Origin of the sequence: Pseudomonas chlororaphis subsp. aurantiaca (assembly GCF_013466605.1) — a bacterium.
Lineage (GTDB): Bacteria > Pseudomonadota > Gammaproteobacteria > Pseudomonadales > Pseudomonadaceae > Aquipseudomonas > Aquipseudomonas chlororaphis_I.
The window spans coordinates 3,239,793-3,294,319 of the sequence record NZ_CP059162.1; the positions used below are offsets into that span (position 1 = coordinate 3,239,793).

The 54,527-nt window shown below is 64.3% G+C and carries 57 protein-coding genes (1 of these 57 only partly in view); 22 read left to right on the forward strand and 35 right to left on the reverse strand.

The genetic code is table 11. From position 1 onward, the window contains the following. Positions 1–80 precede the first annotated feature (80 nt). Entirely contained in the window at positions 81–281 is a 201-nt protein-coding gene (locus tag H0I86_RS14855; RefSeq protein WP_007921704.1) for a hypothetical protein, read from the forward strand. Between the two features lie 63 nt (positions 282–344). On the opposite strand, the gene H0I86_RS14860 is transcribed toward H0I86_RS14855, so the two are convergent. Beyond that, positions 345–671: an isochorismate lyase gene (locus tag H0I86_RS14860; protein WP_180925606.1), complete on the reverse strand. Its 327-nt coding sequence runs from the start codon at positions 669–671 to the stop codon at positions 345–347. A 210-nt stretch (positions 672–881) separates the two neighbouring features. Between H0I86_RS14860 and H0I86_RS14865 the strand changes: the two genes are divergently transcribed. Then, complete coding sequence (locus H0I86_RS14865) at positions 882–1,202, forward strand: YbjQ family protein (RefSeq protein ID WP_038578481.1); 321 nt, start codon at positions 882–884, stop codon at positions 1,200–1,202. 244 nt (positions 1,203–1,446) lie between these two features. On the opposite strand, the gene H0I86_RS14870 is transcribed toward H0I86_RS14865, so the two are convergent. The 7 genes from H0I86_RS14870 to H0I86_RS14900 all read right to left on the reverse strand — a co-directional run bounded on the left by H0I86_RS14870 (position 1,447) and on the right by H0I86_RS14900 (position 8,447). After that, complete coding sequence (locus H0I86_RS14870) at positions 1,447–1,656, reverse strand: hypothetical protein (RefSeq protein ID WP_023965801.1); 210 nt, start codon at positions 1,654–1,656, stop codon at positions 1,447–1,449. 70 nt (positions 1,657–1,726) lie between these two features. After that, positions 1,727–3,367, reverse strand: coding sequence for an ABC-F family ATP-binding cassette domain-containing protein (locus H0I86_RS14875; protein WP_180925607.1), 1,641 nt, complete (start codon positions 3,365–3,367; stop codon positions 1,727–1,729). 185 nt (positions 3,368–3,552) lie between these two features. Beyond that, positions 3,553–4,581, reverse strand: coding sequence for a DNA topoisomerase IB (locus tag H0I86_RS14880; protein WP_180925608.1), 1,029 nt, complete (start codon positions 4,579–4,581; stop codon positions 3,553–3,555). Positions 4,582–4,668: 87 nt separating this feature from the next. Next, positions 4,669–5,757, reverse strand: coding sequence for a molybdenum ABC transporter ATP-binding protein (gene modC / locus H0I86_RS14885; RefSeq protein WP_180925609.1), 1,089 nt, complete (start codon positions 5,755–5,757; stop codon positions 4,669–4,671). A 3-nt stretch (positions 5,758–5,760) separates the two neighbouring features. Further along, positions 5,761–6,441 carry a molybdate ABC transporter permease subunit gene (gene modB / locus H0I86_RS14890; protein WP_180925610.1) on the reverse strand — a complete coding sequence of 227 codons (681 nt, stop codon included), beginning with the start codon at positions 6,439–6,441 and terminating at the stop codon, positions 5,761–5,763. Next, the gene (gene modA, locus H0I86_RS14895; protein ID WP_258019444.1) at positions 6,442–7,209 is read right to left on the reverse strand and encodes a molybdate ABC transporter substrate-binding protein; all 768 of its coding nucleotides are present in this window, start codon (positions 7,207–7,209) and stop codon (positions 6,442–6,444) included. It abuts the gene before it with no gap. Positions 7,210–7,382: 173 nt separating this feature from the next. Next, positions 7,383–8,447: an NAD(P)H-dependent flavin oxidoreductase gene (locus H0I86_RS14900; RefSeq protein WP_180925611.1), complete on the reverse strand. Its 1,065-nt coding sequence runs from the start codon at positions 8,445–8,447 to the stop codon at positions 7,383–7,385. Positions 8,448–8,683: 236 nt separating this feature from the next. Between H0I86_RS14900 and acuI the strand changes: the two genes are divergently transcribed. Further along, the gene (acuI, locus tag H0I86_RS14905) at positions 8,684–9,667 is read left to right on the forward strand and encodes an acrylyl-CoA reductase (NADPH) (protein WP_180925612.1); all 984 of its coding nucleotides are present in this window, start codon (positions 8,684–8,686) and stop codon (positions 9,665–9,667) included. A 49-nt stretch (positions 9,668–9,716) separates the two neighbouring features. Beyond that, the gene (locus H0I86_RS14910; protein WP_180925613.1) at positions 9,717–10,205 is read left to right on the forward strand and encodes a GyrI-like domain-containing protein; all 489 of its coding nucleotides are present in this window, start codon (positions 9,717–9,719) and stop codon (positions 10,203–10,205) included. Here H0I86_RS14910 and ada read toward each other — a convergent pair. The 5 genes from ada to H0I86_RS14935 all read right to left on the reverse strand — a co-directional run bounded on the left by ada (position 10,169) and on the right by H0I86_RS14935 (position 13,320). Further along, complete coding sequence (gene ada / locus H0I86_RS14915; RefSeq protein WP_180925614.1) at positions 10,169–11,242, reverse strand: bifunctional DNA-binding transcriptional regulator/O6-methylguanine-DNA methyltransferase Ada; 1,074 nt, start codon at positions 11,240–11,242, stop codon at positions 10,169–10,171. The two genes, H0I86_RS14910 and ada, sit on opposite strands and share 37 nt — an antisense overlap. A gap of 87 nt (positions 11,243–11,329) precedes the next feature. Then, complete coding sequence (gene alkB / locus H0I86_RS14920) at positions 11,330–12,004, reverse strand: DNA oxidative demethylase AlkB (RefSeq protein ID WP_180925615.1); 675 nt, start codon at positions 12,002–12,004, stop codon at positions 11,330–11,332. Beyond that, positions 11,994–12,710: a 2OG-Fe(II) oxygenase gene (locus H0I86_RS14925; RefSeq protein ID WP_180925616.1), complete on the reverse strand. Its 717-nt coding sequence runs from the start codon at positions 12,708–12,710 to the stop codon at positions 11,994–11,996. Before H0I86_RS14925 ends, alkB begins: the two co-directional genes overlap by 11 nt. Before the next feature lie 102 nt (positions 12,711–12,812). Then, positions 12,813–12,983, reverse strand: coding sequence for a hypothetical protein (locus H0I86_RS14930; protein ID WP_007921734.1), 171 nt, complete (start codon positions 12,981–12,983; stop codon positions 12,813–12,815). Positions 12,984–13,017: 34 nt separating this feature from the next. Beyond that, complete coding sequence (locus H0I86_RS14935) at positions 13,018–13,320, reverse strand: DUF1883 domain-containing protein (RefSeq protein WP_007921735.1); 303 nt, start codon at positions 13,318–13,320, stop codon at positions 13,018–13,020. Positions 13,321–13,496: 176 nt separating this feature from the next. Between H0I86_RS14935 and H0I86_RS14940 the strand changes: the two genes are divergently transcribed. The 4 genes from H0I86_RS14940 to H0I86_RS14955 all read left to right on the forward strand — a co-directional run bounded on the left by H0I86_RS14940 (position 13,497) and on the right by H0I86_RS14955 (position 15,922). Beyond that, positions 13,497–13,847, forward strand: a complete 351-nt coding sequence (locus H0I86_RS14940; RefSeq protein WP_023965785.1) for a hypothetical protein — start codon at positions 13,497–13,499, stop codon at positions 13,845–13,847. 184 nt (positions 13,848–14,031) lie between these two features. Beyond that, positions 14,032–14,703, forward strand: a complete 672-nt coding sequence (locus H0I86_RS14945) for a c-type cytochrome (RefSeq protein ID WP_180925617.1) — start codon at positions 14,032–14,034, stop codon at positions 14,701–14,703. After that, positions 14,700–15,623, forward strand: a complete 924-nt coding sequence (locus tag H0I86_RS14950; protein ID WP_180925618.1) for a c-type cytochrome — start codon at positions 14,700–14,702, stop codon at positions 15,621–15,623. Before H0I86_RS14945 ends, H0I86_RS14950 begins: the two co-directional genes overlap by 4 nt. 68 nt (positions 15,624–15,691) lie before the next feature. After that, positions 15,692–15,922, forward strand: a complete 231-nt coding sequence (locus H0I86_RS14955) for a hypothetical protein (RefSeq protein ID WP_180925619.1) — start codon at positions 15,692–15,694, stop codon at positions 15,920–15,922. Between the two features lie 12 nt (positions 15,923–15,934). Here H0I86_RS14955 and H0I86_RS14960 read toward each other — a convergent pair whose 3' ends face one another. Together H0I86_RS14960 and H0I86_RS14965 are read right to left on the reverse strand one after the other, a co-directional pair. Further along, the gene (locus H0I86_RS14960) at positions 15,935–16,216 is read right to left on the reverse strand and encodes a hypothetical protein (protein WP_180925620.1); all 282 of its coding nucleotides are present in this window, start codon (positions 16,214–16,216) and stop codon (positions 15,935–15,937) included. A gap of 155 nt (positions 16,217–16,371) precedes the next feature. Then, positions 16,372–16,560, reverse strand: coding sequence for a hypothetical protein (locus tag H0I86_RS14965; RefSeq protein WP_180925621.1), 189 nt, complete (start codon positions 16,558–16,560; stop codon positions 16,372–16,374). Positions 16,561–16,878: 318 nt separating this feature from the next. On the opposite strand from H0I86_RS14965, the gene galU reads away from it, so the two are divergent. Further along, positions 16,879–17,718, forward strand: coding sequence for a UTP--glucose-1-phosphate uridylyltransferase GalU (gene galU / locus H0I86_RS14970; RefSeq protein WP_011061681.1), 840 nt, complete (start codon positions 16,879–16,881; stop codon positions 17,716–17,718). A gap of 131 nt (positions 17,719–17,849) precedes the next feature. Beyond that, entirely contained in the window at positions 17,850–19,208 is a 1,359-nt protein-coding gene (gorA, locus tag H0I86_RS14975) for a glutathione-disulfide reductase (RefSeq protein WP_180925622.1), read from the forward strand. Here gorA and H0I86_RS14980 read toward each other — a convergent pair. Then, positions 19,205–20,239 carry a DNA-binding protein gene (locus H0I86_RS14980; protein ID WP_180925623.1) on the reverse strand — a complete coding sequence of 345 codons (1,035 nt, stop codon included), beginning with the start codon at positions 20,237–20,239 and terminating at the stop codon, positions 19,205–19,207. The genes gorA and H0I86_RS14980 overlap by 4 nt on opposite strands. Positions 20,240–20,418: 179 nt before the next feature. On the opposite strand from H0I86_RS14980, the gene H0I86_RS14985 reads away from it, so the two are divergent. The 3 genes from H0I86_RS14985 (at position 20,419) to ahpF (ending at position 23,761) form a co-directional block, all read left to right on the forward strand. Further along, a complete protein-coding gene (locus H0I86_RS14985; RefSeq protein ID WP_180925624.1) occupies positions 20,419–21,357 on the forward strand; it encodes a site-specific integrase in 939 nt (312 codons plus the stop codon). A 151-nt stretch (positions 21,358–21,508) separates the two neighbouring features. Next, positions 21,509–22,072: an alkyl hydroperoxide reductase subunit C gene (gene ahpC / locus H0I86_RS14990; RefSeq protein WP_007921754.1), complete on the forward strand. Its 564-nt coding sequence runs from the start codon at positions 21,509–21,511 to the stop codon at positions 22,070–22,072. A 123-nt stretch (positions 22,073–22,195) separates the two neighbouring features. Continuing rightward, positions 22,196–23,761 (forward strand): alkyl hydroperoxide reductase subunit F, encoded by a 1,566-nt coding sequence (gene ahpF / locus H0I86_RS14995; protein WP_180925625.1) that lies wholly within the window; start codon positions 22,196–22,198, stop codon positions 23,759–23,761. A 156-nt stretch (positions 23,762–23,917) separates the two neighbouring features. Here the strand turns inward: ahpF and gloA are convergent, their stop codons facing one another. After that, the gene (gene gloA / locus H0I86_RS15000) at positions 23,918–24,439 is read right to left on the reverse strand and encodes a lactoylglutathione lyase (RefSeq protein WP_162095499.1); all 522 of its coding nucleotides are present in this window, start codon (positions 24,437–24,439) and stop codon (positions 23,918–23,920) included. 200 nt (positions 24,440–24,639) lie between these two features. Between gloA and H0I86_RS15005 the strand changes: the two genes are divergently transcribed. Further along, entirely contained in the window at positions 24,640–25,167 is a 528-nt protein-coding gene (locus tag H0I86_RS15005) for a DUF4946 domain-containing protein (RefSeq protein WP_180925851.1), read from the forward strand. Positions 25,168–25,377: 210 nt separating this feature from the next. Here H0I86_RS15005 and H0I86_RS15010 read toward each other — a convergent pair whose 3' ends face one another. From H0I86_RS15010 to H0I86_RS15020, 3 genes are all read right to left on the reverse strand, one after another. Then, positions 25,378–25,743: a histone-like nucleoid-structuring protein, MvaT/MvaU family gene (locus H0I86_RS15010; protein ID WP_009049335.1), complete on the reverse strand. Its 366-nt coding sequence runs from the start codon at positions 25,741–25,743 to the stop codon at positions 25,378–25,380. Positions 25,744–25,960: 217 nt separating this feature from the next. After that, positions 25,961–27,517, reverse strand: a complete 1,557-nt coding sequence (locus H0I86_RS15015) for an EAL domain-containing protein (RefSeq protein WP_180925626.1) — start codon at positions 27,515–27,517, stop codon at positions 25,961–25,963. Between the two features lie 108 nt (positions 27,518–27,625). Continuing rightward, positions 27,626–28,501 carry a LysR family transcriptional regulator gene (locus H0I86_RS15020; protein ID WP_180925627.1) on the reverse strand — a complete coding sequence of 292 codons (876 nt, stop codon included), beginning with the start codon at positions 28,499–28,501 and terminating at the stop codon, positions 27,626–27,628. A gap of 79 nt (positions 28,502–28,580) precedes the next feature. Here H0I86_RS15020 and H0I86_RS15025 point away from each other — a divergent pair, with 79 nt between their 5' ends. From H0I86_RS15025 to hpaR, 3 genes are all read left to right on the forward strand, one after another. Further along, positions 28,581–29,528, forward strand: coding sequence for a DMT family transporter (locus tag H0I86_RS15025; RefSeq protein WP_180925628.1), 948 nt, complete (start codon positions 28,581–28,583; stop codon positions 29,526–29,528). Between the two features lie 252 nt (positions 29,529–29,780). Further along, a complete protein-coding gene (hppD, locus tag H0I86_RS15030; RefSeq protein WP_023965760.1) occupies positions 29,781–30,857 on the forward strand; it encodes a 4-hydroxyphenylpyruvate dioxygenase in 1,077 nt (358 codons plus the stop codon). 144 nt (positions 30,858–31,001) lie between these two features. Continuing rightward, positions 31,002–31,424, forward strand: coding sequence for a homoprotocatechuate degradation operon regulator HpaR (hpaR, locus tag H0I86_RS15035; RefSeq protein ID WP_007921772.1), 423 nt, complete (start codon positions 31,002–31,004; stop codon positions 31,422–31,424). Positions 31,425–31,560: 136 nt separating this feature from the next. Here hpaR and rarD read toward each other — a convergent pair whose 3' ends face one another. The 3 genes from rarD to H0I86_RS15050 form a co-directional block, all read right to left on the reverse strand. Next, positions 31,561–32,442, reverse strand: coding sequence for an EamA family transporter RarD (rarD, locus tag H0I86_RS15040; RefSeq protein WP_023965758.1), 882 nt, complete (start codon positions 32,440–32,442; stop codon positions 31,561–31,563). 185 nt (positions 32,443–32,627) lie between these two features. After that, complete coding sequence (locus H0I86_RS15045) at positions 32,628–33,635, reverse strand: aldo/keto reductase (protein ID WP_180925629.1); 1,008 nt, start codon at positions 33,633–33,635, stop codon at positions 32,628–32,630. 103 nt (positions 33,636–33,738) lie between these two features. Further along, positions 33,739–34,638 (reverse strand): LysR family transcriptional regulator, encoded by a 900-nt coding sequence (locus H0I86_RS15050; protein ID WP_180925630.1) that lies wholly within the window; start codon positions 34,636–34,638, stop codon positions 33,739–33,741. Positions 34,639–34,798: 160 nt separating this feature from the next. Between H0I86_RS15050 and H0I86_RS15055 the strand changes: the two genes are divergently transcribed. Next, positions 34,799–35,209 carry a VOC family protein gene (locus tag H0I86_RS15055; protein ID WP_180925631.1) on the forward strand — a complete coding sequence of 137 codons (411 nt, stop codon included), beginning with the start codon at positions 34,799–34,801 and terminating at the stop codon, positions 35,207–35,209. A gap of 171 nt (positions 35,210–35,380) precedes the next feature. On the opposite strand, the gene H0I86_RS15060 is transcribed toward H0I86_RS15055, so the two are convergent. Both H0I86_RS15060 and H0I86_RS15065 read right to left on the reverse strand, forming a co-directional pair. Beyond that, positions 35,381–37,282 carry an acyl-CoA synthetase gene (locus H0I86_RS15060; RefSeq protein ID WP_180925632.1) on the reverse strand — a complete coding sequence of 634 codons (1,902 nt, stop codon included), beginning with the start codon at positions 37,280–37,282 and terminating at the stop codon, positions 35,381–35,383. A 214-nt stretch (positions 37,283–37,496) separates the two neighbouring features. After that, positions 37,497–38,807 carry an MFS transporter gene (locus H0I86_RS15065; RefSeq protein WP_180925633.1) on the reverse strand — a complete coding sequence of 437 codons (1,311 nt, stop codon included), beginning with the start codon at positions 38,805–38,807 and terminating at the stop codon, positions 37,497–37,499. A 244-nt stretch (positions 38,808–39,051) separates the two neighbouring features. On the opposite strand from H0I86_RS15065, the gene H0I86_RS15070 reads away from it, so the two are divergent. Together H0I86_RS15070 and H0I86_RS15075 are read left to right on the forward strand one after the other, a co-directional pair. Continuing rightward, positions 39,052–40,167: a sugar diacid recognition domain-containing protein gene (locus tag H0I86_RS15070; RefSeq protein WP_180925634.1), complete on the forward strand. Its 1,116-nt coding sequence runs from the start codon at positions 39,052–39,054 to the stop codon at positions 40,165–40,167. A 284-nt stretch (positions 40,168–40,451) separates the two neighbouring features. Next, the gene (locus tag H0I86_RS15075; protein WP_180925635.1) at positions 40,452–41,594 is read left to right on the forward strand and encodes a glycerate kinase; all 1,143 of its coding nucleotides are present in this window, start codon (positions 40,452–40,454) and stop codon (positions 41,592–41,594) included. Between the two features lie 153 nt (positions 41,595–41,747). Here the strand turns inward: H0I86_RS15075 and hpaI are convergent, their stop codons facing one another. From hpaI to H0I86_RS15115, 8 genes are all read right to left on the reverse strand, one after another. Continuing rightward, positions 41,748–42,548: a 4-hydroxy-2-oxoheptanedioate aldolase gene (hpaI, locus tag H0I86_RS15080; protein ID WP_180925636.1), complete on the reverse strand. Its 801-nt coding sequence runs from the start codon at positions 42,546–42,548 to the stop codon at positions 41,748–41,750. Between the two features lie 11 nt (positions 42,549–42,559). After that, positions 42,560–43,363, reverse strand: a complete 804-nt coding sequence (gene hpaH / locus H0I86_RS15085; RefSeq protein ID WP_180925637.1) for a 2-oxo-hept-4-ene-1,7-dioate hydratase — start codon at positions 43,361–43,363, stop codon at positions 42,560–42,562. 2 nt (positions 43,364–43,365) lie between these two features. Then, entirely contained in the window at positions 43,366–44,673 is a 1,308-nt protein-coding gene (locus H0I86_RS15090) for an MFS transporter (RefSeq protein WP_180925638.1), read from the reverse strand. Between the two features lie 174 nt (positions 44,674–44,847). Further along, on the reverse strand, positions 44,848–45,237 hold the full coding sequence (locus H0I86_RS15095; RefSeq protein WP_180925639.1) for a 5-carboxymethyl-2-hydroxymuconate Delta-isomerase: 390 nt from the start codon (positions 45,235–45,237) through the stop codon (positions 44,848–44,850). 77 nt (positions 45,238–45,314) lie between these two features. Further along, positions 45,315–46,172: a 3,4-dihydroxyphenylacetate 2,3-dioxygenase gene (hpaD, locus tag H0I86_RS15100; protein WP_180925640.1), complete on the reverse strand. Its 858-nt coding sequence runs from the start codon at positions 46,170–46,172 to the stop codon at positions 45,315–45,317. Positions 46,173–46,332: 160 nt separating this feature from the next. Beyond that, a complete protein-coding gene (gene hpaE / locus H0I86_RS15105; RefSeq protein ID WP_180925641.1) occupies positions 46,333–47,793 on the reverse strand; it encodes a 5-carboxymethyl-2-hydroxymuconate semialdehyde dehydrogenase in 1,461 nt (486 codons plus the stop codon). Next, positions 47,794–48,594, reverse strand: a complete 801-nt coding sequence (locus tag H0I86_RS15110; RefSeq protein ID WP_180925642.1) for a fumarylacetoacetate hydrolase family protein — start codon at positions 48,592–48,594, stop codon at positions 47,794–47,796. Between the two features lie 9 nt (positions 48,595–48,603). Continuing rightward, positions 48,604–49,275 carry a fumarylacetoacetate hydrolase family protein gene (locus H0I86_RS15115; protein WP_180925643.1) on the reverse strand — a complete coding sequence of 224 codons (672 nt, stop codon included), beginning with the start codon at positions 49,273–49,275 and terminating at the stop codon, positions 48,604–48,606. 201 nt (positions 49,276–49,476) lie between these two features. Between H0I86_RS15115 and hpaA the strand changes: the two genes are divergently transcribed. After that, positions 49,477–50,388, forward strand: a complete 912-nt coding sequence (gene hpaA, locus H0I86_RS15120; protein WP_180925644.1) for a 4-hydroxyphenylacetate catabolism regulatory protein HpaA — start codon at positions 49,477–49,479, stop codon at positions 50,386–50,388. 71 nt (positions 50,389–50,459) lie between these two features. Beyond that, a complete protein-coding gene (locus tag H0I86_RS15125; RefSeq protein WP_180925645.1) occupies positions 50,460–51,554 on the forward strand; it encodes a DUF1176 domain-containing protein in 1,095 nt (364 codons plus the stop codon). A gap of 6 nt (positions 51,555–51,560) precedes the next feature. On the opposite strand, the gene H0I86_RS15130 is transcribed toward H0I86_RS15125, so the two are convergent. Next, positions 51,561–52,535 (reverse strand): bifunctional helix-turn-helix transcriptional regulator/GNAT family N-acetyltransferase, encoded by a 975-nt coding sequence (locus H0I86_RS15130; protein WP_180925646.1) that lies wholly within the window; start codon positions 52,533–52,535, stop codon positions 51,561–51,563. Between the two features lie 318 nt (positions 52,536–52,853). After that, positions 52,854–54,527 carry the 3' portion of a GMC family oxidoreductase gene (locus H0I86_RS15135; protein WP_180925647.1) on the reverse strand. The gene runs 6 nt beyond the window's last position, so 1,674 of the gene's 1,680 nt are visible here — the last part of the coding sequence; its start codon lies beyond the right edge, outside the window; the stop codon is at positions 52,854–52,856.

A 54,527-nucleotide genomic window follows, 5' to 3' on the forward strand; every position in this document is an offset into this window, starting at 1 on the left:
ATGGAGCCCACCCTGGCATTGGCCGGGTGTAAGGTGTTCGCGACAACCTCGGACGATCTCTACCGAAAAGGGAGGCGATTATGAGCGTTCCAATGCTGAACAAGATGCACATGAACGGCTATGACGTGGTCAGCGTCAACAGCGGCCCCTGGCGGGTCTGCACCAAGGGCGACCGTCTTGGCTCCTTTGGCACCCGGGAAGAGGCCCTGGCCTACGCGGCAGCCTTGCCGGCCTACAAGGCGAAGGCCAAGAAGGCTGCTCGAGGGGCCAATACCCGATAACCCCATCCACGACCCTTCCCGACAGCCTGGCGTGTTCCCGGGCTGTCGGGTGTTCTTTTGCCCTCAGGCCGGCGACTGGGCCTGGGCGGACTTCCAGCCCTTGAGCTCCTCTGCGATGAAGTGCTGCACCAGGTCGCTGTAGAGCTTTTCGATGGCATCGGCACTCAGCCCCTCGGCCTGGGCCCATTCCCGGCGTTGCAGGAGCATGGCGCGAAAACGCTCGGGGGCGCGCACGGCGGTTTCCGAGGTCTTGAATTTCGATGCGGCCATGACGTAGCGGAAACGTTCGCCCAGCAGTTGGATGACAACCTGGTCGAGGCGATCGATCTCGCGGCGGATATCCTCCATGCCTGCGCATTGTTCGGGGGCTAGCGACTGAATGACGTCCATGTGAATACTCCAGTGGGGAAAGGATCTGCGGTTATCCGCTGGCGGATTTAACCATGGGCAGGCTCGTCCTTGGCAGCACCTTGCCGGTCGATGCGCCAGCCTCGCGCGACATGCTTTGCATGGCCGCCCGCCGAGCGTCTGTTACCATCGCGTTTTTTTGCGACCCCGCCCGGGTTCAGGGCAGGGTCGCGCCGGTCAAAGGAGAATGCCGTGATTATCACTACTACCCACGCGATCGCGGGGCGAGAGATCGCCGAGTACCTGGATATCGTGAGCGCCGAGTCCGTGCAGGGGATCAACGTCGTGCGTGACGTCTTCGCCGGGATGCGCGACTTTTTCGGTGGGCGTTCCCAGACCCTGGAACGGGCGTTGAAAGAAGCCCGGGTGCAGGCGACCGACGAGATCAAGGAACGCGCCCGCGACCTTCGTGCGGATGCGGTGATCGGCCTGGACTACGAGATCAGCATGCCTAGCGGCCGTGGCGGCATGGTGGTGGTTTTTGTCACTGGCACTGCCGTCAGGCTCAAGTAGGCGGCGTCTGCCTGCATCGCGCAGCCCCGCCCGTGTGCGGGGCTTTTTTTATGCCTGGCATCCTCTGCCAGACCGCCGCCCGGCCCTTGGCGATCGACCATAAAAAAGACCCACCGGGGGAGCGGTGGGCCAGTCGGGAGTCTTCAATAAGCGTGAGCCACTTTAGCGAAGCCTTGGCGGGTTCACAGTGAAAGAAATTTCATCATTGCCGGCGGGTGGCTGCACCACCCGGTTGTCCACGGTTTCAGGCGCGGCGGCTGGCGGCATTGAGCCGGCGGCACTCGCGCACGGCGTCCTCTTCCAGGTCGTAGCCATCGCCGATGAAGCCGTCGGTGCGAGTGTCGGCGATGCGGTACCAGTGGGCGGCGATCGGTGCGCCGTGGGCGGCTTCCCCGGCGCGTCGACCTTGAATGATGATCTTGTTGCAGCGCTTTACGACAAAAATGTCTTCCATGGCGCTTCCCTGGTTGATAGCTGCTCAGAGCAACTATAGAAGCAACTTTGAAACTCGCGCAAAAGCCTGCTCATTGGCCGGCCTCGTCCAGTCGCCAGCCCGCTGCCGTCCATTGCAGCCGGTGGCTGGGCGCCATGGCGGCGAGGAACTGGCGGTCGTGGGACACCACCAGCATCGCGCCCGGGAAATCGCGCAGCGCGCTTTCGAAGGCTTCCACCGATTCCAGGTCCAGGTGGTTGGTCGGCTCGTCCAGGAGCAGCAGCTTGGCCGGCGTCTCACGCCACAGGGCAATCGCCAGCGCGGCCTTGAGGCGTTCGCCGCCGCTGAGCCGGCCACAGGGCTGGGTCACGCGCTGGGCGTCGAGTTGCAGCCAGGCCAGGCGGCTGCGCAGCAGGCCTTCCTGCAGTGGCCGGTCGAGCGCCCCCAGGTGGTCGAGGATCGAACGCTCGGGGTCGAGCAGCGACAGGCGCTGGTCAAGGCAAGCACTGGCCAGCCGCACCTGGCACTGGCCGCTCAAGGGCTGGATCTCGCCGGCCAGCATTTTCAGCAGTGTGGATTTTCCGCAGCCGTTGGGCCCGCTGACCGCGATGCGCATGGGGCCGGTGACGGTCAGGTCGAGGTAGCTGGAGACGGCCTCGGGCGGCAGCCAGGGCAATTGCGCTCGGGTCAGGCAGAACACCTGTTGCCCCTGCGGCACCGCGGTGCCGGGCAGCGTCACCAGGGTTGGCGCCTCCGGCACCACCCGCGCATAGGCGTCGCGGACCCGCTGATCGAGGTTGTTCTTGTGGCTCTGCTGACGGTTGCGCACGTGGCCCATGATGTCCCGGGCGGAGCCTTTTATCTTCCTCCGTTCAAAGCTGGCGATGTTGGCGGTGTCGGCATAACGCCGGGCGCCGGCGGCGTGGCGCTGGATGGTGTCGTGCTCGTGTTGCAGGCGCTTCTGTTCGCGACTGCGTTCGGTTCGTGCGTGCTCCAGGGCGGCCCGCGCTGCGCCGTATTCGGCTTCGCGCTGGGCGTGGAACGCCGCGTAGTTGCCGCCGTAGATCCGCACGCCCTGGGGCGTGAGCTCGACGATGCGCTGCATCTGCGCCAGCAATTGGCGGTCATGGCTGATCAGCAGCAGCCCGCCGCGCCACTGCTGGAGTTGCGTCAGCAGCCACTGGCGACCGGGCTCGTCGAGGTGGTTGCTGGGTTCGTCGAGTATCAGCAGTTGGGCATCGCTGAGCAGGGCGCCGATCACCGCGATACGCGCCCGTTGCCCGCCGCTGAGGCTGGCGGCCGGATCGTCGGGGCCGACCGTGTCGAGACCGGCCTCGTCCAGCAGGCGGCGCAGGCGTTCGCCAAGGTCCCAGCGCTCGTCGACCTGCGCCAGGTCGGCCATCGAGGCCTGGCCCGCGGCGAGGCGCTCGAGGGCGGCCAGGGCCTGAGCGATGCCGGCGACCTGGGCGACGCTCTGGCCCTCCTGCGCCAGAGGTTCCTGGGCGACATAGGCCACGCGGGCGAAGCGCGTGACGCTGCCCGAGGACGGCGAAAGCTCGCCGGCGATCAGGCGCGCGAGCACGCTCTTGCCGGTGCCATTGCGTCCGACTATGCCGGTGGGCAAGGCATCGAATGTCAGGTCGAGTGAATCGAACAGGGTTTCGCCATGGGCGAACTGGAATGTCAGCTGGTTCAGGGAAACCAGCGCAGGCAGCCGTGTGACGTGAGTCATCAGCACCTCCGGAGAATGTCGAAAAAGGCCAACAAGCGCTGCAAGGCGGCTTGTCGCGAATACATTTCTGGAAGGCTTAGTTGTTCACGTCGGCAATCGTCCGGTGACGGGGAAGGGCGGCTAGCCTAACGTGTGAGCGTCCCGGGTGACAACCCGGAGGTGCCAGGGAGGCGTTGCGAGAAGCCTCAGGGCTGTTGCGCCAGGCGTTCGAGAAACATCCTCAGGCCGACCTCCTCGGCCCTCAGCCCTTTGCGTTTGCGCGGCCTGGGCAGGGCGGCCAGATGCCCCTGCACGAAGTCCTCGAGCAAGGCCGGATGGATGTAGCACTTGCGGCACACGGCGGGGGTATTGCCCAGTTGCCGGGCAACGTCCTTGACCATCTCGACAATGTGCTTTTTCGCCTCGGCCTCGGGTTCCCAGCGCAGCTCGCGCAGCACCGCCAGGGCCAGGCTGCTGCCGGCCCAGGTACGGTAGTCCTTGGCGGTGAAGTCGGCGCCGGTCAGCTCCTGCAGGTAAGCGTTGACGTCGGAGGAACTGACGCTGTGGCGCTCGCCGTTCTCGTCGAGGTACTGGAACAGGTTCTGTCCGGGCAGCTCCAGGCAGCGCTTGAGGATCCGTGCCAGGCGCGGGTCCTTGACGGTGATCTGGTGTTCGATGCCGCTCTTGCCGCGGAACTGGAAGAGGATCGAGCTGCCTTTGATTGCCACGTGCCGGTTGCGCAGGGTGGTCAGGCCGTAGGAACGGTTGTCGCGGGCGTACTGGCTGTTGCCGACGCGAATCAGGGTGGCGTCGAGCAGGCTGATGACCGTGGCCATGACCTTGTCGCGGCTGAAGCCGGGCGCGGCCAGCAGGGCTTCCAGTTGCTGGCGCAGGCGCGGCAGGGCACTGCCGAACTCCAGCAGGCGCGAGTACTTGTCGGCGTCGCGCACTTCCCGCCAGCGCGGGTGGTAGCGGTATTGCTTGCGCCCGCGGGCGTCACGGCCGGTGGCTTGCAGGTGACCACGCGGGTCGGCGCAGATCCACACCTGGGTATAGGCCGGCGGCACGGCCAGGGCGTTGATGCGCTGGATCTCTTCTGGCGCGTCGATGCGCTGGCCCTGCGGGTCGAAGTAGACGAATTTGCCGCGCAGTTTCTTGCGGCTGATTCCCGGCTGCGTATCGTCGACGTAATGCAGGTCCGTTGGCAGGTCTTGGCGCAGTGGGCTATCGGGCATGGCGGAATCCTTGGCAATCAATCGATCAGGCCTGTCTGGCGATTGACCGCGGCGCAGCGCAGGGGTGCCAACCCATTTGCCAAGGACTCAGGCGAGCACGGCCACCGCCTTGATCTGCGCCCAGAGTTGCTGGCCCGGGTGCAGCTGCAACTGGTCGCGGGAATAGCGGGTGATCCGCGCCAGCAGCGGGGTGCCGGCGACGTCCAGGCGCACCAGGACATGGGCGGTGTTGTCGGCGGGGATTTCGCCGCTGACCGTCACCGGCAGGCGGTTGAGGATGCTGCTGTGTTCGCCGGCTTGCAGGCTGAGGCTGACGTCCCGCGCCTGGACCTTGAAGCGTAGGTGCTTGCCGATGGCCATCGGCGCATGGGCGACCCGCACCCGCAACTGGCTGCCGGGCAGTTGCAGGGCGAGCAGCTGGTAGCCGGCATCGTAGTGGGTGACCTGGCCTTCGATCACCACCCCGGCGTCATCGCCCAGGGCCAGGGGCAGGTCGAGACGGGCCAGGGTTTCGCCGATCGGCCCGCTGGCCAGGGCGCGGCCGTTTTCCAGCAGCACGATATGGTCGGCCAGGCGCGCCACCTCATCCTGGGAATGGCTGACGTACAGCACCGGGATCTCCAGCTCGTCGTGCAGGCGTTCGAGGTACGGCAGGATCTCGCTCTTGCGTTTGCTATCGAGGGCTGCCAACGGCTCGTCCATCAGCAGCAGCCGCGGGCTGGTGAGCAGCGCGCGGGCAATGCCGATGCGCTGGCGCTCGCCGCCGGACAGGTTGTGCGGATGGCGCTGCAGCAGGTGGCCGATGCCCAGCAGCTCGGTGGCCTGGGTCATGTCGACCCGGCGCTGCGCGCGCGGAATGCGCTTGAGGCCGAACTCCAGGTTGGCCTGCACCGACAGATGGGCGAACAGGCTCGCCTCCTGGAACACATAACCCAGGGAGCGCTTGTGCGGCGCCACGAACAACTGGCGCTGGCTGTCCTGCCAGACTTCGTCGTTGATCCGCACCAGGCCCTGTTCGGCCTGCTCCAGGCCGGCGATGCAACGCAGGCAGGTGGTCTTGCCGGAGCCGGAATGCCCGTACAGCGCGGTGACGCCACGGCCCGGTAGCTCCAGGTCGAGATCGAGGTCGAAGGTTTTGTAATGGCGCTTGAGGCGCACATGGATCGATGCACTCACGACTCAACTCCAGCCAGCGCGGGTTTTGCGGCTGGAGTACAACGCCAGCAACACCAGGAACGAGAACACCAGCATGGCGGCGGCCAGCCAGTGGGCCTGGGCGTATTCCAGGGCCTCGACGTGGTCGTAGATCTGCACCGAGACCACCCGGGTCTTCTCGGGAATATTGCCGCCGATCATCAGCACCACGCCGAACTCGCCGACGGTGTGGGCGAACCCGAGAATGGCCGCGGTAATGAAGCCCGGCCTGGCCAGCGGCAGGATCACGCTGAAGAAGGTGTCCCAGGGATTGGCGCGCAGGGTCGCCGCCACTTCCAGCGGACGGGGGCCGATCGCGGTAAAGGCGTTCTGCAGCGGCTGCACGACAAAGGGCATGGAATAGATCACCGAACCGATCACCAGGCCGCTGAAACTGAAGGTCAGGGTGCCCAGGCCGAGGGCCTGGGTGAACTGGCCGATATAGCCGTTGGGGCCGAGGGCGAGCAGCAGGTAGAAGCCGATCACCGTCGGCGGCAGGACCAGGGGCAGGGCGACGATGGCGCCGATCGGCCCCCGCAGCCGCGAGCGAGTGCGCGACAGCCACAAGGCAATCGGCGTACCGACGATCAGCAGGATCAGGGTCGTCAGCGACGCCAGTTGCAGGGTCAGCCAGATGGCGGAAAAGTCGGTACTCGATAGCGGCATTTAGAGTTGGTAACCGTAGGACTGGATGACGGCCGCGGCTTTCGCTCCCTTGAGGTAGTCAACCAGGGCCTTGGCCGCCGGGTTGTCCTTGCCCTTGTTGAGGATCACCGCGTCTTGTTTGATCGGGTCGTGCATCTCGGCCGGGACTATCCAGGCCGAGCCGCTGCTGACTTTGCCGTCTTTGTAGATCTGCGACAAGGCGACAAAGCCCAGTTCGGCGTTGCCGGTGGAGACGAACTGATAGGCCTGGGTGATGTTCTGGCCTTCGACGATCTTGCCCTTGACCTGCTCGGTCAGGCCTAGCTTGGCCAATACCTGGGTGGCGGCCAGGCCGTAAGGCGCGGCTTTCGGGTTGGCGATGGACAGGTGCTGGTACTGGTTATCCTTGAGCACCTGGCCCTTGCTGTCGACGTAGGCATCCTTGGCCGACCACAACGCCAGGGTGCCGATGGCGTAGGTGAAGCGCGAGCCCTTGACGGTGGCGCCTTCGCTTTCGAGTTTCTCCGGCGTGCTGTCGTCGGCGGCGAGGAAGACTTCGAACGGCGCGCCGTTCTTGATCTGGGTATAGAACTGCCCGGTAGCGCCATAGGCGGCCACCAGCTTGTGCCCGGTGTCTTTCTCGAAGTCGGTGGCGATGGCCTGGATCGGCGCGCTGAAGTTGGCGGCGACCGCGACCTGGACTTCATCGGCCTGGGCCGAGCCGAAGGCGCAGGTGGCGAGCACAGCGGCAAGGCAGGTCGGGGCAAAACCTGAGAGACGACGGTTCATGAACAGCTCCATTGGCGAAGGGACGTTGGGCAGTGGGGGATATGGAAAGGGACTGCACCGGGGGTGGGCGAAACGCTGTATATGAAAATATATAGCGAATCGCCAGCGAACGGAACTGGGGCAAGAAGTTGAGTGGGAAACGGGCCGCGAACCGGGTCGCGGCCCGGGGGCTTTTAGCCCTTGTCGAGCTTGGCCAGGGTTTGCTCGGCCAGTGTGCGGGTCAGCTCGAAGGTCGGCAGTTCCAGCCCCAGGCGCAGGGCCTGACCGGCCCAGAGGTTGGCGAAGTCGGCTTCATCCTTGGCGCGCAGTGGCATCAGCGCGCCACCGGCGAGGGGAAAGGCCGGGGCCAGCGGGCTGATCGGGCCGATCTCGCGCATCACCCGGTTGACGATGCCTCGCGCCGGGCGGCCGGTGAACAGGTTGGTCAGGGCTGTTTCGCTCTCCTTGGCGGTGCGCAGGGCCTGGTGGTGGGCGGCGCTGACCTTGGCTTCCGGGGTGAACAGGTAGGCGGTGCCCAGTTGCACCGCCGAGGCGCCGAGGGCGAAGGCGGCGACTATGCCGCGGGCGTCGCCGATCCCGCCGGCGGCGATCACCGGCAGCTGCACCGCATCGACGATCTGCGGCACCAGGGCCATGGTGCCGACCTGGGTGTTGAGGTCTTCGCTGAGGAAGATCGCCCGATGGCCGCCGGCCTCGTAGCCCATGGCGATGATCGCGTCACAGCCATGCTGTTCCAGCCAGACGGCTTCATCGACAGTGCTGGCCGACGACAGGATCTTCGCCCCGGTGGCCTTGACCCGCGCGAGCAGGGCCGGCTCCGGCAGGCCGAAGTGGAAGCTGACGATTTCCGGGCGCAGCTCTTCCACCAGTTCGCAACTGACGGCGTCGAAGGGCGCGCGGCTGCTGACCGGGGTCGGCGCCTCGAAGTCGGCGCCGAGTTCGCGGTAGTAGGGTTCCAGGGCGTTTTTCCAGCGGATTTCCCGTTCCGGGTCGGGGGTGGGGTTCTGGTGGCAGAAGAAATTCAGGTTCAGCGGCGCGCGGGTTGCCTGGCGAATGCTCCGCACTTCCTGGCGAATCTGCTCGGGGGTGAGCATGGCGCAGGGCAGGGAGCCCAGCGCACCGGCCTGGGCGGTGGCGATCACCATGGCCGTAGTGGTCGCACCGGCCATGGGCGCCTGGATGATCGGCAGCTCGATGCCCAGCAGGTCGAGAATACGGGTGTCAGGCCATTGGCTCATGTGAATGATGCTCCGACGTCAAGAGATAAGGACGGCAACCCGGGGTTTGTAGCAGGAGATGGACGATCAAGGCCAGTCGACTTTGGCTGGGGCGGCACGATCGCTTGCAGGAGCGGGGCGTGGGTGGCCTACGACGAAAAGAGCGTGGATTTTTCCCGTCCGGGCTGGGAAGGTGGGGGCTTTGCAAGCTGAAACTCAAGTTCACGGCCCGGCCATGGGCCTATCGGGAGGCAGTCATGTTCAAGGGTATTTTGATCGAGAAAGACGACGCCGGTTATCGCGCGGCGTTGCGCGAGATTGACGAAGAGCAGTTGCCCGAGGGCAATGTGACGGTGCGGGTGGCCTACAGCACCCTGAACTTCAAGGATGGCCTGGCCATCACCGGCAGCAGTCCGGTGGTGCGCAAGTTCCCCATGGTCCCGGGCATCGATCTGGCAGGTATTGTCGAGTCCAGCAGTCACCCGGACTACCAGGCCGGCGACCAGGTGCTGCTCAACGGCTGGGGCGTGGGCGAAGGGCATTGGGGTGGGCTGGCGCAGAAGGCGCGACTGGACGGCGACTGGCTGATCCCCTTGCCCCAGGCGTTCAGCGCGGCCGAGGCCATGGCCATCGGCACGGCCGGGTATACGGCGATGCTCAGCATCCTGGCGCTGGAGCGTCACGGCCTGACCCCGGGCCAGGGCGATGTGCTGGTCACCGGGGCCAATGGCGGGGTCGGCAGCTTTGCCATAGCCCTGCTGGCCCGGCTCGGTTATCGGGTGGTGGCGTCCACCGGGCGCACTGCCGAGCAGGACTACCTCAAGCGCCTGGGCGCCAGCGAGATCATCGACCGCGCGAGCCTGTCCGCGCCGGGCAAGTCTTTGGCCAAGGAGCGCTGGGCGGCGGTGATCGACTCGGTGGGCAGCCATACCCTGGCCAATGCCTGCGCCAGCACCCAGGCCAACGGCACCGTGGCCGCCTGCGGGCTGGCCCAGGGCATGGACTTCCCTGCCTCGGTGGCGCCCTTCATTCTGCGTGGCGTGACCCTGGCCGGAATCAACAGCGTGACCCAGCCCAAGGCCCGGCGCATCGAGGCCTGGCAGCGCCTGACCCACGATCTGGACCCGGCCCTGCTGCCGTTGATCAGCCATGAGATCGGCCTCAGCGAAGCCATCGCCGTCGCGTCGCGTCTGCTGGCCGGTGAGTTGCGCGGGCGCGTGGTGGTGGATGTGAATCGCTGATACCGTGCGCGCCGGTCACTCAGATAAACGCCAGACAGGAGTACGAAGCATGGATGTCAAACTGCGAGAGGTTCAGCCTTTCTGCGTTTCGGGCTTGCAGGTGCGTACCTGCAATGCCGACGAGCAACAAGCGGACAGCGCGCGGATCGGGCCGATGTGGGAGCGGTTTTTTGTCGAGGGCCTGTTCGACAGCATCGGCCACCGGCAGTCGGACTCGTTCATCTACGGCGTGTACTCCAACTACGAGTCCGATGCCTCGGGGCACTTCGATGTCACTGCCGGTGTGGCGGTGGGTGAGGGCAATGCCGACTATCCGCTGGTGCAGGTGCAGGGCGGCGAGTACCTGGCGTTCTCCGCCAAGGGGCCGATGCCGGAGGTGGTGATCCAGACCTGGGGCCTGGTCTGGGCCTACTTCGAGGACAACCCGCAGCTCCGCCGGCGCTTCGCCACGGACTTCGAGGTGTACACCGGGCCGGAATCGGTGTCGGTGTACATCGGCATTCAAGCCTCGGACGAGCCCTCGCGCTCGAGCAACTGACGCTTGCGCTCCACGCCCCAGCGGTAGCCGGACAGGTGACCGTCGCTGCGCACTACCCGGTGGCAAGGGATCGCCACCGCCAGGCTGTTGGCGCCACAGGCCTGGGCCACGGCGCGAAAGGACTTCGGCGCGCCGATCCGCTGGGCGATCTCGGCGTAGCTGGCGGTGCTGCCCGGCGGAATCTCCTTGAGGGCCAGCCATACCCGCTCCTGGAATGCCGTGCCTTGCAGGTCCAGGGGCAGGTCGAGGCCAATGGCCGGTGCTTCGATAAACCCCACCACCTTGGCCACCAGGCGCTCGAAATCCTGGTCGGCGCCGATCAGGTTGGCCCGCGGGAATTTGTCTTGCAGGTCCTGCACCAGGGCATTGGGGTCGTCGCCCAGCAGGATCGCGCAGACCCCACGATTGCTCTGGGCGACCAGGATCGCCCCCAGGGAACACTGGCCGACGGCGAAGCGGATATCGGCGTTCAGGCCGCCGGCGCGGTAGTCGCTGGGTTTCATGCCGAGCAACTGGTCGGCGGTTTCGTAGAAGCGGCTGTTGGAGTTGAAACCGGCGTCGTACAGCGCGTCGGTCACCGAATGGCCGTGCTCCAGCTGGCGCCGTACCCGCCGCGAACGGTGGGCGCTGGCGTAGCCTTTGGGGGTCAGCCCGGTGGCGGCCTTGAATACCCGGTGAAAGTGGAAGCTGCTCATGCCGGCTTGCTCGGCCAGTTGTTTCAGGCTGGGCGGCGCTTGCGCCGATTCGATCTGCCGGCACGCGGCGGCTACCAGGCTGGCGTGATGCGCGGCCACCTGGGTCTGGTCGCTGGCGCTGCGTTTGCTCGGCCGGTAACCAGCGGCCTCGGCTTGTTCCGCGGTGTCGAAGAACTCGACATTCTCCGGCCGCGGCAGGCGCGACAGGCTGCTGGGGCGGCAGTAGACGCCGGTGGTTTTCACCCCGTAGACGAACTGGCCATCGGCACTCGCATCACGGGCCAGGACGGCGAGCCAGCGTGGATCGCTTGCGGTGGTGGGCTTGGGCTGGACCATGGTCATGGACTCTACTCGGTGGCGGTTGTCGCTCAGATTAACCAAGGGCAGGGGGCCTGGCACTCCGAGTCTTGCGTTTGAATTCCCGCGGGATCAACCGGCCCGGCGAAAGGTCAGGTTGATGCGACGTGGGCCCAGCAGCGGGTGCGTGCCGTCCTTGAGCGGCAGCACGCCGTGATAACGCAGGCGGTCGACGCCGCCCCAGACCACCACATCGCCATGCAGCAGCGGTACCCGCAACGGGCGGTCGCTGCGCCGCTCGCCACCCAGCTGAAACACCGCCGGCAAGCCCAGGGAGACGGAGACGATCGGCGCGGCGTAATCACGTTCGTCCTTGTCCCGATGCAGGGACATGCGGGCGCCGGGCACATAGTGATTGATCAGGCAGGCGTCCGGATCGAACCCGGCAAAGCCGGCCTGGGTCGCGGTGGCCTGGGCCAGCTCGCGGAACACTTCGGGCATCGCCGGCCAGGGCTGGCCGTTCTGCGGATCGATGGCGGTGTAACGGTAGCCGCTGCGGTCGGTGGTCCAGCCCAACTGGCCGCAACTGCTCAGGCCGACCGACATGGTGAAGCCGCCCGGCGTGACCATCTGCCGGAACGGCGCGGCCCGCAGGACGCCACGCAGAGCCGGCAGCAGGCGTTCGACCCAGGGCAGGGCGAAGCCACGGAATACGAAGGACTGCGGGCCGACCTGTTCGGTGCGGGGCGCCTGTTGCAGTTCGGGTTCGCCGAACAGCTCGGTGGTGAGGTTACCGTTACTGGGCATCGTGGAAGATCACTCCTAGCGTATGGCGGCGGCCGCTGTGCAGGCGGCTGACGCCATGGCGCAACGTCACCCGGTAATGGCCGCGCACGCCGGGTACCGGACGATGATGCACGGCGAAGATCAGCGCATCACCCTGCTTCAGATCGATGACCTGCGGCCGCGACTGCATGCGCGGGCGCTGTTCGGTGATGACGAATTCGCCGCCGCTGAAGTCGGTGCCGGGGCGTGACAGCAGGATCGCGACCTGCAAGGGGAATACGTTGTCGCCATACAAGTCCTGGTGCAGGCAGTTGTAATCCTGCGGGCCATATTGCAGCAACAAGGGCGTCGGCCGCTGCTGACCGGCGGCGTGGCAGCGCTGGAGAAAGTCTTCGTGCCGGAGCGGATATTGCACGGGGATATTCATCAGCTGGTTCCAGCGGTTGGCCAGCGGCACCAGGCGCGGATAGAACTGGCCGCGCAGTTCGGCGACCAGCTTCGGCAAGGGGTAGGCGAAATACTGGTATTCGCCGCGGCCGAAACCGTGCCTGGCCATGACCACTCGCGAACGGAACAATTCGCTGCGGGGATACAAACTGCTGAGTTCATGACATTGGTCGGCGCTGAGCAGGTTGCCGATCACGGCGCTGCCATCCTGGTCGAGTTGCTGCTCGATCGAGGGCCAGTCCAGGCAGGCAAGACGTTGTTCGAGGGAGGGGGCGGACATCCTGGCGTTCCTGAGGCAGAGGCTGATATCCGCCAGTCTAGGAAGCGCGCGGGCCGCTCACACTCCGCTGCTTGCGCTCGAATTCGTCACAGAAGCAGGGGCTTACAGCGCCTTGCTCACGCTGACGTCGCTGATGACGTCGTCGGTCTGGCCGTGCAGGGCTTCCAGTGCGGCCTTGGCTTCTTCCTGAGTGCCGCTTTCCAGCTGGGCGAACTCGAAACGGCGTTCGCCGTTGAGTTTGTATTTGATGACGTACTTGGTCGTTTGGGCCACGGTGATACCTGTTTGTTGCGGGCTGGGGCGGGGTTCAGCGCAGTTTCGAGCTGGACCGGCGGATGATCTTGATCGAGTGGGTCAGGTTCGGCTTGCGGGTGACGCTGATGGGCCGGCGGTTGACGGTGTCGATGGTGATGTTCCAGAAGCCGGTGCTCGGTGCGGTGATCTTGGCCGGGAACTTGTCGAACGCGCCGCCATGATAGGTGTGACGTCCGCCGTTCTTGAAGCTTCGGAAGTTGGCGTCGTTCATCAGGCGGATGTTGCAGACCTGGGAGCATTCGATGACGACGATATCGTCTTCGTTGAGGTGCTCGCGCTGGTGGATAAATTTCATGGGCGCCTCCAGAAGGGCTTTTGCTACAAAATCAAAACGATGGCGCAGTTTATCAGGCCGCGGCCGGCGGCTTTGACAATTTAAAACAGTTATTTGCCGATTATTTAGGATAAATCTGACTGATCCGGAGAAAAATGCCATTTCTGCGGTCGGACGGTCTTTATCGGAGGAAATGTATGAAGTGGGGTGTGTTGATTCTGGCCTTGGCGATCAGTGGTTGTGCGACGGTCTCGGACATTAACCAGACACTGCCCACCCTGAACGTGATTTCAGGGAAAAAGCCGCAGGAGTACGCCAAGTGCGTCAGCGAAAAGCTGGCTGACAGCCGTGGCCAGTTGCAGGTCGAACCGCATAAGGACGGCATGCGCATTATCGTTCCGCAGAAAGTCTCGTCGGGTCCGACTGCGGTGTTCGATATCGAGGAGCGTTCGGGTGGCAGCAGCATCAAGCTGCATGAAAGCATGTCCAATGTGCCCATGCGTCCGGGCGATATCCGCAAGGCGGCGGAGGACTGCATTTCCGGCTGATCGCCGAGGGGTTTTTCAACAGCCCGCCCTGGCCCGGATTTCCGTGGCGAGGGCGGGCTTTTTTGTGCCCGGTGACAAGGCAGGCTCAGTGGGGTTCACGTTGTAGCCAAAGGTCTATTGGCCTACTCTTTGTAGGCTTATATAAAATAAGCCTAAGGATATAACTAGAAAAATGGAGTTCGCCATGATCCCCATGGATCGAATACTGCTGAGCAGCCTGATGCTGTTTTTCGTCGCCAGTGCCCAGGCCGTGGATGGGCAGAAGGTGTTTACCCAAGGTGGAGCGCAGCCCGGCGCCACGGCCTGCCTGGCCTGTCACGGTGGCGATGGCCTGGGCCTGGCCGCCGCCGGATTTCCGCGTCTGGCAGGGTTGTCGGCGGGTTACCTGCGCAAGCAGCTGGAAGATTTTCGCAGCGGTGCGCGCAGCAATCCGGTCATGCAGCCACTGGCCAAGGCCCTGAGCGATGACGAGATAAACGCGGTCAGCCAGACCCTCGCAGCCATGCCGGCCGCGACGCCAGCGCCGATCAACCGCAACGCCATGGCCGAGGGGGTCGGTGCAAGGCTGGCCCTGCGCGGCGCCTGGGAGCGGCAGGTCCCGGAGTGTGTGATTTGCCACGGACCGGGTGGCGTGGGTGTAGGAGACGCCTTTCCGCCGTTGGCCGGGCAGTCCGCGGCTTATCTGGCCGGGCAGTTGAATGCCTGGCGCGACGGCACGCGTCGCAACGACCCCAACGACCTGATGGGACATATCGCCAAGGCCCTGAGCCCCGAGGAAATCACGGCGGTGGCCGACTACTTTGCCAAGGTCGGCAGCCTGTCCGCCAAGGCCGATAACCAGGAGCCCAAGCCATGAGCCGTGATCTTCTATTGGGCTTTTCCCTCGCCTTGCTGGCGACCCAGGTTCATGGTGCTGCGGTCGCCATGGAAGACCAATCACAGTTGCGGGAGCCGGCGGCGAATGCTGCCTATTCCCGGTATTTCCAGCCACCGGCGGAGAGCGAGTTGCCGGACAATGCCTACGGCAAGATGGTCCGCGACGGTTATGCGCTGTTCGTCGACACCAAGCGTCTGGCGCCGAAGTTCGTCGGCAATGGGCTCAATTGCAGCAACTGCCACCTGGATCAGGGGCGGCTAGCCAACTCCGCGCCGTTGTGGGGTGCCTATCCGATGTACCCGGCGTACCGCAAGAAGAACAACAAGGTGAACACCTACGCCGAGCGCTTGCAGGGCTGCTTCCAGTTCAGCATGAACGGCACGCCGCCGGCTGCCGACAGCTACGAGATCACCGCGTTGTCGGTGTATTCCTATTGGCTGGCGAGCAAGGCGCCGATCGGTGTCGAGTTGCCCGGGCGTGGTTACCCCGAGGTGCCGCGGCCGGCCCAGGGCTACGACCTGGCCCGTGGCGAGCAGGTGTACCGGACGCAATGCGCGGTCTGCCATGGCGAAAGCGGCCAGGGTCAGAAGGTTGGCGCGGACTATGTCATGCCGCCGCTCTGGGGCAAGGACTCGTACAACTGGGGCGCCGGCATGCATCGAATCAACACGGCTGCGTCCTTTATCAAATACAACATGCCCCTGGGCAAGGCCGGCAGCCTGAGCGACCAGCAGGCCTGGGACGTGGCGGCGTTCGTCAACCGCCATGAGCGACCGCAGGACCCGCGCCTGGTGGAGGGCTCCATCGAGAAGACCCGGCTCAAGTTCCACGCCAACGACGGGGTCAATCTGTATGGCCAGACGGTAGATGGCGTGCTGATTGGCCAGGGCATCCGATAAACTGTCGGCCATTGTCAAAGATGCCGTCGAAATCCAGGTTTCGGCGGCATCGTTTTTTGGGAGAAAGCATGAAGCGCGAAACAGTCCGGGAGAGGCATGCAGAGGGGCATATCTCTGCGACCCATGTGATTCAGAATCCGGCGAATTCCGGGGAATGGATCGTGTTCTTCAAGAAAAGCGCGGGGCGCAGCTATTTTCTTGTGGATGACAATGATGAAGTCGAATCATTCGGCCGACTGGACGACCTGATCGAGACCATTCGCAACCTGGGCATCAAGTTTGCCGAGATTCATATGTAGGCAGGGTGTCTGTTACTTGCAGACTACTACGACGCTGCGGCTTTTGTAGTTGCCGACATCCGCCCCCAGGGTCTTGTCGCTTTCCTTGAGTGACGGCGTGCCGTCGGTGCCGATGATCCGATAGCCGGTGCCGGCACAGGAGGCGTCGGCCTTTTCATAGCAGTTGGCCCAGGAGCTGGCTTCGCCGGAGCAATCGATGCTCAGGCCTTGCTCGCCGTTTTCCAGGTAGGTATCGGAAACGGTGGCGCATCCGCTCAGGGCCAGTACCGCAGTCAGTGCCAGAAGTTTGTGCATGGGTGTGGTCGTCGTCGAGAAGTTTGAGCCCCGGGGGAGGGCTGGACACCCTTGGCGAGCGTCTGGGACGAGATGCTATAGCGAACCGCCACTGCGGTATAGATCGGCATGAAAAAGCCCTGCGCGGGGCAGGGCTCTTCGGTACAGAGACGGTCTCAGGACCTGGGGCTGCGACGCGCCGAGGCGTGGCCGGCCGAATCCTCGAACACCGATGCCACTTCGACTGCCATCGCCTCGCTGGCGAAAGGCCCGGCGACGTTCTCGCCCTGGGCGCTGACCAGCCACCACTGGCCGTCTTTCAACTGCTTGATCTGGTAACCGTTTACGCTTTTTGTTGCCGACATCTATATGCCTCGTTGGCGGGGTTCAAGGGCGCCATGATAGCGGTAAACGAGCCGCTGCAAGAATGCAAAACAAGGGCCCAGGCATAGAAAATTAAGGCTTTGCGGCCAGATGGCGGTTTACGGCGGGGGTTATCTGTACGATGCTGCGCAGCCATGTTCGAAGTCTGTTCGAAGCTGCGTGCGCAACTCTATACGGAACTATCCGCGGCAATATTTCTCTTAGATGGCAGCGGTTAGCCAGCGCGGCCCATTGTAAGGTGCACGCGGCCTGATTAGACTGCGCCGAAATTCGTACGTACAGCCCTTTTAAGGACTCATATGATCAAGAAATGCTTGTTCCCAGCAGCCGGTTACGGTACTCGCTTCCTGCCAGCGACTAAAGCCATGCCCAAAGAAATGCTGCCGGTGGTGAACAAGCCACTGATCCAGTACGGCGTTGAAGAAGCACTGGACGCTGGCCTGAACGAAATCTCCATCGTCACCGGTCGCGGCAAGCGCGCCCTGGAAGACCACTTCGACATCAGCTACGAGCTGGAAAACCAGATCAAGGGCACCGACAAGGAAAAATACCTGGTCGGCATCCGCAAGCTGCTGGACGAATGCTCGTTCTCTTACACCCGTCAGACCGAGATGAAGGGCCTGGGCCACGCGATCCTGACCGGTCGCCCACTGATCGGCGACGAGCCGTTCGCCGTGGTCCTGGCGGACGACCTGTGCGTGAACCTGGAAGGCGACGGCGTACTGACCCAGATGGTCAAGCTGTACAAACAGTTCCGCTGCTCGATCGTGGCCATCCAGGAGGTCGATCCGCAGGAAACCAACAAGTACGGCGTGATCGCCGGCGAGATGATCCGCGACGACATCTACCGCGTACACAGCATGGTCGAGAAGCCAAAGCCGGAAGATGCTCCGTCGAACCTGGCGATCATCGGCCGTTATATCCTGACTCCGGACATCTTCGACCTGATCGAACAGACCGAGCCAGGCAAGGGCGGTGAAATCCAGATCACCGACGCCCTGATGAAGCAGGCCCAGAACGGCTGTGTCATGGCCTACAAGTTCAAGGGCAAGCGTTTCGACTGCGGTGGTGCCGAAGGCTACATCGACGCGACCAACTTCTGCTTCGAGAACTTCTACAAGACTGGCAAGGCTTACTGATAGCCCGCTTCGCCCTTGTACTGAAAAGCCACCTTCGGGTGGCTTTTTCGTTTTATGCCCCTATGTAAATCCTCTAGCGCTGACCGGATACGCATCTGCGGTTATGCTGTCAGCCTGCCTGGGAGAGTGAAATGGCCTACGATTTTGATCTTTATGTAATTGGCGCCGGTTCCGGCGGTGTGCGTTCGGCGCGGTTCGCCGCGGGTTTTGGCGCGAAAGTCGCGGTCGCCGAAAGCCGCTATCTGGGCGGTACCTGTGTCAACGTCGGCTGCGTGCCGAAAAAACTGCTGGTGTACGGCGCTCACTTCGCCGAGGACTTCGAACAGTCCGCAGGCTTTGGCTGGACCCTGGGCGAGGCCGATTTCGACTGGGCCACGCTGATCGCCAACAAGGATCGCGAGATCAATCGCCTGAACGGCACCTATCGCAACCTGCTGGTCAACAGCGGCGTGACCCTGCACGAAGGCCACGCCAAGCTGATCGACCCGCACCAGGTGGAGATCAATGGCCAGCGCTACACCGCCAAGCACATCCTGATCGCCACCGGCGGCTGGCCGCAGATCCCGGATATTCCGGGGCGCGAACACGCCATCAGTTCCAACGAGGCGTTTTTCCTCAAGGAACTGCCCAAGCGCATCCTGGTGGCGGGCGGCGGTTATATCGCGGTGGAATTCGCCGGGATCTTCCACGGCCTGGGCGCGGATACCAAGCTGCTGTATCGCGGCGAGCTGTTCCTGCGTGGCTTCGACGGTGCGGTGCGCAAGCACTTGCAGGAGGAGCTGACCAAGCGTGGGCTCGACCTGCAGTTCAACGCCGATATCGAACGTATCGACAAGCAGGCCGATGGCAGCCTGAAGGTCACCCTCAAGGATGGCCGTGAGCTGGCCACCGATTGCGTGTTCTACGCCACCGGCCGGCGGCCGATGCTCGACAACCTGGGGCTGGAAAATACCGGGGTGAAGCTCGACAAGCGTGGCTTCATCGAGGTCGATGAGCAGTACCAGAGCGCCGAGCCGTCGATCCTGGCGATTGGCGACGTGATCGGGCGTGTGCAGTTGACGCCGGTGGCCCTGGCCGAAGGCATGGCCGTGGCGCGGCGCCTGTTCAAGCCGGAGCAGTATCGTCCGGTGGACTACAACATGATCCCGACCGCGGTGTTCAGCCTGCCGAATATCGGCACCGTCGGCCTGACCGAAGAGCAGGCGCGGGAAGCCGGGCACAAGGTGCAGATCTTCGAAAGCCGCTTCCGGCCGATGAAGCTGACCCTGACCGAATGCCAGGAGCGCACGCTGATGAAGCTGGTGGTGGATGCCGACACCGACAAGGTGCTGGGCTGCCATATGGTCGGCCCGGACGCCGGCGAGATCGTCCAGGGCCTGGCGATTGCCTTGAAGGCCGGCGCCACCAAGCGTGACTTCGACGAAACCATCGGGGTCCACCCGACGGCCGCCGAAGAGTTCGTCACCATGCGCACGCCGGTCGCCGGTTAAGCCTGCTCAGGCGGCTCCGGCCGCTGCTCTTCTGTTTCTGGCTCCGCCTCGGCTTTCGCGGCGGCAGCCAGTTGCAGGGCCTCCAGGCTGGCCTCGGCCTTGGCGGCGCGCAGTTCCAGTTGTCGATTGTCCTGCAGCTGCCGCTCCAGGTTCTGCTTGAACTCATGACTCTCTAGCAAGGCGACGCGCAGGCGTTCCTGAAGGAGGGTGTGTTCGCTGTTCAGGCGGCTGGATTGCTCCATCAACTGGCCAAGCTTGCTGTCAGTCTTCTGTGCCTGCTCCTGCGCCTGGCGCAATTCTTTCTGGGTGGTGCGCTGCTCGCTGGTCAGGCGTTCGTTGTCGCGGTGCAACTGGGTGATCTCATCCTGGCGCACCAACGCACTTTGCTGGGCCTGGCGCAGTTCCTGCTGCACCTGTTGCAGCTGGCCTTCATGCCGGCGCTGATCCTGTTCGCGCTGCTCCTTGACCGCGCTGCGGTAGTGCTCGAGAGCATCCCGGGCATGCAGGTGCTTTTCTTCCAGCGAGCGAATCTGCTCGTCCTTGTCTTTCAGGCGTAACTCGAAGTCGGCCAGGGCCTGGTTCAGCCCGGCATTGCGCGTCTGTTCGCTTTGCAGCGTGGAGCGGGTCTCCTGCAGCAGCGCGCTTTCGCTGGCCAGGGCTGACGCCTGGGTCTGCAGTTGTTGCCGCAGTTGGGCCTGTGCCTGCTCGGCCGCGGCCTGCTGCGTCGCCAGTTCCCGGTTCATTTCCTCCACTTGTGCCTGTGCCTGCTCCACGGGCTCCTGAGCCTGTTCGCGCAAGCGTTGGGCCATGCGCTGGACCAGTTCCGTCAGCTCTTCTTCCAGGGCCTCCTGCGGCGCGGCACGGCGGGCTTCGCTCTGCTCCAGCTCCTTCAGGTAGCGGTGGATGGTGGTTTTCGAGCCGGTATTGCCCATTTCGATGCGCACCGCATCGATGCTGGGGTGTTCGCCGCGGGCGAGGATTGCCGAACGGGCGATTTGCACCACCGCCTTGTTAACGCCGCCACGAGCCATGGGATCTCCTACGATTACGTACTTTTTTACGTGGTATGTATAAAGTGTAATTGTACAATGAAAACAAAGATAAATATTCGAATTATTAACATGGGATATACTGGTATTACCCCGTGTCATAGCAAGATCGCCCTGTTTCAATCCGCTATTTCCGTACCGCAACACGAGTCGAGCAAGCCATGAGTGAACTGGATCGTTACCTGCACGCCGCGACCCGCGACAACACCCGGCGCAGCTACCGGGCGGCCATCGAGCATTTCGAGGCGACCTGGGGCGGGTTTCTGCCGGCGACCAGCGACAGCGTGGCGCGTTATCTGGTGGCGTACGCGGGGGAGCTGTCGATCAACACCCTGAAGCTGCGGCTCTCGGCCCTGGCGCAGTGGCACAACAGCCAGGGTTTTACCGACCCGACCAAGGCGCCGGTGGTGCGCCAGGTGTTCAAGGGCATTCGCGCGCTGCACCCGGCCCAGGAGAAACAGGCCGAGCCCTTGCAGTTGCAGCATCTGGAGCAGGTAATCGCCTGGCTGGAGCAGGAAGCCAGCCAGGCCCGGCTCGATAATAATCAGCCGGCCCTGCTGCGCGCGCGGCGTGACAGTGCGCTGATTCTTCTGGGGTTCTGGCGCGGCTTTCGCAGCGATGAGCTGTGCCGACTACGGATCGAGCATGTGCAGGCGGTGGCGGGTTCCGGCATCAGCCTGTATCTGCCCCGCAGCAAAAGCGACCGCGACAACCTCGGCAAGACCTGGCACACCCCGGCGCTGCGCCGGCTATGCCCGGTCCAGGCCTATATCGAATGGATCAACGCCGCTGCCCTGGTGCGCGGCCCGGTGTTTCGTGGCATCGACCGCTGGGGCCATCTGAGCGAGGAGGGGCTACATGCCAATAGCGTGATTCCGTTATTGCGCCAGGCGCTGGAGCGCGCCGGGGTCGCCGCCGAGCAATACACCAGCCATTCCCTGCGCCGCGGCTTTGCCACCTGGGCCCATCGCAGTGGCTGGGACCTCAAGTCGCTGATGAGTTATGTCGGCTGGAAGGACATCAAGTCGGCCATGCGTTACGTCGAAGCCAGCCCGTTTCTCGGCATGGCCCTGACCCAGGAAAAGCCGGTCGGCGAGTAAATACGCATTTCTTCTATTAATACTGCGCGCTAATAGCCAAACCTAATCAGCAGCATCAGCTTTGCCAATGAGCCTCGGCTGGGATCATTGGTTAGGATTCTCCCCATCAAGTTTTCAACCCAAGTTTTTACCCACTGATGGAGAATCACCGATGCCTATCATCAACAGCCAAGTCAAACCGTTCAAAGCAACCGCTTTCAAAAATGGCGAGTTCATCGAAGTGTCGGACGCCACTCTGAAAGGCAAATGGTCCGTCGTGTTCTTCTATCCGGCTGACTTCACCTTCGTTTGCCCAACCGAGCTGGAAGACCTGGCAGACAACTACGCCGAATTCCAGAAACTGGGCGTGGAAATCTACAGCGTTTCTACCGACACCCACTTTGCCCACGCTGCCTGGCACAACACTTCGCCAGCCATCGGCAAGATCCGCTACACCATGATCGGCGACCCGACCCTGGCCATCTCCCGCAACTTCGACGTGCTGATCGAAGAAGCTGGCCTGGCTGACCGTGGCACCTTCGTGATCAACCCAGAAGGCCAGATCAAGATCGTTGAAATCAACGACGGTGGTGTCGGCCGTGACGCCTCCGAGCTGCTGCGCAAGATCAAGGCCGCTCAATACGTCGCTGCCCACCCAGGCGAAGTCTGCCCAGCCAAGTGGAAAGAAGGCGAGGCCACCCTGGCTCCTTCCCTGGATCTGGTCGGCAAGATCTAAGCCTGTGACTCGCTACAGCAGGGCGGACCGCCGCACCTAAGTCAGCTGCACCGCCCTCAAGAACGCCCGGGCGAGATTCGCTCGGGCGTTTTTTTTCGATCTGAATAAAAGGAAATCGCCCGTATGTTGGACGCCAATCTTAAAGCCCAGTTGAAGTCATACCTGGAACGGGTCACCCAGCCGATCGAGATCGTTGCCTCTCTCGACGACGGTGCGAAATCCCAGGAAATGCTCGAATTGCTGAAAGACGTTGCCAGTCTTTCCAGCCAGATTACCTTGCTCGACAACGGTAACGATGTACGTAAACCATCGTTCTCGATCAATCGCCCGGGCGCCGATATCAGCCTGCGTTTCGCCGGCATTCCCATGGGCCACGAATTCACTTCCCTGGTGCTGGCCTTGCTGCAAGTCGGCGGCCACCCCTCGAAAGCCAGTGTCGAAGTGATCGAACAGATCCGTGCCCTCAAAGGCGAGTTCAACTTCGAGACTTACTTCTCGCTGTCCTGCCAGAACTGCCCGGACGTGGTCCAGGCGCTGAACCTGATGGCGGTGCTGAACCCGAACATCCGCCACGTCGCCATCGACGGCGCGCTGTTCCAGGACGAAGTCAACGATCGCAAGATCATGGCGGTCCCCAGTGTCTACCTCAATGGCGTGAACTTCGGCCAGGGCCGCATGGGCCTGGAAGAAATCCTCGGCAAGCTCGACACCGGCGCCATCGAGAAACAGGCGGAAAAAATCAGCGCCAAGGACGCCTTCGACGTCCTGGTGGTCGGTGGTGGCCCGGCCGGTGCGTCGGCGGCGATCTACGCGGCCCGCAAAGGCATCCGTACCGGTGTCGCGGCCGAGCGTTTCGGCGGCCAGGTGCTGGACACCATGGCCATCGAGAACTTCGTCTCGGTCCAGGAAACCGAAGGGCCGAAACTGGCCAGCGCCCTGGAAGAGCACGTTCGCCAGTACGACGTCGACATCATGAACCTGCAGCGCGCCAGTGCGCTGGTGCCGGCCAAGGAAGTCGGTGGCCTGCATGAAGTGCGTTTCGAAAGCGGCGCGAGCCTCAAGGCCAAGTCGCTGATCCTGGCCACCGGTGCCCGCTGGCGCGAGATGGGTGTGCCCGGCGAGCAGGAATACAAGGCCAAGGGCGTGTGCTTCTGCCCGCACTGCGACGGTCCGCTGTTCAAGGGCAAGCGTGTGGCGGTGATCGGTGGCGGCAACTCCGGCGTCGAAGCGGCCATCGACCTGGCGGGTATCGTCAGCCACGTGACCCTGCTGGAGTTCGACAGCAAACTGCGCGCCGACGCCGTGCTGCAACGCAAGCTGTATAGCCTGGCGAACGTCAAGGTGATCACCAGCGCGCTGACCAGCGAAGTCAAGGGTGACGGCCAGAAGGTCACCGGCCTGGTGTACAAGGACCGCGATTCGGGCGAGTTCAACACCGTCGACCTGGAAGGGATCTTCGTGCAGATCGGTCTGCTGCCGAACACCGACTGGCTCAAGGGCACCGTCGAGCTGTCGCCCCGTGGCGAGATCATTGTCGATGCCCGTGGCGAGACTTCGCTGCCCGGCGTGTTTGCCGCCGGTGACGTGACCACCGTGCCGTACAAGCAGATCGTGATCGCGGTAGGCGAGGGCGCCAAGGCCTCGCTGAGTGCCTTCGATCACCTGATCCGCACTTCCGCGCCGGCCTGAGTCGGCAGCGGAAAAAACAAAACCCCATGAGCCTTGGCTCATGGGGTTTTTTGTTGGTACCCGTCGCTTCTGTAGGAGCGAAGCTTGCTCGCGATCAACGATGACGCGGTGAGTCAGGCAAACCGCGTTGTGCCTATCGCGGGCAATACAGGTGGGTTACAGCGGCGCTGGCTGGATGATTTCAACCCAGTAGCCGTCCGGGTCCTTGATAAAGGCCAGGCTCTTCATGCGGCCGTCGTTCAGGCGCTTCTGGAAATCGCAGCCCAGGGCTTCGAAGCGTTCGCAGGCGGCAACGATATCCGGCACCGAAATGCAGATATGGCCAAAGCCTCGCGGGTCGGTGTTGCCGTTGTGGTAGGCGAAAGCCGCGTCGTTCTCGGTGCCGTGGTTGTGGGTCAGCTCGAGGATGCCGGGGATAGATTTCATCCACTCGGTACGGGCCGCAGCGTCGGCAGGGATCTGCGCCTTGTCCACCAGGGCGAGGAAGTACAGGCTGAATTCGGCTTCGGGGAAGTCGCGTTTTTCCACCAGCGAGAAACCCAGGACGCGGGTGTAGAAGTCCAGAGACTTGGTGATGTCCTTGACCCGCAACATGGTGTGGTTGAACACGAAGTTGGCGGTGGCGGTGTCAGGCTGGGCAGTCACGCCGGGGAAAGTATTGAGTTCGTGCAGGCTCATGGGCCCTCCGGAAAAGAAGTGGGGCAAACGGCGCTCGCGCTGACGAGCAGTCCCTTGGCTTGCAGGGCTTCGGGCGTCCTTGCGGTCGGGCAATGATACGCAAGAGCGGCAGGGCGCACCAAACACAAAGCTACGAATCTGTTGCTCGATACTCCTGCCAGCCTCAGACTTCAGGGCCTGTCCCTTATGTGTTCATGACCATGTGCCTATCGTTCAAAACCCTGTGCCTGCTTGCCCCCTGGCTTCTGCTTCCGGCCCTGGCCGAGGCGGCGGACCCGGTGATCACCTGGCCCAGCGGCTGGCAGATCGAAGAGTTGCCACAGGCGCAAGAACAACCGGCCAAGGTATTCCGCCAGCGCGCGGTGAAGAACGATGCCGGCGGTACACCGCTGATGGTCATGGAGTTGACCATGACTCAAGTTGAAAGCGGGCATCAGGTCAATTTGCAGGCGGTCTTGCTGGAGATGCGCAAGTCGGTGCAGAAGGACTTCGGGCGCGGCGGTTATCAAAGTGTGTGCACGCGCATTCATGACACGACATTGAGTCGCCTGGCGGCGCTGGAAACCACTTGCACCATTACCGAAAACGGCCGCCATGTATTGTCGCAAACACTGGTGGCGGCTGTCGATGGCGATAAGGCCTATGTATTGTCTTATGCCGGGCAGGCTGCGGTTTATGCCGAAAGTCAGGAGGAAATCCGCGGGGTGCGAAGTAGCCTGAAACTTTAACCGGAACGATTGTGCTGCGTCGGCCGGCGCGGTTCGCACCTTTGAACTAAGTACAAAGTTGTAGGATCGAGCAGGGGATTGGGGGCGCAGCTGCAGTTCCGGCTGGGTGTTTATTGCTATGGGCTGCAACTTATTCGATTTCGAAAAAAACAGCCTTCGTTTAAAGGTAAAGACCCTGCATAGGCAGGGTCTTTTATATACATCGGTTACTTAACTGCGTAGCCAGGAATCTACAGTGGCAGCGCCGTACTGTTCTTTCCAGGCTTTAAGGCCGCGATGATTGCCGCCCTTGGTTTCGATCAACTCGCCGGTGTGCGGGTTCTGATAAACCTTGACCACGCGTGCACGACGGGTTTTCGGCGCGCCCGAGAGCGGCAGAGCGGATTTGCCCGGATGAGGATCGAGAATGGCGATAATGTCGCGCAGGCTTTTGCCGTAGGTCTTCATCAGGCCCTGGAGCTTTTCCTCGAACTCGATTTCTTTCTTGAGTCCGGCGTCGTTCTTCAGGGATTCCAGCTGGGCGAGCTGTTCTTGAAGGGCCTTTTCTGCTGCACGAAATTCAGCGAGTCTGGACAATATTTTTACTCCAATAGTGTATTTGGCTGATACCAACCGCAAACAAAGCTATAAGCCAAGAGCCTTAGAACGACTCGATTATAATGGCCCACCTGCGAATCTTGTACAGGCTAGAAAAATTGTAGTAGTTAATCTGGCGCAAGTAAATCATGGCGTTGTTGATGCACGCAATTTGTCATCTTCTGATTCAAATTGGTGCGTGAAACAATTGCCGAGTTCAATAAATTTTCATCAAAAATGGCCGCGCCAGTGCTTGTAGGAATTCTTCCCCGGGCATCGGTCTGCCGAATAAGTAGCCCTGCAGGAAGTCGACCCCATGGGCGGCCAGATAGTCCTGTTGTTCCGCTGTTTCCACACCCTCGGCGACTATCCCCAGTTCGAGTTTGCCCGAGAGTTCGATGATGCTGTCGAGTATGTGGCGGGACAGGGCATCGACCCCAATCATGGCCACGAAGCTCTGGTCGATCTTCAGATAGTCGACATTGAACTTGCGCAAGTAACCCAGGCTTGAATGGCCGGTGCCGAAGTCGTCGATGGCGATCATCACCCCCAACTTGTGCAGTTCCTCGAACAGGCTGTGGGTGATCGCGGTCGGTTCCACCAGTTCGCGTTCGGTCAGCTCCAGGACCAGGCGCACCTTGCCCGGCGGGAACAGGCCGAGAAACTCCCGGCAATCCTCCAGCAACTCCAGGTCCTGGCAATGGCTGGCGGTGATATTGATGCCGATATGAAAGTCGTCGATGAAGGTATGGGCATGGGGTGCCAGCAGCAGGGCGGTCTGCTGCATCAGCGAACGGGTCATGGGCACGATCAGGCCGGAATGCTCGGCGAAGGGAATGAACAGGTCTGGACGCACCAGGCCTTCGCGGGGGTGTTTCCAGCGCATCAGCACTTCGATGCCGGCCCACTGCTTGGTGTCGCCACGCACCACGGGCTGGAAGTACGGGATGAACTCGGCTGCTTCCAGGGCGCGTTGCAGTTCATGGCTGGGTGACGACGAGCGCTTTTGCAACCAGTGGCCAAGGACCGCCGCCAGCACCCCGAAGAAGATCAGCAGGCTGAACAGGGCAGGGTACTGGGACTTCATGTGGAGCCAGATATCGCCCTCGGGGAAGCCCGCGTTGACGCTGTAGGGGTAGCGCGAAGAGGCCATCCGATAAGGGGCTACCGGGGGGGGCGGCGCGACGGATTCATGGACCTGGCCATCGTCGGCCAGCCAGTAGGGGCCGACTTGCAGTTGCAGCTCGGCAAAGCGACTGATCAGGTGCAAGGCGTTGCTCAGGTGATAACCGTCGATGGTGGCCAGGACCGCGCGTTCACCCTCTTGCAGGCGATAGACCAGCAGCGCGGTATTGGGCGTGACCGGGTTGCCGTCCATCAACCACAGCTTGCCGTCGACATAGTCGGCCGGGTCCAGCTCGAACGAGGACGGGCCGAGCAGCGAGCTGCAGTAATTGTCATTGCGCCACACCAGATTGGTCGAGCGTACGAACGGGCGGCGAGTCACCTGTTCGCGCAGGGCCAGTTGCCTGAAGTCGTCGCAGGGTTGACCGACTTGCGCCATCAGCGCCCGGGCGGCGATGTCGGTGTTGTCGAGCATCAGGTCGAACTGGCGGATCGCTTCCTCGGCGGTCTGCTGGCTGCTGTGGATCAGCGCGCGCTCGGCCTGCATATAGAGGATGACCACGCCCAGCGCTACCGGCAGCAAGCCGATCAGCAGGGTCCATAGGTTGCGGGTGGTGCGTTTCAATGAGCCTTTGGCGGTCAATGGCATGGAGGAAAAACCTGTGGCGAAATGGAAGCCAGAAAACGCTCAAAAGCCGGTGGACGGTACGGCGGCATCCGGTCCATGGGCATGATAGCCGGTGGCCCCGGGTTGCGCTCAGTCATGTCGATACAGACTCCGCGCTTGCTCGATAAAGGCCAGGGTCGCTGGCGACGCCTGCCGCCGGTCCAGCACCGCCAGTCCTACCTGGCGCCGGGCGGGAGGTGACAGCGTCTTGACCTGGTAACGCGGGTCGCTGGCCTCGGGCAGCGACAACTGGGCGACCAGGGTCAGGGCATCGCCGCGGGCCACGGTCTCCAGGGTGCTGAGCAGTTGCGAGCTGCGATAGCGGATGTTGGGGCTGAGCCTGGCCGCGAGGAACAGCCGGGAAACCAGCTCGGCGGAACCGGCCTCGGTGAGGATGAACGGGTCGTCGCACAGCTCGGCAAGGCTCACCGAGTCCTTGGCGGCCAGCCCATGTTGGCTGGGGATCAGCGCCACCATCTGGTCTTCCACCAGGGCGAAGCAGTCGAAGCGCTCCTGGGGCAGCACCACGAAGCCGACATCGATGCGCCGTTCCTCCAGCCATTGCAGCACCTGGCGGTCGGGCCCCTCGTAGATGTGCACTTCGATACCGGGATGGGCCTCGCGGTAACGCTGGAGGATCGCCGGAAGCAGCCTCATCGACGAGGTCGGGCCGAACGAGCCGATGCGCAAGGTGCCGCGTTTCATGCCGCGGGCATCGGCGGCTTCCTGTTCCATGGTGGCGACCAGGCCGAGGATGGCGCGGGCTCGCAGCAACAATTGCTGGCCGATATCGGTGAGTTCCACCAGCGACTGATGTCGCCGAATCAGCTCGACCCCCAGTTCCTGCTCCAGGGACTTGAGCGCGTGGGATACCGCCGACTGGCTGATGCCCAGCCGGCTGGCGGCGCTGGTGAAACCGCGCAGCTCGGCCACCAGGGAGAAGATCTGCAGTTGGCTCAGGGTCATGAGTAAAAGCTCATTTTACGATGATCGGGCATTAGTCGAAGAATACCCGAACCTTCCTTTATCCGCGCCTCGGGGTCTTATGAAAACTGTCGATCAAACCTGTGCCGGGTCTTCCGATCTGCCGGTGTATTGCAAGCTGGCGGCGGTCACCATGATCTGGGGCGGCACCTTTGTCGCCGGGCGCCTGCTGGCGGGCACCCTGGAGCCTTTGCTGGCCGCCAGCCTGCGTTTTCTCCTGGCCAGCCTGGCCTTGCTGCTGTTCATGGCTATCGCCCGGATTGCCCTGGTGCGCCCGAGCCTGGCGCAGTTCGCCCAGCTGGCGGTGCTGGGGTTTTTCGGGATTTTTTTCTACAACCTGTGTTTCTTCGAGGGCCTGCAGTCGATCAACGCGTCGCGTGCTTCGTTGATCGTCGCCCTCAATCCGGCGGTGATCGCCCTGGCGTCCTGGGCGCTGTTCAAGGAGCGCTTGAGTGGCGCCAAGCTGTTCGGCATTGCCTTGTGCCTGGGGGGAGCGGGGGCGGTGATCCTCAGCCGCGACCCGGGGGCCTTGTCCAGTGGAACAGGCAGTTGGCGCGGGGACCTGCTGATTTTCGGCTGTGTGCTGGGCTGGGGCGTCTATTCGTTGTTTTCGCGCAATCTGAACCGGACCCTGGGCCCGTTGCAGACCGTGACCTATTCGATCCTGCTGGGCACGGCAATGCTCTGGAGCACCGCGGCCCTGCGCGGTGAGGTGCGCCTCGAGGCGCTGGCGAGCCTGACCCTGGAGCAGGGCCTGAGCCTGCTATACCTCGGCGTGCTGGGCTCGGCCCTGGCGTATATCTGGTATTACGACGGCCTGCGCAAGATCGGCGCGACCCGCTCGGGAGTGTTTATCGCGCTCAATCCGCTGACCGCGGTGATCCTCGGCGCGCTGCTGCTGGACGAACGCCTGAGCCTGGCCATTTGCCTGGGTGGCGGGCTGATCCTGTGGGGCATTTACCAGTGCAACAAACCCCTTGCGAGCCTGGAAAAAAAGCGGATTTTATAGAGAGTGCGGACAAATAGTTTTACGCTGTGTAGAATCTGGTTACGCATACAATAATAAAGTCTTCTGGCAGCAGAAGCCTCGCCCTCCAGCCGGTAAGACAGGGTCGACATGAAGATTCTCGGGTTTCAACTGATTTACGGTGATTTCCTCGCGCGCAGCGTGCGGGGCATCTCTTGCGCGCCACCTGCCTGCCTCAGCATTGCTAGCAACTAACGATCCGTTAATTTCTAAAAGCATGATGAGGCGCCAACCATGGCAGATATCTTCGAAAACCCGATGGGCCTGATGGGCTTTGAATTCATCGAGTTCGCATCGCCTACCCCCAACACCCTCGAGCCGATCTTCGAGATCATGGGTTTCACCAAGGTCGCGACCCATAGGTCCAAAGACGTGCACCTGTATCGCCAGGGTGCGATCAACCTGATCCTCAACAACGAGCCCCACAGCGTCGCCTCGTACTTCGCCGCCGAGCACGGTCCGTCCGTGTGTGGCATGGCGTTCCGCGTCAAGGATTCGCAAAAGGCCTACAAGCGTGCCCTGGAACTGGGTGCCCAGCCGATCCACATCGAAACCGGCCCGATGGAACTGAATCTGCCGGCAATCAAAGGCATCGGCGGCGCGCCGCTGTACCTGATCGACCGCTTCGGCGAAGGCAGCTCGATCTATGACATCGACTTCGTCTATCTCGAAGGCGTCGACCGTCATCCGCAAGGCGCTGGCCTGAAGATCATCGACCACCTGACCCACAACGTGTATCGCGGGCGCATGGCCTACTGGGCCGGCTTCTACGAGAAGCTGTTCAACTTCCGCGAGATCCGTTACTTCGACATCAAGGGCGAATACACCGGCCTGACCTCCAAGGCCATGACCGCGCCCGATGGCATGATCCGCATCCCGCTGAACGAAGAGTCGTCCAAGGGCGCCGGGCAGATCGAAGAGTTCCTGATGCAGTTCAACGGCGAGGGCATCCAGCACGTGGCCTTCCTCACCGACGACCTGGTCAAGACCTGGGACCAGTTGAAGAAGATCGGCATGCGCTTCATGACCGCGCCGCCGGATACCTACTACGAAATGCTCGAGGGCCGCCTGCCGAACCACGGCGAGCCGGTGAAGGAGCTGCAGTCGCGGGGCATTCTGCTGGACGGTTCCTCGGAAGAGGGCGACAAGCGCCTGCTGCTGCAGATCTTCTCGGAAACCCTGATGGGCCCGGTGTTCTTCGAATTCATCCAGCGTAAAGGCGACGATGGTTTCGGCGAAGGCAACTTCAAGGCACTGTTCGAATCGATCGAACGCGACCAGGTCCGTCGTGGTGTGCTGTCCACCGACTAAGCCGCAGCCTGCCTGACGATGAAGCCCGGTCGGGGAATTCTCGACCGGGCTTTGTTTTGCCTGTCGGTTGGCAATTGTGAATGTGTTAATGTTCGGCCTTCGTGACGCCGAGCGTCGCCATCCAGCCCTGTGAACGACCCGCACATGACCAACCCAAGACCTTCCCTGACATTGACCCTGCTTCAGGCCCGCGAAGCGGCCATGGCATTCTTTCGCCCGTCCCTCAACCAGCACGACCTGACTGAGCAGCAGTGGCGGGTGATCCGCATCCTGCGCCAGAACGGAGAGCTGGAAAGCCATCAGTTGGCGAAAATGGCCTGCATCCTGCCGCCGAGCATGACCGGCGTGCTGACCCGCCTGGAACGCGACGAATATGTCAGCCGGCGCAAGTCCCCCGAGGACCAGCGCCGCCTGTTCATCACCTTGACGGAAAAGGGCGAGGCCTGTTTCGAGTCCATGAGCGGCGACATGGAAATCAACTACCAACGCATCCAGCAGCAGTTCGGCGAAGAGAAGATGCAGGCCCTGCTGGCCCTGCTCAACGAGCTGAAGCAGATCAAACCCTGAGCCCCACGCGGACCCGTAGCCGCTGCCGCAGGCTGCGAACGAGGCCACAGGACTCGCCATCAGCCTTGATGCGGTCTGTCAGGGAGGTCGCGTCTCCTGTCGCGGCCGATCGCAGCCTGCGGCAGCGGCTACAGTTTCAGCTTCTGCGCTGGCGCAGCAGATGCTTGAACCCCTCGTACACCAGCACCAGCACCGCCAGCCAGATCGGCAGGTAGGTCAGCCATTCCCCGGCCTGGATGCTTTCTCCCAGCAGCAGGGCCACGGCCAGCAGCAACACCGGTTCGACATAGCTCAACAAGCCGAACAGACTGAAGGGCAGCAGGCGGCTGGCGATGATATAGGCCACCAGCGCCGAGGCGCTGATCAACCCCAGCAACGGAATCAGCAGGTACAGCCAGGGGTGTTGATCGACCACGGCAAACCCCTGCTCGCCGCCTTGCACGAACCAGAGCGCGATCGGCAGCAGCAGGGCCATGTCGAGCCACAGGCCGCCCAGGTTGTCGGCGGCCAGGCGTTTGCGCAGCACGAAATAGACGGGATATCCGATGGCCACCAACAAGGTCGCCCAGGAAAAACTGCCCACCTGATACAGCTCGTTGAGCACCCCCAGGGTCGCCAGGCCGGCGGCAATCTTTTGCAGCCGCGACAGCTGTTCGCCGTAGACGATGCGCCCGGTCAGGACCATGGTCAGCGGCAGCAGAAAATACCCCAGCGACACATCCAGGCTGTAGCCATTCAACGGCGCCCACATGAACAGCCACAGCTGCACCCCGAGCAGCGCCGCGGACAGCGGCAGCGCCAGCAGCAGAAGCGGTTGGCCCAGCAGTCTCTTGAGGATGGCCCCGACATGCCGCCATTCGCCGCTCAGCAGCATGAACACGGTCATGCACGGCGCGGTGAGCAGCATGCGCCAGCCGAAAATCTCCACCCCGGTCAGGGGCGCCAGCAAGGAGGTGTAGAAATACATGACGGCAAACAGCACCGACGCCAAGACCGATAGAGCAATACCTTTAGACAAGCTGTCCTCGTGTGACCTGAACCAGGCAAATGGGATGGAGGGAAAAGCTGCGGGGAATATAGAGGGTTTGGCGCGAGACGTTTACTCGGATCTAGCGCCGGTTACGGGAAAATATCCCGTTTGCCGCCACTGACCGGCAGCGCGACAGTGGGCGGCCCATGGAAGGGGTCGCCCCTGTGGAGGGATCAGCGTGGCGTACGTCCGGAGACGAAGTGGCTGACGTCGTTGAAGCCCGGGGTCGAGGCATGCCCCGGGGTGACCAGCGAATCGATGAAGGCTTCATCCTCGGCGCTGATCTTCACGTCCAGCGCCTGGGTGTAGGCGTCCCACTGTGCCTCGGTGCGCGGGCCGACGATCGCCGAGCTGACCGCGGCATTGTTCAGTACCCAGGCGATGGCGAATTCGACCATGCCGACCCCGCGGCCCTGGGTGTACTGCTGGATCTGCTGGGCGATGCGCAGCGACTCGACGCGCCATTCGGTTTCCAGGATGCGTTTGTCCTGGCGCCCGGCGCGGCTGTTGCTGTCGGGGGCGACATCCGGCGCGTACTTGCCGCTGAGCACGCCACGGGCCAGCGGGCTGTAGGGCACCACGCCGAGCCCGTAGGCCTGGGCCGCGGTGATCTGTTCGGTCTCGGCCTGGCGGTTGACGATGTTGTACAGCGGCTGGCTGATCACCGGCCGGTCGACGCCGAGCCGGTCGGCGACGCGGATCACCTCGGCGATGCGCCAGCCGCGGTAGTTGGACAGGCCCCAGTAGCGGATCTTGCCATGGCGCAGCAGGTCGCCGATGGCCGACACCGTCACTTCCAGCGGTGTGTTGTGGTCTTCGCGGTGCAGGTAGTAGATGTCGATGTAGTCGGTGCCCAGGCGGGTCAGGCTGGCGTCGATGCCATTGAACATGTGCTTGCGGCTCAGGCCGCTGCGGTTGGGCACGCCATCGGCGGGGCCGAAGCCGACCTTGGTCGCCAGCACCCATTGGTCACGCTGGCTGGCGATGGCTTCGCCGACGATCTCTTCGGAACGGCCGCCGGTGTAGACGTCCGCGGTGTCGATGAAATTGATGCCCTGGTCCCAGGCCTTGTCGATGATGCGCAGGGAGTCCTCGGTGCTGGTCTGTTCGCCGAACATCATGGTGCCGAGGGTCAGGGGGGACACGTGCAGCCCGGAATGGCCGAGGATGCGGTAGCTCATGTACGAAATCCTTGTGCGTGAGGTAAGGCCGGCGCGCCAGCGGCCAGCGACCGGTCATGGGACGCCCATCAAATACCAGAACGGGCGCAGGGGGCAATCTGAATTATCCGGCCAGCAGTTGGCAGCGGGCCTGTAAAAAGCGTTGCAGCGCCTTTACCCGTTCCGAGACCTGCAAACGGTGCGGGCACAGCAGGTTGAGCGGCACGCTTTCGCCCTGCCAGTCGCCGAGCAGGGGCATCAGGCGCCCGGCGCGGATGTCGCTGGCCACGTCGAGCCAGGCCTTGTAGGCGATGCCATGGCCGGCCAGGGCCCAGCGCCGCGCCACTTCGCCGTCGTCGCTGAGGTAGTCGCCGCGCACCTGGACTTCCTGCACCTCGCCGTCGCGGCTGAAATGCCAGCTGTTGTAGGGACGGCCGTTGCGCAGATAGATCAGGGCGCTGTGCTCGCTCAGCTCGGCGGGAGTCTGCGGGGTGCCGTGGCGCGCCAGGTAGTCGGGGCTGGCGCAGGCCAGCCGGTGATGCCGGGGCAGGATCGGCAGGGCCACCAGGCTGGAGTCGCCGGGCACGCCGAAGCGCAGGGCGACGTCGACGGTCTCGCGGAACAGGTCGCTGTGGCGGTCGTTGAGCAACAATTGCAGGCGGATATGCGGGTGCTCGCGCTTGAAATCGTCCAGCCAGGGCAGCAACAGGTTGCGCCCGAAGTCCGATGGCGCCGCCAGTTGCAGCACACCGCTGAGGCCCTGGCTCTGCTGCTTCAGGGCCTGTTCGCCCTCCGCCAGGGCCGCCAGTGCCACGCGCACACTGTCCAGGTAGCGCCGGCCTTCTTCGGTGAGGCGCATGCTGCGGGTCGAGCGCGCCAGCAGGCGCATGCCCAGGCGGGTTTCCAGGCGCTTGAGGGCGATGCTGGCGGCGGCGGGGGTCAACTCCAGGCTGCGGGCGGCGGCGGAAATGCTGCCGGAGTCGGCAGTGCGGACGAAGACTTCAAGGTCGAGAATCGAGCTCATTGCTAAAAATCCTTTAAAGATCCTTGCGTTTTACCGGGATTTTTCCTCGGTTATCAAGCTGTGAATATGCAGTCACTTCCATCGCACAAGGTGAACTCATGAAACCGCTCAGTACGTTCTTGCCGGATCGCACCGCTGTCATCGACGGCGGAGGTGCGTCATGACCTGGCATTTCGATCATCTGGCGTTCAACACCGCCGAAGGCGACGCCTTGCAGCAGGCCTTCCAGGCCTTGCTCGGGCTGCAGGCCGGACGGCGCCCGCCGTTTCCCTTTCCCGGGCGCTGGCTGTACCAGGACAGGCAGGCGCTGGTGCATGTGATCGAGCAGCCGACCTTCGCCGAGACAGCGCTCAGCCATATCGCCTTCAGGACCGAGGAGGATGCCGCAGTGGTGTTGCAGCGGGTCCAGGCCAGCGGCCTGGCGCATCAGGTGGCGCAGGTACCGCAGGACGGCACCTGGCAGATCTTCGTGCAGATATCGGGTGGCCTGGTGCTGGAGCTGGATGCGCCGGCGGGCGCCGATCTGCATCCGGGGTATCGCTATGAGGCGGATGGCGGCGCGCCGGCTTGAAATATGGCCGCGCCGGTTTGAAACATGGGCGTGACTGGGGAGAAGCCATTTGGCTGACAGACCGCGCCATGGCTGATGGCGAGTCCTGCGGCCTCGATCACAGCCTGCGGCAGCGGCTACTGGTGAACGCCTTGCAGCGTGGCGACCCCGATTGCCGGGGCCGCCGGCGACTCAGGCCGAATGCAACTGGTAGCGCACCGCGTAACCGCTCAGGCGCTGGTCCAGGGCCGCGCGGCGGGTCGCGTCCAGGCCAGGCACATGGACATCCACCCGTTGTCCGTGGCGCTCGTCGCTGACGGCTTCGACGCGGATGCCATCGGCAACCTGGCGCACCTCGTCCTCGAACACCCGGCGAATGGCGTCCAGGCGCAGGGCCGGCTTGAAGGTCTTGCCCACGGCCGTCAGGGGGATCTGCTCGAGCAGCCAGACGTCCTTGGGCAGCGCGGCCCGTTCATGGATATGCCGCGCAGCGTGCTCCAGCAGTTCGGCCGGATCGGCGCTGGCGCCGGCCTTGAGCTGGACGTACACCACCGGCAGCTCGCCGGCCTTGATGTCCGGCTTGCCCACCGCCGCGGCCATGGCCACGGCCGGGTGGCGGTGCAGGGCTTCTTCGATCATCTGCGGGTCGATGTTGTGGCCGCCGCGGATGATCAGGTCCTTGCTGCGCCCGGTGAGCCAGATGTAGCCGTCCCGGTCGATGCGCCCCAGGTCGCCGGTGTTGAACCAGCCGCCGTCGAGCCACAGGCCCTGGTTCTTGTCGGCCTGCAGATAACCCTTGAACACCGTCGGCCCGCGCAGGCAGACATTGCCGGGCTCGTCGGTGGCGGCGTCGCGCAGGTAATGGCCGTCGCTGTCGAGCACGGCGATCTTGACCTCGCAATACGGCAGGCGCAGACCGATGGAGCCGGGGCGGCGTTCGCCGTCCTGGGGGTTGCAGCTGGTGGCGCAGGTCCCTTCGGTGAGGCCATAGCCCTCGATGATTTTCAGCCCCGAGCGCGCTTCGAACTGGCGGATCAGTTCCACCGGCATGGGCGCGGCGCCACACACGGCAAAGCGCAGGCTGGAAACGTCGATGCCGTCGTTGGGCACCTGCAGCAAGGCGGCATAGATAGTCGGCACGCCGCTGAAACAGCTGACCCGATAACGCTCCACCAGGTGCCAGAAATCCTTGATCAGCGTCGGGTTGCGATAGCCCTGGGGGCCGGCCAGCAGCACCCGGGCGCCCCGGTGGAAGGCGGACAGGCCGGTGACCATCACCCCGTTGACATGGAACAGCGGCAGTCCGCAGAGCAGCACATCGTCGCTGTCGTAGTCGCCGTGCAGGCCGATGATCTCGGCCATCGCCACTTCATTGAGGTGGCTGTGGGGCGCCAGTTTCGGCGTGCCGGTGGTCCCGCCGGTGTGGAAGTACGAGGCGATGTCGTCCGGCTGGATCACCCGGCCGCTTTCCAGATGGTCGGCGGGGCAGGCGGCGAGCAGGGTGTCGAAGTCCAGCACGCCCTCGGGCATCGCCGGGCGCTGGCTCTTGATCGCCCTGCGTTGCGGCTCGGGCAGCAGATTGGCCAGGTCGATGGTGACGATGGCCTCCAGCTCCGGCAGGCGCTCGCGCAGGTTGGCGACCTTCTGCCAGAGGTCGGTGCCGGGGAAGGGCGCCAGGGTCACCAGCACCGTGGTGCGCGAGGCGCGGACCAGTTCGGCGATGTGTTCCGGCTCCAGCAGCGGGTTGATGGCGTTGACGATTCCGGCGGCCTCGCCGCCCCAGATCACGTAATGGGTCTGTGGCAGGTTGGGTAGCAGGAAGGACACCGCCTTGCCCGGGCGGATGCCCAGCCGGTGCAGGGCGTTGGCGGTGCGGGTGACCTGGGCGAACAATTCGGCGTAGCTGATGTTCCAGGGCTGGTCCTGGATGCTGCCCTGGGGCAGGAAGGTCAGGGCGGTGCGCTCGCCGAAACGGCTGGCCGAGCGTTGCAACAGTTCATAGGTGCTGGCGGGAAGATTGCGCTGGGCCAGGGGCTGCTGTTGTTCGAGGGCTTGGATGTCGCTCAGGCGGGCGAGGGAGATGGGCGCGGTCATGATCGTGTGGGTCTTCCTTCGGTAAGGTCTGCGAGGGAGTCATCAATCGATCCAGCCAATGGAAAATTGCCGCGGCCGGACGTCTGTCCGATATACCACGGGTGTGCTCGGGTGGGCTGTTGCTTTTTGTAGCGAGGCGGTGACAAACCGCGGTTTGTCCCGGGAAGCCGGGCCCGCCAGAGGGCAGGCCCGGTGGCAGGCTCGGAGGCGTGATTCAGCGTTTCAGCGCGCGGGTCATGCGCAGGGCCAGCAGGCTGCCGGCGACGATGACACCGGCCAGCAGGTACAGCGCGGCATCGGTGGAGCCGGTGCTGTCTTTGACCCAGCCGACGATGTAGGGGCTGAGGAAACCGGCCATCTGGCCCATGGAGTTGATCAGCGCCAGGCCACCCGCGGCGGCGCCGGCGCTCAGCAGCGCGGTCGGCACCGGCCAGAACATCGGCAGGCCGGTGAGGGCGCCCATGGTGGCGAGGGTCAGGCCGAGGATGGCGATGGTCGGGTTGGCGGCGAAGTTGACCGCGATCAGCAAGCCGATGGCGCCCATCAGCATAGGTACCACCAGGTGCCAGCGGCGTTCCTGGCGCAGGTCGGCCGAGCGACCGACCATCAGCATGAACAGCGCTGCCAGCAGATACGGAATGGCGCTGAGCCAGCCGATCACCAGGTTGTCGCTGAAACCGAGGTTCTTGATGATCGACGGCAGCCAGAAGTTGATGGCGTACACGCCGCTCTGGATGCAGAAGTAGATCAGGCCGAAGGCCCAGATGGCCGGGTTCTTGAACACCGCCGCCAGGGAGTCGCCGGTGGTCCGCGGCTTGCGCGCGGCGTCTTCGGCCTGGTCGGCTTCCAGCAGCGCGCGTTCCTGCGGGCTCAGCCACTTGGCGTGGGCGAAATTGTCATTGAGCAGGAAGTACGCCAGGGCGCCGAGGATCACGGTAGGGATGCCCTGCAGCAGGAACATCCACTGCCAGCCGGCCATGCCGCCCTGGCCCGCGGCGAAGTGGTTGAGGATCCAGCCGGAGAACGGGCTGCCGAGCAGGCCGGACACCGGGATCGCCGACATGAACAGGGCCATGATGCGGCCGCGGCGGAAGCTCGGGAACCACTGCGAGAGGTACAGCACCACGCCGGGGAAGAAGCCGGCCTCGGCGGCGCCGGTGAACAGGCGCAGGGTGTAGAACTGGGTCGGGGTGGTGACGAACAGCAGGCAGGTCGACAGTGTGCCCCAGGTGATCATCATCAGCGCGATCCAGCGCCGCGGGCCGAACTTGTTCAGCGCCAGGTTGCTCGGCACGCCGCACAGCACGTAGCCGATGAAGAAGATCCCGGCACCGAGGCCGTAGACGGTTTCGCTGAATTTCAGGGCATCGAGCATCTGCAGCTTGGCAAAGCCGACGTTCACCCGGTCGAGGTAGTTGAACAGGTAGCAGATGAAGATGAAGGGGATCAGGCGCAGGGTGATGCGCTTGTAGACGGCATTTTTATCGTCATCGGTGGCCAGGGTGGCAGCGGCGCTCTGTGACATGGCGTGTCTCTCTTTATTATGATTTTTTGCGATGCGAGGTTAACGTTGATCGCCCCGAGAGTCTCGGTCACCCCATGGGCTGCTGTCTTTGTGCCGGCGCACAGGGTTTGCCGGCATCCCCTGTGCCGGTGAACAAGCCTGCGCCATCGCACCCGAGCCTGTTTTTAACGCAGCATGGCCCGCGTAGCGCCGAAGGCGCCCAGCGTGCAGCCACTTTTCGTAGAGAGCCTAGGATCACGCCGCTATGTTCGAACTGGATCACGACCTGGCGCAGGATATCGTCGACCGGACGATGGCCATCCTGCCCTACAACGTCAACGTCATGGACAGCCAGGGCCTGATCCTTGGCAGCGGCGAGCCCGAGCGCATCAACACCCGTCACGAAGGCGCACAGCTGGTGCTGGCCAACGGCCGGGTGGTGGAGATCGACGCGCAGACCGCCAAGCACCTCAAGGGCGTGCAACCGGGGATCAACCTGCCGTTGCTGCACGACCAGCGGTTGATCGGCGTGCTGGGTATCACCGGCGAGCCGGAACTGTTGCGCACCTATGCCGAGCTGGTGCGCATGACCGCCGAGATGCTGGTGGGCCAGCGTCACCAGCAGGCCGAACAGCAATGGCGCCGCCAGCGTTGCGACGACTTGCTGGCGCTGCTGCTCAGCGACAGCGGGGATTCGCCGCGGCTGATGGACGAGGCGCAACAGATGGGGCTCAAGCCGCAGCTGCCGCGCACGCCTTACCTGTTCGAGCTGGGTCCGGAGCAAGGGGCGGGGCAGACCGTCGAGGCCCTGAGCGCCTGGCTGATGTCGCGTTACCCGGACAGCTGGTGCGTCAGCTCGGCCAAGTCCTCGTTGCTGTGGTGCCGGCCGGCGACCCTGAGCGTCGACAACCCGCGGCTGCTGGAAAAGCTCGACAGCCTGGGCTGGAACATCCTGCGCATCGCCGTGGGCGGCCAGGCCGACGGGCTGGCGGGGCTGCGCCGCTGCTACCGGCGGGTCGGCGACTTGCTCGCCTATGGCCGCGACGTGCTGCCCCATTCGCGCTTGCTGACCCTCAATCGCTTCCGTCTGCCGGTGATGCTTTGGCGCCACCGCAATGACGATGCCCTGGACGAGTTGCTCAGCCCCTTGCGCAAGGTCATCGCCAAGGACAGCAATGGCCAGCTGCTGGCGACCCTGCGCAGCTGGTGCGACCACGACGGCCAGAGCCAGGCCTGCGCCGACGCCCTGGGCATCCACCGCAACAGCCTGCGCTACCGCATGGAGCGCATCGCCGAACTCAGCGGCGTCGACCCGCTCAAGCTCGACGGCATGCTGGCGCTGTACCTGGGGGTGCAGTTGTTGCCGCAGAGCAGCGAGTAATCCCCCGCAGTACCTGTAGCCGCTGCCGAGCTTGCGAGGCAGCGATCGGCTGCGAAGTCGGCGCATGCAATCAACCCGACCCACCGCGTTACCCGGTTTTACGGCCGCTACGTCGGAATGCCGCCCAGACCGAGCGCAGGCTGCGCCAGCGGCTACATCGGGCTCCATGGGCTGGACTAGCTTGTAGAAATGAACAATAAAGCCGCCCCACACTTGTGCAGCCGACCGGGGTCAAGGTCGTAGCCAACTGGCAGCATGGGCGCCATAAGAACCGGAGATAGCCCATGAAAATCATCATCGCCCCCGACTCCTTCAAGGACAGCCTGAGTGCCTCTGGCGTGGCCAGCGCCATCGCCGACGGGCTGGCGCGGGTGTGGCCGCACGCGCAGCTGATCCAGCGTCCGATGGCGGACGGCGGCGAGGGCACCGTGGAATCGATCCTCGATGCCTGCGAGGGCCAGTTGCGTACCACCCGGGTCCAGGGGCCGCTGGGGGCACCGGTGGACGCGCGCTGGGGCTGGCTGCCGCAGAGCCAGACCGCGATCATCGAAATGGCCGAGGCCAGTGGCCTGCAACTGGTGCCGCCGGGCCAGCGCGATGCCTGCACCAGCAGCACCTTCGGCACCGGCGAGTTGATCCGCGCGGCCCTGGATGCCGGCGCGCGGCGGGTGATCCTGGCCATCGGCGGCAGCGCCACCAACGACGCCGGCAGCGGTGCCTTGCAGGCACTGGGTGTGCGCCTGCTGGATGGCGATGGCCAGGCTCTGCCTCTGGGCGGCCTGGCCCTGGCGCGAGTGGCGCGGGTCGACCTGAGCCACCTTGACCCACGGCTGGCCGAGGTGCGTTTCGAGATCGCCGCCGACGTCGACAACCCGCTGTGCGGCCCCCACGGCGCCTCGGCGATTTTCGGCCCGCAAAAGGGTGCGTCGCCACAGCAGGTCGAACAGCTGGACCGCGCCCTCGGCCAGTTCGCCGACCAGGCCGCGCGTGTGCTGGGCAAGGATGTGCGCGACGAGTCGGGCAGCGGCGCCGCCGGCGGCCTGGGGTTCGCCGCCAAGGCGTTCCTCGGCGCGCGGTTTCGTCCGGGGGTGGAAGTGGTGGCGGAGCTGGTGGGGCTGGCCGAGGCCGTGCAGGGCGCGGACCTGGTGATTACCGGCGAAGGTCGCTTCGACGCCCAGACCCTGCGCGGCAAGACCCCCTTTGGCGTGGCGCGTATCGCCAAGCAGCACAATGTGCCGGTGATCGTGATCGCCGGGACTCTGGGCGAAGGCTACGAGCAGATGTATGAGTACGGCGTGGATGCGGCCTTTGCCCTGGCCGCCGGCCCCATGACCCTGGAACAGGCCTGCGCCGAAGCGCCACGCTTGCTGCGGGACAGGGCCGCGGATATCGCCCGGGTCTGGCGTCTGGCGGCGCGTCAGGGCTGAGGCCCGTAGCCGCTGCCGAGCCTGCGAGGCTGCGATCGACTGCGTAGCAGGCGCAAAACCTGTGATTGCTTTGGGTCTGGATAACCGCGTTGGCCCCTTGCGGCCGCTACGCGACCGATCGCAGCCTCGCGGGCTCGGCAGCGGCTACAGGGGTTAGTAAACCCCGCCCCCCGAGGTAGGCGCCGCCACCTCCTTGTACTGTCCCAGTAACCCCTGCAACCCCTTCATCAGCACCGTGGTGTCCACTCCCACCGCGACGAAGTTCGCCCCCAGCTCGATATAGCGCTGCGCCAATGCCCGGTCGGCGCTGAGGATCCCGGCCGCCTTGCCGGTCTTGCGGATCCGTGCGATGGCGTCTTCGATTGCCGCGACCACCTCGGGATGCCCCGGGTTGCCGCGATGACCCATGGCCGCCGAGAGATCGGCCGGGCCAATAAACAAACCATCGACCCCGTCCAGGGCAGCGATGGCATCCAGATTGGCCAGGCCTTCGAGGTTCTCGATCTGCAGCAGCAGGCACATCTGCTCATCGGCCTGGTCCAGGTAACCGGGAATGCTGTTCCAGCGCGAGGCCCGGGCCAGGGCGCTGCCGACGCCACGAATGCCCGCTGGCGGATAACGCATGGCGCGCACCAGCTGCCGGGCCTGTTCGACGTTTTCGACCATGGGGATCAGCAGGGTCTGGGCGCCGATATCCAGCAGTTGCTTGATCAGCGTGGTGTCGCCCACCGGCGGGCGAATGATGCCTTGCACCGGGTAGGGCGCGATGGCCTGCAACTGGCCGAGCAGGCTGTTGAGGTCGTTGGGCGCGTGTTCGCCGTCCAGCAGCAGCCAGTCGAAACCGGCGTTGGCCGCCAGCTCCGCGCAATAGGCATTGGCCAGGCCCAGCCACAGGCCGATCTGCGGCGCGTCCTGCCGCAGGCGTTGCTTGAAATGATTGATCGGCAGTTGCATGAGCGTGCTCCTCAGACAAAACGGCAGGCGATGCTGCCGAGCGGGTCGTAGTCGACGTGGAAGGTATCGCCGGGACGGGCGGCCACCGGGCGGGTGAAGGAGCCGCCGAGGATGATCTGCCCGGCTTCCAGGCCGACGTCGTAGGCCGCCAGCCTGTTGGCCAGCCAGGCTACGCCCTTGGCCGGGTGGTTGAGCACCGCGGCGGACACCCCGGATTCCTCGATCACCCCGTTGCGATAGAGCACCGCCGGCACCTTGCGCAGGTCGATATCGTTGGGGCGCACCGCGCGGCCACCCATCACCACCCCGGCGTTGGCGGCGTTGTCGGAAATGGTGTCGAACACCTTGCGCGTGGCCTGGGTCCGCGGGTCGACCTGCTGGATGCGCGCGTCGATGATCTCCAGGGCCGGGATCACCCACTCGGTGGCATCGAGCACATCGAACAGCGTGCAGTTCGGGCCCTTGAGCGGCGTGCCGAGGATGAACGCCAGCTCCACCTCGACCCGCGGCACGATAAAGCGCTGGAAGGGAATGTCGCTGCCTTCCTCGAACAACATGTCGTCCAGCAGGGCGCCGAAGTCCGGCTCGCTGATGTTCGACGAAACCTGCATGGCCCGTGAGGTCAGGCCGATCTTGTGCCCGACCAGCTTGCGCCCGGCGCGGATCTTGTGTTCCACCCAGCTGCGCTGGATGGCGTAGGCGTCCTCGATGGTGATGCCGGGAAACTCCAGCGACAGCTGGGCGATCTGTTCCCGGTTGCGTTCGGCGGCGTCGAGGCGGGCGGCGGTCTGCTGGATGTCCGAAGGGCTGAGCATGGTTACTTCTCCTGGGGATTGACGATAAGGGCCGGCACCCGCAGCACCAGCCAGGCGCCGCCGGCGATCAGCAGGGCCAGGGCATACAGGGCGAGGCTGGCGCTCTGGGTGGCGTCGCGGACCACGCCGATCAGGTAGGGCGCGAGGAAGGCGGCGATGCTGCCGAAGGAACTGATCAGGGCGATCCCCGCGGCCTGGGTGTTGCTGGCGAGAAAGGCCGGCGGCAGTTGCCAGAACATTGGTAGCGCGGCGCTGGCACCCATGCCGGCCACCAGCAGCCCGGCCATCACCAGCCAGGCGTTGTCCGGGGCCAGGCCGGCGGCGATCAGGCCGACACTGGACATCAGCAGCGGCACGCTCAGGTGCCAACGCCGTTCGCGCAGGCGGTCGGAAGAGCGACCGACGCCGATCATGAACAGGCAGCCGGCCAGGTACGGCAGGGCGCTGAGCATGCCGACGCGGCTGTCGCGGGCGATGCTGGCATTGTGGATCAGGGTCGGCATCCAGAAGGCGATGGTGTTGACCGCCAGCATCACCGCGAAATAGATGCACACCAGCAGCCAGATGTGTCTGTCCTGGAGGATGCCGGCGAAGCGGGTGATCGGCTTGTGCTGTTCTTCCTGGCTCAGGGCGGCGTGCAATTGCTGCTTTTGCTGGGCGGTCAACCAGCCGACGCTGTCGATGCTTTCCGGCAGTGTCTTGAGCACCACCAGGCCGAGCAGGACCACCGGCAGGCCTTCGATCAGGAACATCCATTGCCAGCCGCGCATCCCGCCCAGGTCGTGGAGACTTTCGAGAATCCAGCCCGACAGCGGCCCGCCGATCACCCCGGCCATGGGCACGGCGATGGCGAACAGCGCGGTCACCTGGCCCCTGCGGCTGGCCGGGAACCAGCGATTGAGCAGCACCAGGATGCCGGGGAAAAACCCGGCCTCGGCCACCCCCAGCAGAAAGCGCAACAGGTAGAAGCCGGCGGCGCTGTCCACCAGCAGCATGGCGCTGGACAGCAGGCCCCAGACCACCATCAGGGTGGCGATCCAGCGGCGCGGCCCGACCCGGTCCAAGGCCAGGTTGCTGGGCACGCAGAACAGCGCGTAGGCGATGAAGAACAAGCCGGCGCCGAAGCCGTAGACGCTGTCGCTGAAGCCCAGGTCCTGGGTCATCTGCAGCTTGGCGAAGCCGATATTGATGCGGTCCAGGTGGGCGAAGATGTAGCAGGTGAACAGCAGGGGCATCAGCCGCCAGGTGATCCGCCGATAGGTGTCGGAGGTCTCCGCGGCGCTGGGCAGGGCAAGGGTCGAGCTGGGCATGGGCGGGTCTCTTTTATTGTTCGTCGATAAGGGCACGGACTCTGTAGCCGCTGCCGCAGGCTGCGATAAGCCCCGAAGGGGCTTCCAGCAATCTCAAGGGCACGACTGCTTCATTGGAGTACTGCCCAAACCGATCGCAGACTGCGGCAGCGGCTACAGGTCACAGGTCACAGGTCACGATTGCCGCTTGAGAAACTCATGCACGTTGTTGTGCTTGAAGTTCAGCTCGGCATCCAATTCGCTCATCTCGAACGACAGCGCCAGCAGGCGCCGGGCCTGGAGCTCGGCGAAGTGCGCCTTGATGATCTCGAACAAGCCCTCGGCGACCTTGCGTCTTGTCGCCAGGTCGCGCCCGGCGCCGACCTGCAGGCGCATGTGGGCGAAGGCGTAGTCGTGCTTGCCGTCGGCCATGCGCCAGGTGTCCAGGCGCACGCCGCGGCTGCGGATGCCGCCGAGCGGGAACACGCCGCTGGCCCCGAGGTAGTCGTGGACCTTCTCGAACAGCCCTGGCAGGTCGGCGGCCTGCTCGATGTTGTCGGTGTATTCGGCGATGAAGTGCGGCATGTGATCCTCCTTGCGGGCGAACCTTCGGCGGCCGGCCCTGGAAATCCGGGGCTGGGTTGGCGAGGCTGGCGCGACGTCTAGAGCGGGAAAATGGCGTTGATCTGGCCGGTGCCGGAGCTGCCGAAAGGCGCGGTGACGATCTCCGCCGGCCGGTTGTATTCGGGGCCGCCGAGCAGGCCCAGGAGCATGGCGGTGTCGTGCATCCGGCCTTCGCCGAAGCAGTGCTCGGCGTAGTCCGGGAGCATCGAGCAGAACTCGCGGAAGCGCCCCTGTTGCCACAGCTCGACCACCCGCAGGTCCACCTGCTTGTCGAATTCGCGGGTCCAGTTGTGGATGTTGGCTTCGGACTCGCGGTCATCGGAGAAACGGTGCGACAGCGAGCCGGAGGCCAGCACCAGGACCTTGCGGTCGCTCTTTTCGATGGCCCGGCGCACCGCGGCGCCGAAGGTGAAGCTGTCTTCGAGCTTGTGCCAGGCACACCAGGCGGCGATGGAGATCACCTGGAAATGCCGCTCCGGCGGTACGTCCATGTGCATGTAGCGCATCGGCACCAGGGTGCCGTATTCCAGCTCCAGGCTGGGGATGTTGTGGGCGAGGGTGCGCACATCGGCGGCATTGGCTTCGGCGGCAATCAGCTCGCCCAGCGCCGGGCAACCGTTGTAGTCGTAGTCCATGTTCTTGATGAAGTGCGGCAGTTCGTTGCTGGTGTAGGTGCCCTTGAAGTGCTCGCCGCAGTTGATGTGGTAACCGCTGTTGACCAGCCAGTGCACGTCGAACACCACCGCGGTGTCCGCCCCCAGTTCACGGGCGCGGCGGGCGATTTCCTTGTGCCCGGCGATCGCCGCTTCGCGACAGCCGTGGTGCTTGCCCGGCAGTTCGGACAGGTACATCGATGGAACGTGGCAGACCTTGGCGGCCATGACGACTTCGCCCATGGTGCTTCTCCTGGAACATCTTATTGTTCGGCCCGTAGCCGCTGCAGGCTGCGATCGACCCCGAAGGGGGCGTGCTCCTCAAGCTCGCAGGAAGGCTCTTCGAGCCTTATCGTCCGAACGCGGCCCGAGCCTGCGGCAGCGGCTACAGGATTGAAAAACCTTACACGCCCCAGCGCGGGATGTGGTGGCTGCCCATGGAAATACAGATGTTCTTGATCTCGGCAAACACCTCGAAGCTGTACTCGCCGCCTTCGCGGCCGGTGCCGGAGCCCTTGACCCCGCCGAACGGCTGGCGCAGGTCGCGCACGTTCTGGCTGTTGATGAACACCATGCCGGCCTCGATGCCACGGGCCAGGCGATGGGCCTTGCCGATGTCCTGGGTCCAGATGTAGGAGGCCAGGCCGTACTCGGTGTCGTTGGCCAGTTGCAGGGCCTCGGCTTCGTCCTTGAAGGGGATCAGGCAGGCCACCGGGCCGAAGATCTCTTCCTGGGCAATGCGCATCTTGTTATTGACGTCGGCGAACACCGTCGGCTGGATGAACTGGCCATGGCTCAGGTGCGCCGGCAGGTTGGCCGGACGCTCCAGGCCACCGGCGAGCAGGGTGGCGCCTTCCTCGATGCCGATGCGGATATAGCCGGTGACCTTGTCGTAGTGGGCCTGGGTGATCATCGAGCCGACCTGGGTCTTGGGATCGGTCGGATCGCCGACAATCAGGCGCTTGGCGCGGGCGGCGAACTCGGCGACGAACTGTGGGTAGACGCTTTCCTGGATGAAGATCCGGCTGCCGGCGGTGCAGCGCTCGCCATTGAGCGAGAAGATGGTGAACAGCGCGGCGTCCAGGGCGCGCTCCAGGTCGGCGTCTTCGAAGATCAGCACCGGCGATTTGCCGCCCAGTTCCATGGAGTACTTTTTCAGCCCGGCGGTCTGCATGATCTTCTTGCCGGTGGCGGTGCCACCGGTGAAGGAAATCGCCCGCACATCCGGATGCCGTACCAGGGCATCGCCGGCGGTGGCGCCGTAGCCCTGGACGATGTTCAGCACACCATTGGGAATGCCCGCTTCGACCGCCAGGCGCCCCAGTTCGTTGGCGGTCAGCGGTGACAGCTCGGACATCTTCAGCACCGCCGTGTTGCCCAGCGCCAGGCACGGCGCAGTCTTCCAGGTGGCGGTCATGAACGGTACGTTCCACGGCGACACCAGGGCGCAGACGCCGACCGGCTGGTACAGGGTGTAGTTGAGCATCTGGTCGTCCACCGGATAGCTGTGGCCATCCATGCGGGTGCAGACCTCGGCGAAGAAGTCGAAGTTGTGCGAGGCGCGGGGGATCAGCACGTTACGGGTCTGGTGGATCGGCAGGCCGGTGTCGAGGGTTTCCAGCTCCGCCAGTTGCGGCACGTTCTGGTCGATCAGCTCGCCCAGCTTGCGCATCAGGCGTGCGCGTTCCCTGGCCGGGGTGTTGGCCCATTTCGGAAAGGCTGCCTTGGCGGCCGCGACCGCCTGGGCGATTTCCCCGGCGCCGCCGCTGGCCACTTCACCGATGGCTTCGCCAGTGGCCGGGTTGTAGTTGACAAAGGTGTCTTGGCTTTCGACCTCGCGGCCGTTGATCCAGTGTTTGATCATTTATGCGTGCTCCTTGGCCGCCAGTTGCGTGTCGTGTTGCGCCTTGATCCTGAAGAACTCCGCCTCGCTGACGATGCGGTTGACCAGCCGGCCGACGCCTTCGACTTCCACCACCACTTCATCGCCGGGCACCACGTCGGACAGGCCTTCGGGGGTGCCGGTGGCGATCATGTCGCCGGGTTGCAGGGTCATGAAGCTGGAGAGGTATTCGATCAGGTAGGGGATGTCGAAGATCATGTCGGAGGTCGAGCCTTCCTGGCGCAACTCACCGTTGACCCAGGTGCGCAGCTTCAGCTGGTTCGGCTCGGGCACGTCGGCGACGTCGACTATCCAAGGGCCTACCGGGGTGGTGGCGTCGCGGTTTTTCACCCGCAGGTTGGGCCGGTAGTAGTTTTCCAGGTAGTCGCGGATTGCGTAGTCGTTGCACAGCGTGTAGCCGGCCAGGTAGTCCAGGGCGTCCTCGCGCTTGACGTTGCGCGCGGTCTTGCCGATCACCGCCACCAGTTCGCACTCATAGTGCATGTAGGCGACGTTGTCCGGGCGCCAGGTGACCTGGTTGTGGCCGGTGTAGGTGCCGGGGGACTTGATGAACACCAGCGGCTCGGTCGGTGGCTTGAAGGCCAGTTCGGCGGCGTGGTCGGCGTAGTTCAGGCCCAGGGCGAACATGCTGCCGGTGGCCGGGGGCAGCCACTCGACCTGATCCTCGGCGAGCACACGGCCATCGGCCAGTTTCACGCTGTTGGGTGCGTTGAGCAGCACGTCGTGGACCTGGCCTTGATAACGGATGCGGGCGTGTTTCATGGCGGCTCCTTATTCGGCGGCTACTTCGGCAACAACGCGATTGGCGAGACGGCCCAGGCCGCTGATCTCCACTTCGATGCGGTCACCGGGCTTGACGTCGACCCGGCCTTCGGGGGTGCCGGTGATCAGCACGTCGCCCTCGTGCAGGGTCATGAACTCGCTGATTTCGGCGATCAGTTGCGGAATGCCGCGCACCAGGTTGGCGGTGCTGTTGCGTTGCAGCAGTTCGCCGTTGACCCACAGCTTCAGCTCCAGCTCATGGGGATCGCGCACCTGGGCCGCCGGCACCAGTTCCGGACCAAAGGCGCAGAAGCCGTCGCGGCACTTGGCCTTGACGGCGGGGCGGTAGTAGCTGTCTTCCGGCAGGCTGAATTCGTTGACGATGGTGTAGCCGGCCACATGCTGCAGGGCGTTTTCCACGCTGACCCGGCTGGCGCTCTTGCCGATCACCACGCCCAGCGCCGGGCCCGGCTGCAGGCGCTCGACACCCTGCGGATAGATCACGGCGCCGCCGTGGACGTTGCGCGTGTTGGGGGTCTTGATGAACAGCACCGGCTTGACCGGTGGCGTCTGGTAGGGCGGCTGGGTGAAGGATTCCAGGTGGCTGCGCAACAGACCCTGGTAGTTCAGCGCGACGCCGAACAGGGTGCCGGTGGCGACTTCATGCAGTGCACGGCTCATTGTGATTTTCTCCTGAGCATCGCGGAAACGAGGTGATTTAGTTAATGTGTTAACGTTATATTTAATATGTTAACGATCGTCAAGCGTCGACCCTGACCCGTTTGCCGAGTGCTGGTGAACAGGCCGCGAATCACGCAGGATGTGGGCGCTTGTCGCAGGTAAAAATAAAAACGCCGCGGGCGAAAAAAGAGACATGCCACCATGAGCGATCGCCAGCCGATCCCCAACATCAACATCGGCCAGGTCTACGACCAGCGTTACGCCGACTCTCAGGTGCACTACGACAAGCTGAGCAACCTGGCGGGGTTCTTCGGCCGCAACATGCCGGTGCACCGCCACGACCGGTTTTTCCAGGTGCACTACGTGAAAAGCGGCGCGGTGCGGGTCTACCTCGACGACCAGCAATACCTGGAATCGGGGCCGATGTTTTTCCTCACGCCACCGACCATTGCCCATTCCTTCGTCACCGAGGCCGACAGCGAAGGCCACGTACTGACCGTGCGCCAGCAATTGGTGTGGGAGCTGATCGAAGCCGACAGCCGCCTTGCCAGCGGCCCTCAGGTAGCGCCGGCCTGCGTGGCCCTGGCGCGCCTGGGCCCGGGGTTCGCCGGCGAGGCGCGGCGCCTGGCGTTGCTGTTCGATGAGTTGCAGGAGGAAGTCGCCGGACAGGGCGCTGGGCACGCGCCGGCGCTGGAGGCCCTGACCCGGTTGATCCTGATCAGCCTGCTCAGGCTCTCGGCCAATTCCCTCAAGGCGCGCCCGGCGCGTCACGAAGACCTGCAGATCTTCCATCGCTTCAACCAACTGATCGAAGCCCAATACCTGGAGCACTGGCCGCTGTCGCGGTATGCCGGGCAGATCGGCGTCACCGAGGCGCGCCTCAACGATGTCTGCCGGCGCATCGCCGACCTGCCGTCGAAGCGCCTGGTGTACGAGCGGCTGATGCAGGAGTCCAAGCGCCTGCTGCTGTTCACCGCCAGTTCGGTGAACGAAATCTGCTACCAGCTGGGGTTCAAGGACCCAGCGTATTTCAGCCGGTTCTTCCAGCGCTACGCGAAGATGACGCCGGGGGAATACCGGGCGCGCCAGGGCGTGGCGAAATCCTCGTCCTGAAGGCAAAAAAACTGGGAGGGCAGGGGCGCTGCATGGGACAATCAGCGCCTTTACCCGACAAGGAAAGTCCCATGTTGCAGCGCACCCTGATGGTCCTTTTGCTGACGGCCAGCGCCGCCCAGGCGCTGGCGCAGAACGCCGCGGAAAAGGTGCCCTTGCTGCGCCAGACCAAGGAATGGATCACCGGCTGCGACAACCTGCGCGGCTGCCACGCCCTGAGTGCGCCCAATGGCGAACACGGCGTGCAGTACAGCAGCCTGACCCTGCACATCCAGCGTCGCGCCGGCCCCGACGGCCCGCTGGAGATACGCCTGGACCAACGCGGCGAACCCGCCGAGCTGTCGGCCTTGCGTCTCGACGGCCAGCCGTTGGAGCCACAGCTGCTGGACGCCCTGGTGCTGTTGCCGGAAAAGAAGGGTGCGCAAATCCAGGTCACCCGCTATGAAATCGCCGACCCGACCCGGGCCCGCCAGTGGCTGGAACGCCTGCGCAATGCCGAGGAACTGAAGGTGGCCGGAGATGAAGAGGCCCGGGTGCCGTTGTCCGGTTTGTCGGCGGCGCTGCTGCTGATGGACTCGGTGCAGGGTCGGGTCGATGGCGTGACGGCGCTGTGGCGGCCAGGCCAGCGTCCGGCTAGCGAGGTGCCGGCACGGCCGCTGCCGGCCCAACTGCGGGCTTATCCGGGGGCGCCCGAACTGACGGAGGCGGAACGCACGCGGATCTCGGCGGCCGCCGTGAAACTCGCCGCGCCGGGCACGCCCAACGACGACGAGGACTATGTGGCCGAGCCCCAGGTCGAGGTCTATCCGCTGACCGCGCAACGGGCGTTGACGGTGGTGCTGAGCGAATGCGCGGCCTACAACTGCGACTACCTGATCAGCAGTTGGTCGCGCAGCAATCCACCGAAGCTCGAGGAGCTGCGCCGGCAAGCCTTGCCCATGAACAACGCGGACGGCTCGGGCGGCGCCCACTACGACCCCAAGACCGGGGTGCTGACCACCTTCTATCTGGCCCGCGGCATCGGCGACTGTGGTGAAAGCGGGCGCTGGCTGTTCGACGGCGAAGGCTTCCAGCTCAGCGATTACCGGCAGATGCCGACCTGCAATGGCCTGTCCTCCGAAGACTGGCCGCGGCTGTGGAACATCGCGCTGCCGGCCAACCGCTGAGGCGTTTCAGGCCAGGCCTGGATGGCGGCGCTCGAACTTCTGTTCCAGCACGGTCTTGCCCCATTGCGCCGCGGCTTGTTCCTCCACCAACTGGAAGCCAAAGGCTTCATACAGATGCCGGGCGGCGTCCAGGCCGCTGAAAGTCCACAGGTAGCAGGAGGTTGCCCCCACCTGGTCGCAGTGCTCCAGCGCCGTCTTGAGCAGCAGGTGACCGGTGCCGGTGCCACGGACCGCCTCGTCGAGGATGAACCAGCGCAGATGCGCGGTCTTGTCGGCCTGCTTGTGGTCCGGGTCGCCGCCGAGGTCGATGGCGATCGAACCGACGATCTGCTCGTCCAGCACCGCCAGCCAGATGCCGTTATCGGGGTTGTCCAGGCGCTCGCTGAACTCCGCCAGACCCGCCGCGACGCGCTGTTCAAAGAACTGCCCGAAACCCACCAGGCGTGAGTAGTAGTGCGCATGCAGCTCGGTGATGCGGCCGATCATGCCCGGCCGATAGCCACGCTGCAGGGTAGGGATTGTGGTGGCGATCTGCGCATGCCCCAGGCGGCAGGCCTGCAGCGCCTGGCCATAACTGCGCAGTCCGGCGACCACCTGGCTTTGCTCGCGCGGCGCAAGCAGGCGCAGCGCCTGTTGCACCTGGGCGCTGCCAAAGGCATGGATAGCGGCGACCTGTTTGCGTCCGCTGGCGGTCAGGCCCAGCAGCTTTTCCCGGGCATCGCTGGGGCTGGGGCTTTCCTGGATATCGCCGCGTTCGATGAGCTTGGCCAGCAGGCGACTGACCGAGGACTTCTCCAGGTTCAGGCTCTTGCCCAACTGGGCGGCGGTGAGCGGCGCGTACAGATCGAGTTCGATCAGCGCATGCACCGCCGAAGGCGCAAGGTCGGAGCCGGCCAGGGTGGCGCCCATGAAGCCCAGCTCGCGCACCAGTTTGCGCGATTCGTTGCGGATCTGATCCACCAGCGGCGAAGGGGAGGACATGGCGAGGCTCCTGGGTAGTTGTGCAATACAACTATATGTTTGAACGGCATCAAAATCCAGATAGCCGCCGGCCCGTGGGCTAGCACTGGCCGGGGCGATGCCGAATCGCTGTCGACACGGACGCTCCGTAGCCGCTGCCGAGCCTGCGAGGCTGCGATCGAGGTGAGCGGCATTCCGACGAAGTCCTCGCAAACCTGGGCTCGCGGTTTACCAGGAAGAACGGGTCGCCCGGTTTACGGCCGTTGGCCGAGCGCAGCCTCGCAGGCTCGGCAGCGGCTACAGATTCGGCGCGCCAACACGAAGCCCGTTGGGGGCTTTTTAGCCAATCGCCAGGGTGGATACCGGCTCCTCCAGGCGAACAGGGTTTTCCATCGTCGGGGCCGGTTTACCCAGCACCAGGTCCGCGGCCTTTTCGCCGATCATGATCGCCGCCGCATTGGTATTGCCGGTGGTCAGGCTCGGCATGATCGACGCGTCGGCCACCCGCAGGCCCTGCACGCCGTGGACCCGCAACTGGTCGTCGACCACCGCTTGCTCGTCGTGGCCCATCTTGCAGGTGCCGACCGGGTGGAACACGGTGCCCAGGCTGTCGCGAATCCACCGCTCGATCTGCGCCTGGCTCTCGACGTGCGGGCCGGGCACCAGCTCGCCCTTGAGGCGCCGGGCGAAGGCCTGGCTCGCCGCCAGCTGGCGCACCAGGCGCACGCCCGCCACCAGCTTGCGCAGGTCCTCCGGGTGGCTGAGGAAGTGGCTGTCGATGATTGGCTTGTCATGGGGATCGGCGGAATTGAGCCGGACCTGGCCACGGCTTTGCGGGTGCATCACGGCGATGTGCAGGCTGACGCCATGGCCCAGTGGCACCAGGCGCTGGGGCTGGTTCTTCAGCGCCGGGGCGACGATCAGGCCCAGCTCCGGCGCGGCGTCCTCGGCCTGCAGGCGCAGGAAAGCGCCGGACTCCACGGTGTTGGAGGTCAGCGGGCCGCTGCGCCGGCTCAGGTACTGCCAGGGCGAACGGGCCAGGGGCAACAGGCCCTTGGCCGACACGCCGTAGGTCAGCTCGCTGTCGCAGCGGTACATCAGCACCACGTCCTGGTGGTCCTGCAGGTTGTGGCCAACCCCCGGCAGTTCATGGCGCTGGACGATGCCATGGCGCTCCAGCTCGGCGGCCGGGCCGATGCCGGAGAGCAACAGCAGCTGCGGCGAGTTGATCGCGCCGGCGCTGAGGACCACTTCGCGCCGGGCCTGGAGCTGGAACACCGCGCCGTCCTGGCCGACCTCGACGCCGCAGGCGCGGTTGCCGTCCAGCAGCACGCGGTGAGTCAGGGTCGGGCTCAGGACGGTGAGGTTGGGCCGTGACAGCACCGGGTGCAGGAAGGCCCGCGCGGCGCTGCAACGCTCGCCGTTGATCTGGGTGACATGGAAGGGGCCGTAGCCTTCCTGTTCCTCGCCGTTGAAGTCCGGGTTGTAGCGCCAGCCCAGTTCCTGGGCGGCCTGGTAGAACACCTCATTGATCGGGCTCGGGCTGCGTTGCGTGGCGACGTTGAGTTCGCCGCCTTGCCCATGCCAGGGCGAGGCGCCGGGCTCGAAGTGCTCCGAGCGCAGGAAGTGCGGCAGCAGTTCGTCGTAGCTCCAGCCCTGGTTGCCGGCCGCGGCCCAGCGGTCGTAGTCGCTGCGGTGGCCACGGATGTAGATCATGCCGTTGATCGCGCTGGAGCCGCCCCAGAGCCGGCCGCGGGGGCAGGGGATCGGGCGCTCGCCGCTGGCGGCCTGGGCGCTGAACTGGTGCATCCAGTTCCACTTCGGGTTGGCGATCAGCCGGATGATGCCCGCCGGGGTGCGCACATAGGCGCCGGGAAACAGGCTGCGGTCGCTGGGGCCGGCTTCGATCAGGCAGACGCTGAGCTGCGGATCGGCGGACAGCCGGTTGGCCAGCACGCAACCGGCCGAGCCGGCCCCGACCACAATGTAGTCGAACGAACGCGGGGCAGAGTC

What these genes read in the sequence shown, in the direction of transcription:
- H0I86_RS14950 (WP_180925618.1), top strand. Translation starts at nt 14,700, where the DNA reads ATGAGCCGTGATCTTCTATTGGGCTTTTCCCTCGCCTTGCTGGCGACC.
- acuI (WP_180925612.1), top strand. Translation starts at nt 8,684, where the DNA reads ATGTTCAAGGGTATTTTGATCGAGAAAGACGACGCCGGTTATCGCGCG.
- H0I86_RS15110 (WP_180925642.1), bottom strand. Translation starts at nt 48,594, where the DNA reads ATGAAACACGCCCGCATCCGTTATCAAGGCCAGGTCCACGACGTGCTG.
- H0I86_RS14870 (WP_023965801.1), bottom strand. Translation starts at nt 1,656, where the DNA reads ATGGAAGACATTTTTGTCGTAAAGCGCTGCAACAAGATCATCATTCAA.
- H0I86_RS14875 (WP_180925607.1), bottom strand. Translation starts at nt 3,367, where the DNA reads ATGACTCACGTCACACGGCTGCCTGCGCTGGTTTCCCTGAACCAGCTG.
- H0I86_RS14940 (WP_023965785.1), top strand. Translation starts at nt 13,497, where the DNA reads ATGAAGTGGGGTGTGTTGATTCTGGCCTTGGCGATCAGTGGTTGTGCG.
- H0I86_RS14900 (WP_180925611.1), bottom strand. Translation starts at nt 8,447, where the DNA reads ATGAGCCAATGGCCTGACACCCGTATTCTCGACCTGCTGGGCATCGAG.
- H0I86_RS15045 (WP_180925629.1), bottom strand. Translation starts at nt 33,635, where the DNA reads ATGAGCTACCGCATCCTCGGCCATTCCGGGCTGCACGTGTCCCCCCTG.
- H0I86_RS14980 (WP_180925623.1), bottom strand. Translation starts at nt 20,239, where the DNA reads ATGGCTCGTGGCGGCGTTAACAAGGCGGTGGTGCAAATCGCCCGTTCG.
- gloA (WP_162095499.1), bottom strand. Translation starts at nt 24,439, where the DNA reads ATGAGCCTGCACGAACTCAATACTTTCCCCGGCGTGACTGCCCAGCCT.
- modB (WP_180925610.1), bottom strand. Translation starts at nt 6,441, where the DNA reads ATGCCGCTATCGAGTACCGACTTTTCCGCCATCTGGCTGACCCTGCAA.
- gorA (WP_180925622.1), top strand. Translation starts at nt 17,850, where the DNA reads ATGGCCTACGATTTTGATCTTTATGTAATTGGCGCCGGTTCCGGCGGT.
- H0I86_RS15095 (WP_180925639.1), bottom strand. Translation starts at nt 45,237, where the DNA reads ATGCCGCACTTCATCGCCGAATACACCGACAACATCGAGCAGGCCGCC.
- H0I86_RS15065 (WP_180925633.1), bottom strand. Translation starts at nt 38,807, where the DNA reads ATGTCACAGAGCGCCGCTGCCACCCTGGCCACCGATGACGATAAAAAT.
- galU (WP_011061681.1), top strand. Translation starts at nt 16,879, where the DNA reads ATGATCAAGAAATGCTTGTTCCCAGCAGCCGGTTACGGTACTCGCTTC.
- H0I86_RS14910 (WP_180925613.1), top strand. Translation starts at nt 9,717, where the DNA reads ATGGATGTCAAACTGCGAGAGGTTCAGCCTTTCTGCGTTTCGGGCTTG.
- H0I86_RS14955 (WP_180925619.1), top strand. Translation starts at nt 15,692, where the DNA reads ATGAAGCGCGAAACAGTCCGGGAGAGGCATGCAGAGGGGCATATCTCT.
- H0I86_RS15090 (WP_180925638.1), bottom strand. Translation starts at nt 44,673, where the DNA reads ATGCCCAGCTCGACCCTTGCCCTGCCCAGCGCCGCGGAGACCTCCGAC.
- H0I86_RS15005 (WP_180925851.1), top strand. Translation starts at nt 24,640, where the DNA reads ATGTGCCTATCGTTCAAAACCCTGTGCCTGCTTGCCCCCTGGCTTCTG.
- H0I86_RS15130 (WP_180925646.1), bottom strand. Translation starts at nt 52,535, where the DNA reads ATGTCCTCCCCTTCGCCGCTGGTGGATCAGATCCGCAACGAATCGCGC.
- H0I86_RS15020 (WP_180925627.1), bottom strand. Translation starts at nt 28,501, where the DNA reads ATGACCCTGAGCCAACTGCAGATCTTCTCCCTGGTGGCCGAGCTGCGC.
- H0I86_RS14925 (WP_180925616.1), bottom strand. Translation starts at nt 12,710, where the DNA reads ATGTCCGCCCCCTCCCTCGAACAACGTCTTGCCTGCCTGGACTGGCCC.
- H0I86_RS15115 (WP_180925643.1), bottom strand. Translation starts at nt 49,275, where the DNA reads ATGAGCCGTGCACTGCATGAAGTCGCCACCGGCACCCTGTTCGGCGTC.
- H0I86_RS15060 (WP_180925632.1), bottom strand. Translation starts at nt 37,282, where the DNA reads ATGACCGCGCCCATCTCCCTCGCCCGCCTGAGCGACATCCAAGCCCTC.
- H0I86_RS15070 (WP_180925634.1), top strand. Translation starts at nt 39,052, where the DNA reads ATGTTCGAACTGGATCACGACCTGGCGCAGGATATCGTCGACCGGACG.
- hpaD (WP_180925640.1), bottom strand. Translation starts at nt 46,172, where the DNA reads ATGGGCGAAGTCGTCATGGCCGCCAAGGTCTGCCACGTTCCATCGATG.
- H0I86_RS15050 (WP_180925630.1), bottom strand. Translation starts at nt 34,638, where the DNA reads ATGAGCTCGATTCTCGACCTTGAAGTCTTCGTCCGCACTGCCGACTCC.
- H0I86_RS15015 (WP_180925626.1), bottom strand. Translation starts at nt 27,517, where the DNA reads ATGCCATTGACCGCCAAAGGCTCATTGAAACGCACCACCCGCAACCTA.
- ada (WP_180925614.1), bottom strand. Translation starts at nt 11,242, where the DNA reads ATGACCATGGTCCAGCCCAAGCCCACCACCGCAAGCGATCCACGCTGG.
- hpaH (WP_180925637.1), bottom strand. Translation starts at nt 43,363, where the DNA reads ATGCTCAGCCCTTCGGACATCCAGCAGACCGCCGCCCGCCTCGACGCC.
- alkB (WP_180925615.1), bottom strand. Translation starts at nt 12,004, where the DNA reads ATGCCCAGTAACGGTAACCTCACCACCGAGCTGTTCGGCGAACCCGAA.
- H0I86_RS14960 (WP_180925620.1), bottom strand. Translation starts at nt 16,216, where the DNA reads ATGCACAAACTTCTGGCACTGACTGCGGTACTGGCCCTGAGCGGATGC.
- hpaE (WP_180925641.1), bottom strand. Translation starts at nt 47,793, where the DNA reads ATGATCAAACACTGGATCAACGGCCGCGAGGTCGAAAGCCAAGACACC.
- H0I86_RS15055 (WP_180925631.1), top strand. Translation starts at nt 34,799, where the DNA reads ATGACCTGGCATTTCGATCATCTGGCGTTCAACACCGCCGAAGGCGAC.
- hpaI (WP_180925636.1), bottom strand. Translation starts at nt 42,548, where the DNA reads ATGCAACTGCCGATCAATCATTTCAAGCAACGCCTGCGGCAGGACGCG.
- H0I86_RS15025 (WP_180925628.1), top strand. Translation starts at nt 28,581, where the DNA reads ATGAAAACTGTCGATCAAACCTGTGCCGGGTCTTCCGATCTGCCGGTG.
- H0I86_RS14855 (WP_007921704.1), top strand. Translation starts at nt 81, where the DNA reads ATGAGCGTTCCAATGCTGAACAAGATGCACATGAACGGCTATGACGTG.
- H0I86_RS15075 (WP_180925635.1), top strand. Translation starts at nt 40,452, where the DNA reads ATGAAAATCATCATCGCCCCCGACTCCTTCAAGGACAGCCTGAGTGCC.
- hppD (WP_023965760.1), top strand. Translation starts at nt 29,781, where the DNA reads ATGGCAGATATCTTCGAAAACCCGATGGGCCTGATGGGCTTTGAATTC.
- ahpF (WP_180925625.1), top strand. Translation starts at nt 22,196, where the DNA reads ATGTTGGACGCCAATCTTAAAGCCCAGTTGAAGTCATACCTGGAACGG.
- ahpC (WP_007921754.1), top strand. Translation starts at nt 21,509, where the DNA reads ATGCCTATCATCAACAGCCAAGTCAAACCGTTCAAAGCAACCGCTTTC.
- H0I86_RS14965 (WP_180925621.1), bottom strand. Translation starts at nt 16,560, where the DNA reads ATGTCGGCAACAAAAAGCGTAAACGGTTACCAGATCAAGCAGTTGAAA.
- H0I86_RS14945 (WP_180925617.1), top strand. Translation starts at nt 14,032, where the DNA reads ATGATCCCCATGGATCGAATACTGCTGAGCAGCCTGATGCTGTTTTTC.
- H0I86_RS14880 (WP_180925608.1), bottom strand. Translation starts at nt 4,581, where the DNA reads ATGCCCGATAGCCCACTGCGCCAAGACCTGCCAACGGACCTGCATTAC.
- H0I86_RS14935 (WP_007921735.1), bottom strand. Translation starts at nt 13,320, where the DNA reads ATGAAATTTATCCACCAGCGCGAGCACCTCAACGAAGACGATATCGTC.
- H0I86_RS14985 (WP_180925624.1), top strand. Translation starts at nt 20,419, where the DNA reads ATGAGTGAACTGGATCGTTACCTGCACGCCGCGACCCGCGACAACACC.
- H0I86_RS15125 (WP_180925645.1), top strand. Translation starts at nt 50,460, where the DNA reads ATGTTGCAGCGCACCCTGATGGTCCTTTTGCTGACGGCCAGCGCCGCC.
- hpaA (WP_180925644.1), top strand. Translation starts at nt 49,477, where the DNA reads ATGAGCGATCGCCAGCCGATCCCCAACATCAACATCGGCCAGGTCTAC.
- hpaR (WP_007921772.1), top strand. Translation starts at nt 31,002, where the DNA reads ATGACCAACCCAAGACCTTCCCTGACATTGACCCTGCTTCAGGCCCGC.
- H0I86_RS14860 (WP_180925606.1), bottom strand. Translation starts at nt 671, where the DNA reads ATGGACGTCATTCAGTCGCTAGCCCCCGAACAATGCGCAGGCATGGAG.
- modA (WP_258019444.1), bottom strand. Translation starts at nt 7,209, where the DNA reads ATGAACCGTCGTCTCTCAGGTTTTGCCCCGACCTGCCTTGCCGCTGTG.